General features: G+C 71.3%; 53 protein-coding genes and 2 pseudogenes (1 of these 55 cut by a window edge). 27 read left to right on the forward strand and 28 right to left on the reverse strand.

Annotated elements, in window-relative coordinates:
• Positions 1-651 precede the first annotated feature (651 nt).
• From V6U86_RS08690 to V6U86_RS08700, 3 genes are all read right to left on the reverse strand, one after another.
• Entirely contained in the window at positions 652-1,086 is a 435-nt protein-coding gene (locus tag V6U86_RS08690; RefSeq protein WP_334500540.1) for a hypothetical protein, read from the reverse strand.
• Positions 1,087-1,328: 242 nt separating this feature from the next.
• Positions 1,329-2,246 (reverse strand): P22 phage major capsid protein family protein, encoded by a 918-nt coding sequence (locus V6U86_RS08695; protein WP_334500542.1) that lies wholly within the window; start codon positions 2,244-2,246, stop codon positions 1,329-1,331.
• A gap of 404 nt (positions 2,247-2,650) precedes the next feature.
• Positions 2,651-3,055: a hypothetical protein gene (locus tag V6U86_RS08700; RefSeq protein WP_334500544.1), complete on the reverse strand. Its 405-nt coding sequence runs from the start codon at positions 3,053-3,055 to the stop codon at positions 2,651-2,653.
• Between the two features lie 1,068 nt (positions 3,056-4,123).
• Here V6U86_RS08700 and V6U86_RS08705 point away from each other — a divergent pair.
• Both V6U86_RS08705 and V6U86_RS08710 read left to right on the forward strand, forming a co-directional pair.
• Entirely contained in the window at positions 4,124-4,297 is a 174-nt protein-coding gene (locus V6U86_RS08705) for a hypothetical protein (protein ID WP_334500546.1), read from the forward strand.
• A 294-nt stretch (positions 4,298-4,591) separates the two neighbouring features.
• Complete coding sequence (locus V6U86_RS08710; RefSeq protein WP_334500548.1) at positions 4,592-4,738, forward strand: hypothetical protein; 147 nt, start codon at positions 4,592-4,594, stop codon at positions 4,736-4,738.
• Here the strand turns inward: V6U86_RS08710 and V6U86_RS08715 are convergent.
• The 11 genes from V6U86_RS08715 to pdhA form a co-directional block, all read right to left on the reverse strand.
• Positions 4,727-4,936: a hypothetical protein gene (locus tag V6U86_RS08715; protein WP_334500550.1), complete on the reverse strand. Its 210-nt coding sequence runs from the start codon at positions 4,934-4,936 to the stop codon at positions 4,727-4,729. The two genes, V6U86_RS08710 and V6U86_RS08715, sit on opposite strands and share 12 nt — an antisense overlap.
• A gap of 448 nt (positions 4,937-5,384) precedes the next feature.
• A complete protein-coding gene (locus V6U86_RS08720; RefSeq protein WP_442934900.1) occupies positions 5,385-5,678 on the reverse strand; it encodes a hypothetical protein in 294 nt (97 codons plus the stop codon).
• Positions 5,679-5,779: 101 nt separating this feature from the next.
• Positions 5,780-6,094 carry a hypothetical protein gene (locus V6U86_RS08725; protein ID WP_334500553.1) on the reverse strand — a complete coding sequence of 105 codons (315 nt, stop codon included), beginning with the start codon at positions 6,092-6,094 and terminating at the stop codon, positions 5,780-5,782.
• An 87-nt stretch (positions 6,095-6,181) separates the two neighbouring features.
• The gene (locus V6U86_RS08730; RefSeq protein WP_334500555.1) at positions 6,182-7,729 is read right to left on the reverse strand and encodes a recombinase family protein; all 1,548 of its coding nucleotides are present in this window, start codon (positions 7,727-7,729) and stop codon (positions 6,182-6,184) included.
• Positions 7,730-7,772: 43 nt separating this feature from the next.
• Positions 7,773-7,901: a hypothetical protein gene (locus V6U86_RS08735; RefSeq protein WP_334500557.1), complete on the reverse strand. Its 129-nt coding sequence runs from the start codon at positions 7,899-7,901 to the stop codon at positions 7,773-7,775.
• A 69-nt stretch (positions 7,902-7,970) separates the two neighbouring features.
• Positions 7,971-8,168 carry a helix-turn-helix transcriptional regulator gene (locus tag V6U86_RS08740; protein WP_334500559.1) on the reverse strand — a complete coding sequence of 66 codons (198 nt, stop codon included), beginning with the start codon at positions 8,166-8,168 and terminating at the stop codon, positions 7,971-7,973.
• A 530-nt stretch (positions 8,169-8,698) separates the two neighbouring features.
• Entirely contained in the window at positions 8,699-11,386 is a 2,688-nt protein-coding gene (locus V6U86_RS08745) for a hypothetical protein (RefSeq protein WP_334500561.1), read from the reverse strand.
• Between the two features lie 344 nt (positions 11,387-11,730).
• Positions 11,731-11,868, reverse strand: a complete 138-nt coding sequence (locus V6U86_RS08750) for a hypothetical protein (RefSeq protein ID WP_334500562.1) — start codon at positions 11,866-11,868, stop codon at positions 11,731-11,733.
• A 218-nt stretch (positions 11,869-12,086) separates the two neighbouring features.
• Positions 12,087-13,556 carry a dihydrolipoamide acetyltransferase family protein gene (locus V6U86_RS08755; protein WP_334500830.1) on the reverse strand — a complete coding sequence of 490 codons (1,470 nt, stop codon included), beginning with the start codon at positions 13,554-13,556 and terminating at the stop codon, positions 12,087-12,089.
• A 5-nt stretch (positions 13,557-13,561) separates the two neighbouring features.
• Entirely contained in the window at positions 13,562-14,551 is a 990-nt protein-coding gene (locus V6U86_RS08760; protein ID WP_334500564.1) for an alpha-ketoacid dehydrogenase subunit beta, read from the reverse strand.
• The gene (gene pdhA / locus V6U86_RS08765) at positions 14,551-15,726 is read right to left on the reverse strand and encodes a pyruvate dehydrogenase (acetyl-transferring) E1 component subunit alpha (protein WP_334500566.1); all 1,176 of its coding nucleotides are present in this window, start codon (positions 15,724-15,726) and stop codon (positions 14,551-14,553) included. The genes V6U86_RS08760 and pdhA overlap by 1 nt, the downstream gene beginning before the upstream one ends.
• Positions 15,727-16,250: 524 nt before the next feature.
• Here pdhA and V6U86_RS08770 point away from each other — a divergent pair.
• Together V6U86_RS08770 and V6U86_RS08775 are read left to right on the forward strand one after the other, a co-directional pair.
• The gene (locus V6U86_RS08770; protein WP_334500568.1) at positions 16,251-17,189 is read left to right on the forward strand and encodes a hypothetical protein; all 939 of its coding nucleotides are present in this window, start codon (positions 16,251-16,253) and stop codon (positions 17,187-17,189) included.
• A 65-nt stretch (positions 17,190-17,254) separates the two neighbouring features.
• Positions 17,255-17,878: a phosphatase PAP2 family protein gene (locus tag V6U86_RS08775; protein ID WP_334500570.1), complete on the forward strand. Its 624-nt coding sequence runs from the start codon at positions 17,255-17,257 to the stop codon at positions 17,876-17,878.
• A gap of 42 nt (positions 17,879-17,920) precedes the next feature.
• Here the strand turns inward: V6U86_RS08775 and V6U86_RS08780 are convergent, their stop codons facing one another.
• From V6U86_RS08780 to V6U86_RS08790, 3 genes are read right to left on the reverse strand one after another with little or no spacing between them, the layout of a single operon-like run.
• The gene (locus V6U86_RS08780; protein WP_334500572.1) at positions 17,921-19,144 is read right to left on the reverse strand and encodes a hypothetical protein; all 1,224 of its coding nucleotides are present in this window, start codon (positions 19,142-19,144) and stop codon (positions 17,921-17,923) included.
• A gap of 57 nt (positions 19,145-19,201) precedes the next feature.
• The gene (locus V6U86_RS08785) at positions 19,202-20,887 is read right to left on the reverse strand and encodes a GTPase (RefSeq protein WP_334500574.1); all 1,686 of its coding nucleotides are present in this window, start codon (positions 20,885-20,887) and stop codon (positions 19,202-19,204) included.
• Positions 20,884-22,704: a GTPase domain-containing protein gene (locus V6U86_RS08790; protein WP_334500576.1), complete on the reverse strand. Its 1,821-nt coding sequence runs from the start codon at positions 22,702-22,704 to the stop codon at positions 20,884-20,886. The genes V6U86_RS08785 and V6U86_RS08790 overlap by 4 nt, the downstream gene beginning before the upstream one ends.
• Positions 22,705-22,924: 220 nt before the next feature.
• On the opposite strand from V6U86_RS08790, the gene dnaK reads away from it, so the two are divergent.
• From dnaK to V6U86_RS08815, 5 genes are all read left to right on the forward strand, one after another.
• Positions 22,925-24,793, forward strand: a complete 1,869-nt coding sequence (gene dnaK / locus V6U86_RS08795; RefSeq protein WP_334500578.1) for a molecular chaperone DnaK — start codon at positions 22,925-22,927, stop codon at positions 24,791-24,793.
• Between the two features lie 48 nt (positions 24,794-24,841).
• Positions 24,842-25,600 (forward strand): nucleotide exchange factor GrpE, encoded by a 759-nt coding sequence (gene grpE / locus V6U86_RS08800; protein ID WP_334500580.1) that lies wholly within the window; start codon positions 24,842-24,844, stop codon positions 25,598-25,600.
• Between the two features lie 45 nt (positions 25,601-25,645).
• The gene (gene dnaJ / locus V6U86_RS08805) at positions 25,646-26,824 is read left to right on the forward strand and encodes a molecular chaperone DnaJ (protein ID WP_334500582.1); all 1,179 of its coding nucleotides are present in this window, start codon (positions 25,646-25,648) and stop codon (positions 26,822-26,824) included.
• A 30-nt stretch (positions 26,825-26,854) separates the two neighbouring features.
• Positions 26,855-27,295 carry a heat shock protein transcriptional repressor HspR gene (locus V6U86_RS08810; RefSeq protein WP_030332087.1) on the forward strand — a complete coding sequence of 147 codons (441 nt, stop codon included), beginning with the start codon at positions 26,855-26,857 and terminating at the stop codon, positions 27,293-27,295.
• A 137-nt stretch (positions 27,296-27,432) separates the two neighbouring features.
• Positions 27,433-27,627 (forward strand): hypothetical protein, encoded by a 195-nt coding sequence (locus V6U86_RS08815; protein ID WP_334500589.1) that lies wholly within the window; start codon positions 27,433-27,435, stop codon positions 27,625-27,627.
• Positions 27,628-27,923: 296 nt separating this feature from the next.
• On the opposite strand, the gene V6U86_RS08820 is transcribed toward V6U86_RS08815, so the two are convergent.
• The 4 genes from V6U86_RS08820 to V6U86_RS08835 form a co-directional block, all read right to left on the reverse strand.
• The gene (locus V6U86_RS08820; protein WP_238659013.1) at positions 27,924-28,355 is read right to left on the reverse strand and encodes a hypothetical protein; all 432 of its coding nucleotides are present in this window, start codon (positions 28,353-28,355) and stop codon (positions 27,924-27,926) included.
• 141 nt (positions 28,356-28,496) lie between these two features.
• Complete coding sequence (locus tag V6U86_RS08825) at positions 28,497-29,702, reverse strand: cation:proton antiporter (RefSeq protein ID WP_334500594.1); 1,206 nt, start codon at positions 29,700-29,702, stop codon at positions 28,497-28,499.
• 5 nt (positions 29,703-29,707) lie between these two features.
• A complete protein-coding gene (locus V6U86_RS08830) occupies positions 29,708-30,208 on the reverse strand; it encodes a cation:proton antiporter regulatory subunit (protein WP_030332098.1) in 501 nt (166 codons plus the stop codon).
• Between the two features lie 86 nt (positions 30,209-30,294).
• Positions 30,295-31,431 (reverse strand): epoxide hydrolase family protein, encoded by a 1,137-nt coding sequence (locus V6U86_RS08835; RefSeq protein WP_334500596.1) that lies wholly within the window; start codon positions 31,429-31,431, stop codon positions 30,295-30,297.
• A gap of 85 nt (positions 31,432-31,516) precedes the next feature.
• On the opposite strand from V6U86_RS08835, the gene V6U86_RS08840 reads away from it, so the two are divergent.
• The 10 genes from V6U86_RS08840 (at position 31,517) to V6U86_RS08885 (ending at position 40,455) form a co-directional block, all read left to right on the forward strand.
• On the forward strand, positions 31,517-32,161 hold the full coding sequence (locus tag V6U86_RS08840) for a TetR/AcrR family transcriptional regulator (RefSeq protein WP_334500598.1): 645 nt from the start codon (positions 31,517-31,519) through the stop codon (positions 32,159-32,161).
• An 85-nt stretch (positions 32,162-32,246) separates the two neighbouring features.
• Positions 32,247-34,838, forward strand: coding sequence for an ATP-dependent chaperone ClpB (clpB, locus tag V6U86_RS08845; RefSeq protein WP_334500600.1), 2,592 nt, complete (start codon positions 32,247-32,249; stop codon positions 34,836-34,838).
• Between the two features lie 124 nt (positions 34,839-34,962).
• On the forward strand, positions 34,963-35,346 hold the full coding sequence (locus V6U86_RS08850; RefSeq protein ID WP_334500602.1) for a hypothetical protein: 384 nt from the start codon (positions 34,963-34,965) through the stop codon (positions 35,344-35,346).
• Positions 35,347-35,415: 69 nt separating this feature from the next.
• A complete protein-coding gene (locus V6U86_RS08855) occupies positions 35,416-36,258 on the forward strand; it encodes a hypothetical protein (RefSeq protein WP_334500603.1) in 843 nt (280 codons plus the stop codon).
• Between the two features lie 82 nt (positions 36,259-36,340).
• Entirely contained in the window at positions 36,341-36,925 is a 585-nt protein-coding gene (locus V6U86_RS08860) for a DUF4178 domain-containing protein (protein ID WP_442934901.1), read from the forward strand.
• Between the two features lie 93 nt (positions 36,926-37,018).
• Entirely contained in the window at positions 37,019-37,783 is a 765-nt protein-coding gene (locus V6U86_RS08865; protein WP_334500605.1) for a hypothetical protein, read from the forward strand.
• Between the two features lie 72 nt (positions 37,784-37,855).
• The gene (locus V6U86_RS08870; RefSeq protein WP_334500607.1) at positions 37,856-38,491 is read left to right on the forward strand and encodes a hypothetical protein; all 636 of its coding nucleotides are present in this window, start codon (positions 37,856-37,858) and stop codon (positions 38,489-38,491) included.
• Between the two features lie 10 nt (positions 38,492-38,501).
• The gene (locus V6U86_RS08875) at positions 38,502-39,311 is read left to right on the forward strand and encodes an SDR family NAD(P)-dependent oxidoreductase (protein WP_334500609.1); all 810 of its coding nucleotides are present in this window, start codon (positions 38,502-38,504) and stop codon (positions 39,309-39,311) included.
• A 169-nt stretch (positions 39,312-39,480) separates the two neighbouring features.
• Positions 39,481-40,020 carry an orotate phosphoribosyltransferase gene (gene pyrE, locus V6U86_RS08880; RefSeq protein ID WP_091396156.1) on the forward strand — a complete coding sequence of 180 codons (540 nt, stop codon included), beginning with the start codon at positions 39,481-39,483 and terminating at the stop codon, positions 40,018-40,020.
• 57 nt (positions 40,021-40,077) lie between these two features.
• Positions 40,078-40,455, forward strand: a complete 378-nt coding sequence (locus V6U86_RS08885; protein WP_030332125.1) for an ArsR/SmtB family transcription factor — start codon at positions 40,078-40,080, stop codon at positions 40,453-40,455.
• Between the two features lie 163 nt (positions 40,456-40,618).
• On the opposite strand, the gene V6U86_RS08890 is transcribed toward V6U86_RS08885, so the two are convergent.
• Together V6U86_RS08890 and V6U86_RS08895 are read right to left on the reverse strand one after the other, a co-directional pair.
• Positions 40,619-41,404, reverse strand: a complete 786-nt coding sequence (locus V6U86_RS08890; RefSeq protein WP_334500833.1) for a DedA family protein — start codon at positions 41,402-41,404, stop codon at positions 40,619-40,621.
• 194 nt (positions 41,405-41,598) lie between these two features.
• Positions 41,599-43,182 carry an LPXTG cell wall anchor domain-containing protein gene (locus V6U86_RS08895; protein ID WP_334500613.1) on the reverse strand — a complete coding sequence of 528 codons (1,584 nt, stop codon included), beginning with the start codon at positions 43,180-43,182 and terminating at the stop codon, positions 41,599-41,601.
• 180 nt (positions 43,183-43,362) lie between these two features.
• Between V6U86_RS08895 and V6U86_RS08900 the strand changes: the two genes are divergently transcribed.
• Positions 43,363-43,842: a SigE family RNA polymerase sigma factor gene (locus V6U86_RS08900; RefSeq protein ID WP_334500614.1), complete on the forward strand. Its 480-nt coding sequence runs from the start codon at positions 43,363-43,365 to the stop codon at positions 43,840-43,842.
• A 2-nt stretch (positions 43,843-43,844) separates the two neighbouring features.
• The gene (locus V6U86_RS08905; protein ID WP_334500616.1) at positions 43,845-44,906 is read left to right on the forward strand and encodes an LCP family protein; all 1,062 of its coding nucleotides are present in this window, start codon (positions 43,845-43,847) and stop codon (positions 44,904-44,906) included.
• A 65-nt stretch (positions 44,907-44,971) separates the two neighbouring features.
• On the opposite strand, the gene V6U86_RS08910 is transcribed toward V6U86_RS08905, so the two are convergent.
• Together V6U86_RS08910 and V6U86_RS08915 are read right to left on the reverse strand one after the other, a co-directional pair.
• Positions 44,972-46,528 (reverse strand): LPXTG cell wall anchor domain-containing protein, encoded by a 1,557-nt coding sequence (locus V6U86_RS08910; RefSeq protein ID WP_334500619.1) that lies wholly within the window; start codon positions 46,526-46,528, stop codon positions 44,972-44,974.
• 153 nt (positions 46,529-46,681) lie between these two features.
• Entirely contained in the window at positions 46,682-46,894 is a 213-nt protein-coding gene (locus V6U86_RS08915; RefSeq protein WP_091397476.1) for a hypothetical protein, read from the reverse strand.
• A 124-nt stretch (positions 46,895-47,018) separates the two neighbouring features.
• On the opposite strand from V6U86_RS08915, the gene V6U86_RS08920 reads away from it, so the two are divergent.
• On the forward strand, positions 47,019-47,402 hold the full coding sequence (locus V6U86_RS08920) for a phage holin family protein (protein WP_334500624.1): 384 nt from the start codon (positions 47,019-47,021) through the stop codon (positions 47,400-47,402).
• Between the two features lie 137 nt (positions 47,403-47,539).
• On the forward strand, positions 47,540-48,565 hold the full coding sequence (gene fbaA, locus V6U86_RS08925) for a class II fructose-bisphosphate aldolase (protein ID WP_124771129.1): 1,026 nt from the start codon (positions 47,540-47,542) through the stop codon (positions 48,563-48,565).
• Positions 48,566-48,614: 49 nt separating this feature from the next.
• Here fbaA and V6U86_RS08930 read toward each other — a convergent pair whose 3' ends face one another.
• Positions 48,615-49,808 (reverse strand): LOG family protein, encoded by a 1,194-nt coding sequence (locus V6U86_RS08930; RefSeq protein ID WP_334500629.1) that lies wholly within the window; start codon positions 49,806-49,808, stop codon positions 48,615-48,617.
• Positions 49,809-50,057: 249 nt separating this feature from the next.
• Here V6U86_RS08930 and V6U86_RS08935 point away from each other — a divergent pair, with 249 nt between their 5' ends.
• Positions 50,058-50,486, forward strand: coding sequence for a DUF3151 domain-containing protein (locus V6U86_RS08935; protein WP_334500631.1), 429 nt, complete (start codon positions 50,058-50,060; stop codon positions 50,484-50,486).
• 46 nt (positions 50,487-50,532) lie between these two features.
• On the opposite strand, the pseudogene V6U86_RS33355 reads toward V6U86_RS08935, so the two are convergent.
• Together V6U86_RS33355 and V6U86_RS08945 are read right to left on the reverse strand one after the other, a co-directional pair.
• Positions 50,533-51,669, reverse strand: a pseudogene (locus V6U86_RS33355) (MinD/ParA family ATP-binding protein); the annotation flags it as partial.
• 1,456 nt (positions 51,670-53,125) lie between these two features.
• The gene (locus V6U86_RS08945) at positions 53,126-54,247 is read right to left on the reverse strand and encodes a hypothetical protein (RefSeq protein ID WP_334500633.1); all 1,122 of its coding nucleotides are present in this window, start codon (positions 54,245-54,247) and stop codon (positions 53,126-53,128) included.
• Positions 54,248-54,371: 124 nt separating this feature from the next.
• Between V6U86_RS08945 and V6U86_RS08950 the strand changes: the two genes are divergently transcribed.
• The 3 genes and pseudogenes from V6U86_RS08950 to V6U86_RS08960 form a co-directional block, all read left to right on the forward strand.
• Positions 54,372-55,661, forward strand: coding sequence for an adenylosuccinate synthase (locus tag V6U86_RS08950; RefSeq protein WP_334500636.1), 1,290 nt, complete (start codon positions 54,372-54,374; stop codon positions 55,659-55,661).
• 166 nt (positions 55,662-55,827) lie between these two features.
• Positions 55,828-55,968 (forward strand): annotated as a pseudogene (locus V6U86_RS08955) (type IV toxin-antitoxin system AbiEi family antitoxin domain-containing protein); the annotation flags it as partial.
• Between the two features lie 225 nt (positions 55,969-56,193).
• Positions 56,194-56,416 carry the start of a hypothetical protein gene (locus V6U86_RS08960; protein WP_334500860.1) on the forward strand. The gene runs 341 nt beyond the window's last position, so the window shows 223 of its 564 coding nt (coding positions 1-223); its start codon is at positions 56,194-56,196; the stop codon falls past the right edge of the window.

Here is a 56,416-nt window from a genome sequence, read left to right on the forward strand (position 1 = left end):
CCCGCACAGCGCGACCTCTATGCCCGTACGGACAGGGAGGCGCTATGCCGCTTCGGTGTGGGGCCAGGGGGACGGGGGCCTCCCCCCACGCTGTTTACGCAGAGTGACGACACCCAAAGTGCGCCAGGATAGCGCTTGGGCTCGCGCGCTCGCGATGGTCGTGGTCGCCGTGCCTGTGCCGCTTCGCCTGCGTCTTTCTGCCGTGGTAGTAGGAGCAGAGCGTTTGCAGATTGGATAGGTCGTGGTTGTCGCCGCGCTCTACGTGGTCGACCTCGGACCCTGGCGCACCGCACCGCTCGCCTGTGCTGAACACCTGGCGGCAGCGGTAGCCGTCTCGCCGAGGATGCGGCGGCGGATGGTCCCCCACTTGCTCGGGAGGCGTGCCCTTCGATCTGACCCTTCCCAGGTCATAGCGATCCCCCAGGGTTGGCGAATCGCCCCGGGTAGCGGCACGCCGCGCTGTGCACCGCGCACACAACGGCTCCCAGCTGCTCGGGTCGGTGGCCGGGCCCGGGCCGTGCGGACGGCGGTCTCGGTCAGCGCGCTGCACTCGATCCCAAGCAGTGTCGCGGCGCGGCAACGCCATCCGGCGGCGTGTAGGGCACGCCGGATGGCTCGCCTAACCAGCGGGTCTGGGTCCTCTTGGGGGCATCAGGCACGCGCTTCGATACGGCGAGCGACCTCGGCGGGGTTGTAGCCGCCTCCAGCGGCGTCGTTCGCGGTCCGACCCGGCTTGAGCTGCGGCTTCGGCTTGCCAGGAAGCGGGTCCACGGTCGTCGTCTGGGCGGCGCTGAAGTCGGCGGCGATCTTCGCGGCGCTTGCCTCGATTTCCTCGGCGTTGTCGCCGGTGATGTAACCGACCAGGCTCGCCGGGACGCCATGCTTTGTGACAGCAGCGGTACGGGCGTCGGCCAGGCCGCGGGACGCGACGACCTTCCCAAGTTCGGCCGCTCGCTCGCGCTCAGTGGCGAGCGCGCTCTTCGCCTCGGCCAGTTCTCGCCGCAGGTTCTCGACCAGGCGCGCGGCGCGGTCGGCGTCGAAGGGGCCGTCCCAGGTGGTCGCGGTCTCGGGGGCGGGGATGGTCACTCGGTCTCCTCGGGCTCGCGGGTGTATGCGGTGGACAGGTTCAGCCCCCGACGTGCTTCGCTTGCGCGCGTTCGGTGGCTCGGTGAGCAGAACCTTCGGTGCGGCCGGGACTCCTCGGGTAGGGGCGCGTCGCACCATTCGCAGCAGTTCACGGGGACTCCTCGCACGTTCGTTTCGTGGGCAAAATGGGGTCCGCCCGGACGCCGGTAGGAGGTCGGTCCAGCGTCCGGGCGGAAGAGAGGTCAGGCGCCGGTCAGGACGCGCACCGCCCCGGCGTGCGGGGTGAGAGTCACGGCGCCGGTCGTCTCGTTGACGATCGGCAGGGGCATCGCCTTCGCGCCAACGAAGGTCGCCAGCAGCGACCGATCGGCGGCCTGAGCGCTGAGGTAGTCGGCGACCCAGCGCAGCGCGAAGCCGTTCGCGCTAAGGCTCCGGCCAGCGGTCGCACCCTGGGGGACAACCGGGGCGCGGACAGCGAGGGTGAAGGCGTTCGGGACGAAGCCGATCACCTCGTCAACGGCAAATCGGTTTGATTCGTAGACCGTGATACCCCGGACGCGGCCCATCGCGGTTCCGGCCTCGGCGGTCGCGGACCCGTCGGCGTCCCAGGTGCCGGCCGGGCCGTCAAGCAGCGCGGCGGCTACGTCGGTGCCGACCACGGCGCGAATGGGCATGGCCGCCGACACGCCGTTGTTGCGGAGGGCGGTCCGGATGCGAGTGAACATCTTCGCCGGGGCGGCGGGGTCCAGGGTGATTCCGACGGTGTCAGGGGTGGCCGACATCGCGCCGACGATGGCCCGTTCGCAGTACGCGACCAGGGCGTCCGTCTGCGGCTTCAGCACCTGGCGGCCGAAGTCCTCGATGTTCAGCGTCATGTCGGACTCACTCATGAGGACCGAGGAGTAAGCCAGGGTGTCCAGAGTGACGGGAATCGACTGCTCGGCGATCTCGTCGTCAACGAGTGCGGTCGTCTTGTCCGACCCGTCGCGGGTACGCGCAGGAAGGGCGCCCGGCACGCGGACGCGGATGGTCTCACCGCGACCGCCGCCAAACTCGGCCGCATAGTCACGGTGCACGAGGTCGCCGAGGACGAGATCGCGCTTGACCAACTCGACCGCCAGGGCGGCAATGTGGTCGGCGTTGAGAAGGCTGTTGGCCATCTGGAACGTTCGCTTTCAGGTTGGAGAAAAGAAAGGGGGTCGCCCAACCTGGGACCGGTCGCCACGTGCGCTCTGCGTCACGTGCGGGGAGGGTCGAAGGGCGTGGGGTGGAGTGCTCGGTTGCCGGCTCTGCTCGGCAGTTGAGCGGGCAGAGAGCGGCCCGGCTCGCCGGTTGACTAGGCCGGGTCCTCGCCGGGCCGCTGGCCCCTCTGAAAGGCCACCCGCCGCAGGAGACGGGTGTCTGTGGACGAAGGTTCACAGGTGCCGGGACCGCCGTCACAACGGCCCCGGCGCACCCCCACGGCACACCTTCGACCCTCCGCGCCGAGGCGCGGAAGAAGACGCGAGGCGGCCCCCCAAACCGCCGGAAGCCCTTGGGGAAGGCTCGGGCGGTCGCCCCGCTACTACAGACGAACTCCGGACACCTCGGTCCGGTCGCCCAGGACGCGGCCGATGCCCGGCGACGTGTTCCCCTCGTCCCGCCGGGTTAGCCGGCGCGGGTCGAAGCATCCGGGGGCGTCGCCCTCCACGGTGAAGCCGGTCCCGTACGGAGCACCGCCGGGAAGCTGGGAGACGGCGCGCTCTACAGCGGTGCGCCGGGTACCTCGGCGGCCAGGGGTGATCCCGAGCGGCCACTCCGAGATCAGCTCGGCCAGCCCTACCGGACCGTTGCGGACGGCGTCGGCTTCGGCCGCGAGCGCGCGGAACTCGGCGAGCACCCCCGGTGCCCAGTCGGCAAGCACCCCCGACAGCGGGGTCCACTCGGCGGACGGCACTGCGTCCGGCTCACCGTAGAGGTAGCCCATCACGTCCGCGAGGCTCGACGCCCCTGCGGCCTTTTCGGCGACAAGGGCGCGACGCTCGGCGCGCTTCAAACGCTTCGCGCATGTCTCGGAACAGGTCCGGCCGACGGGTCCAGACTGGCGCGGGGTAAAGGCCGTCAGACAGTCAAGGGCCGCGCACGCGCGGGGGTGGAAGCGGGCGAAGTTCATCATCGGGGCGTCCAATCAGAGGGGGTCGCGCCGTGGTCAGCGGCAGCGGGCGCGGACCGAACCGGAGGGCTGGCGGCCGGTTCGCTCTCCCTATGTAAGTGGGCCAGTGAGGGCCTGCCTGTTCACCTGACGGCCAAGATCGGTGGCCGACGGAAGTCGCCTGTGACGCTGTGACGCACGTTTCGTCACTTCCCTATCCCTCTTCTATGACTCCTCCTCCTCTTCTAAGAGAGGTAATGGGGGAGTGACGAAACGGCGGTCACTTCGTCACCCCGGCGGGTGCTCTTCCTACCCGGCGTCACCTCCGCGTCACGGCCCGGACACGCGAACAGCGTGGCCGGTGCCTAGCTGACGAGGAATCTGACTAACCGCCGTCGCGGTAAGGTCTGGACGTGGACGCCTTCGAGGCACAGGCTGCGGCGATCAAAGCCAACCCGGGTCGATACCGGGAACTCGATCGACTGACTTGTGACTGTTCTCAACCCCACACCACTATCGCCGTCCTTTATGCCGGCGATAGTGGTCAGGTGTGGCTCTGGACGCCAAGCGGCCGGGGCCCCATTAATCGCCCCGACCAGCCCACTGACGGCCCACTTGAACCAGCGCAACGCCCTCCCCGTGCCGTTCCTCTGCCGCGCCGCCCGGGGGACGTTGCTTATTCGGCAGTAGCCGTTTGCTCGCGCTGCCGCGCGGGGCTTCTGTTGTTGCCCGACATCGGAGTTATCCAACAGGTGCCCCTTGGCGCTCCGACCTGGGCGCGCGTCGCCGAGTAGTTTGCCGCGCTGCTGTACCCTGACTGCAAAACTTGATGCCTGACCGGGATCGGCGAACCTTACTCGCGCGCCTTGGCCGCCGCGAGGATGACCCCAAGGGGGTTGCTTCGCCATGCCCGCGCTAGAACTCTTCACCAACGCAGGCCCATGGGTGCTGGTCGCTGTCCTGGTCGCCTACGCAGCGCCTCGCCTTATCGTCGCCTTGGTCGCGATGTTCAAGGTCCCGCCAGACAAGTTGCCGGCTGTTCTGCGGGCGCTGGCCGACCTGTTCCGAATCCGGAGCTGATCGGCCCCAGACGCGCGAGAGCGCCCGTCCCAACATTGGGGCGGGCGCTTTTTTCATCCGGGCGACACGCCGATGTGCTACAGCGCTATGACGTCCGAATACGCGCAGTCTGCACGGCGTTCGGACGAGCGATGGTCACCCGAACGTCTCGGCGGGCCGTGGGCGGCGGTAGGCGCGGGTCAATTTCGGTAAGGCGCGGTAAGTAGCCGTTGCCAACGCACGAAAGGGCAGCGCGAGCTACGGCGCTAATCGGCCGCAGGACACAAACCCCCTTCGCCCGTACCGTTCCCCGGCGTGACGACCGAAGAGCAGACCAGCAACACGCCGCGCGACCGACACGGCGTGATCCTCGAATACCTCCGGACAGTCCCGGGCGTCCTCGGCGGCCTGGCCGGCGTCCTCGGCGCGGTGACCGCGCTTCTCGCATTGCTATTCCGCTGACTGCCGGATGTCCAGGAAGGACGCCCACGCAGCGAAGCCCTCATCGTCGGGCCGCAGCAACTCGTATCCAGCCGGCACGGGACCGTCGGGCGTGAGGCTCATCCGTCGTCGGACCAGGATCGCGCCATCGGGCATCCGGCGCGGGATCGGGCGGGGCGGCAGCCAGGCGGCGGACATGGGCTGTTCGCGGTATGGCACGGGAGTCCTCTCGACGAGTCGGGGCCGACCGGACACGCGCCGGTCGGCCCAGGAGTGGGTCAGGCGGTCGCGGCTGCCGGCACATTCGCCGGCCGTCGGCGCCGTGTCGACACCTTGTTGGCAGGCAGGTACCGGCGGACGGTCCGCTCACTGATGCCCAGCCGGGCGGCGCTCCGCGCCAGGGTGGCGTCCGGCGTTCGGCCAGCACTGCCGCCACCCTGTCGGCAGTCTTCGGCGGTGCCGCCACCGGATCAGGCGTGGCCGGCGGCGTGCCGACACGGGCGACGACGGGAAGCGTCCGGACGCCGGGCGGGATGACCGGCGGGCGAGGCCGGGGCGGCGCTAGGACGATCGGCGCGGGGGTCCCGGGAGGACTAGGGACGGCCTCAACCGGACGAGGGGTACCTCGGGTAGGGGTCGCCCCGGCCGACGCGTCTGCGGTCCTGCCTTAAGGGTCCGGGACGATGGCGGGCGTCCGGGCGAAGACGAGTTTCACCAACGCCATGAAAGCGAGCGCGGGTACGACCGAGAGTAGCCAGCCCGAGACGCCCGGCTTCGCCACGGCGAGCTGAGCGGCGGTCGATAGGCACGCCGCCCCGACCAGCAGGGCGAGCGGGTATCCCGTCGGCGAGCCCGCCCGACGCCGCCGGACTTCCAGCAGCGACGCTACGGGGGCCGACTCGGACACGCAGGCGTTGACCCAGCCGAAGGCTTCCGGCGTCCCGGCGGGACTGTTCGCCATCGTCTAGGCGTGGAGGTGACTAAAGCTCGCCCAGCCGGCCGAAGCGCCGACAACGAGCAGGATTAGGAGCAGCAACACACCCTCGGCGCGTTCGGTGCGGTTCATGCGGTGGGCAGGCGACGCAGGCAGGCCGGAACGTCGGCCAGGGGCACGACCGGCACGCCGTGAAGCGCGGCGTAGACGGGTTCGGGAAAGTCCTCGGCCCCGGGCAGAATCACGACGACGTCAGCCGCGCGGGCGGCGTCCATGTCGTCGGCGACCAGGGCGACGAGGTCGTCAGCGTCGGCCGGGGCGGCGGCGGTCGCGGTGGTGACCAGATAGCCAGCGTCCAGCAGGGCGGCCACGGCAGAGGCGAGGGCGTCGGCGGCCCCGGCGGGAGCAGCGACGTAAGCGCGGGGGTCAGTAGGGTTGAACACAGCGAACCTCCCGGGGTTCGTTAGGGCCCTGGTCGGCGGCGGAATCGCTCGGCCGGGGCCCGTCTTATGCGGTTGTGGTGTCGGATCTCAGGCGTTGGAGGGCACAGGCTCGGGCTCGTCGGCCCAGGTGAAGCGCAGACGCGCGGCGGGGTCGAACCTGTAGCCCCGGCGACCCCCGGCGGGCGTGATGGTTACGGCGTTCAGGGCCAGGCCGAGAAGGTCGCGCCGGTCGGCAAGATTGGCGGCGTCCCAAGCTTCGCGAGCTAGAACCGGGTCAAGTAGCGGGCTGATGTCGGCCTCGGGCAACGGGAACTCGGCGAGGTTGCGACGCAGCCCGGCCACGCGGGCGGTCAGGCGTTCGTGTAAACGGGTCCATCGCTGGACCGCCTCGGGGCCGACGAACTCGCCGCGCAGGTATCGGGCGTCTTCGAGGTCGACCAGGGCGGCGTTAGCGTCGTCCAGGGCGGCTGTGATGGTGGCGCGCTCGCGGATCACGTCCGGGTCGTGCCGGGCGACCCATCGTTCGGCGACGGTGTCTAGCAACGGGTCGCCAGGCTCGGTCGCGGCGAGTCGGTTAATGAAGGCGTCGACTACCGCGCGGTCTACGGCGGGGATCATCGCCGTGGTGTGTGCCGGACACGGGCGGCCGAGACGGCGGGCCTGGCATACGTACGACTGACCGGCGGCGGACATGCGGCCGGCGCAGCCCCCGCAGCGTAGGTACCCGGTTAGGAGGTGGGCGACCTGCGCGCGGACGCCCCTGGAACGACCCGACTTGTCGGCGGCGCTCCGCTGTTCGAGGAGGCGAACAGCCTGTAGTTGCTCGGCCGGCGTGACGATCCCTCGGCCGACCTCGACGGCCTCGCCGGTCTCCGGGTCTCGCCACGGGACGACCTTCGCCGTGTACCTCCCGTCGCGCTTGATGGTCTCCGGGAGTAGTCCGGCGAACGCGGGGGACTTGAGCAGGGTCGACAGCGTCCCGACGGCCCAGGCGCCGCCGCGCGGAGCGGGGATCTCCCGGGCGTTGAGGTCGCGCGCGATCCTCACCAGCGGCTCGCCGGACAGGGCCCGGTCGGCGATCTCGCGGGCGGTCGGCGCGGTGCGCGGGTCGTGGTCTAGCCGGCCATCCCCGCCGACGGTCAGGCCGTACGGCGGCTGTCCCCCGATCCATCGGCCGAGGCTGCGAAGGTGGGCCTTCGCACTGGCGACGCGAAGGCCGATGTTCGCGGATTCGCTGCGGGCAACCTCGGACAGGAGGGCCAGCACGAGCCGGGCCTGAGAGTGCGACGTGTCGAGGCCGTCCTGAACGAAGACGATCCGTCCGCCGACCTTCTCGACGTCGTCAAGGACCTGACCGACCTGGCCCATGCCACGCCGGGACAGGCGGTCAACCTTCCAAACGACCAGCGTCCCGACGGTGCCGGTCGTGAGGGCAGACACGGCGGCGTCGAAACCGGCGCGGTCGACGGCCTTGTAGCCGGAGCGGCCCCGGTCGATGTGGACGGTACGGACCTCTAACCCGGCGCGCGTGGCCCAGGCCCGGCAGTCGGCCTCTTGGCGCTCGATTGCGGTCTTTCCCTCACGGTCGAGGGACAGGCGTAGGTATAGATCGGCGAGGTGTTCATGGTGGGACATGGCGAGGACGCTAGGCCCTCGGTGAGTGAGTTACAAGCTTCTTCTAGGACTTCCAAAAATCCGCGATCACGATCTTGCCGCGAAGGTCCTGCAGGGTCAGATTCTGCCCGCCGGTGTTGAGCCACTGCCGGCCCCGCAGTTCTGGAGCCCGTACACGCGCTGTCGATCCCATGCCTGTCAGCCTGCCACGCCTCGTGGGCCCAGCCACCGTGACCCGGACGACAAGGCGGTCGAGGGGCTTTCAGTCCGCGCCGTCGGCGAGGTGCGGCCGGTGCTCACGCACCCAGGCCTCTACGTCTTCGATGCGCCAGACCGCGCCCATACCGAGTACGTCGTACGGTTCGGGGAAGTCGGGCCGTGCCATGATCTCCGCCGCGCGCTGTCGGCTCACCCCGAGACGACGGGCGATCTCGCCCCGTCCGTAGAGGTGCCTTGGCATGGGCGCAGGTTAGCCACGGCACTCCCTGCCAAACCGCAACCCGTCAAACAGCAACCTGCACCTTGACAAGGGGCACCGTGCGGCGTGAGCATGGCGGTCATGCAGCCCTCGGAGCCGCCCGCGATCCCAGCCTTGCCCGACGCCTCTCCACAGCCAGGCCGAGCGGCCCGGTGAGCGACCACCGGCCGCAGCGCCCGGCGTGGGACTGTGCGGTATGCGGGCAGCCCTACCCATGTCCCGACGCGCGGGCCACCCTTGCCCATGGCGATCCTTGGGCAACGGCGACCTACCTCGCGAGTCAGTTCGTGATCGCCGTGAACGACCTTCCGTCGGTGCCGGTGATCGATCTGTACGCGCGGTTCCTGCTGTCGGTGCCCCTGCCTTCGGGGCGAGGTGGCAGCGTACGTCCGGCTGCCCGCCGAGATCGCAGCCGACAGAACGACCCGTAATGCATCGACACGCCTCGCCGGCCCTGCTCGGGTACGACAACGGCGGAGCCACGGTTACCCGTGACCCCGCCGTCGGTCGAGCTACTTCGTGGCCGGCTTCAGGCAGAGCACCCGGTTGGCGCCGTCACCCGGCAGCACCACGTGCGGCTGCGTCGGGTCGGTGCACTTCTCCTTGGCGTCCACCTTCGAGACGATCGTGAAGGCGCCCGCCTCGCCGCAGTCCGCCGCCGAGGCGCCGCCCTGCCCGGACTGCTTCACGCAGGTGCCGACCGCCGGGTCGAAGGCCGGCGTTTCCTTCCCGCCGACCTTGCCGAGCAGCAGCAGCAGGCCGAGCGGCACCGCCAGGATGAGCACCGCGGCGATCAGCACCGCGGCCAGCACCCGGCCGTTGCGCACCTTCGGCGTCGGTGCCTCCGTCTTCGGCTCCTCGGCGTCCGGCTTGAACGCGTCGAACCGGCCCTGGTCCGTCGGGCTGACTTCCTGGCCCCAGGACGGCGCGGGCTGCGGAGGTGGCGGGAATGACGGCGGGAAGCCGCCGCCCGGCACCTGTTCGGTCGCCGGCCCACCGAAGCCAGGCCCGCCGGAACCGGGGCCACCGAAGTTCGGCGCACCGAAGGTCGCCGTCCCGTTCACGGTGCTGGCGCCGGCGGCAGGCGAAACGGGGCCGCCGAACTGGTCCGCTGGCGGCTCGGCATCGGCGTGCGGTCGAACGCCGTTCACCGGCCTGCTGTTGCCCGGGGCGTCGACGAAGGACGGCACACCGGGCGGGAACGCCGGCGGCACCGACGGGGCCTCGTTGAACGCGTTCGGTGCGGGCTGCCGGTCGTCGAAGCGCGGCTCGGCCGGGGCCTCGCCGCCCCAACCGGAGCCGACCTGCCGCTGCGCGTCGTTCTGCCAGTCGGGCGCGACCTGTCGCTGCCCCTCGTTCTGCCAGTCGGGCATGGCCTGCTGCGGCGCGTCGTTCTGCCACTCCGGGGTGCCCTGGCGGTCGGCGCCCGGGTTGCCCTGGAACGCCTCCGGCTCCGGCTCGGCCTCCGGCTCCGGTCGAGCCGGGCGGCCGTACACCCGGGGTTGCGGTGCGGCCGTGCCGGTCGGTCGGATCGCCTGGTCGGTCGGGGGCATCACCCGGCTGGCCAGCGGCACTGAAGCGCTCGCCGTGGCCCGGGCCGCCGCGCCGGCTGCCGACTCGGCGTCCGACCCCGGTACGACCGCACGGCCCGTGCCGGACTCCGGCGAGGTACGCGGTGCGGGCACCACAGCAGCGCTCCCGGAGACGTCCTCGGGGCGGCCACCGTACTGCGCGGCCGGCTCCGGGGTCTCCCGCTCGGCGTAGGCGGGCTGCTCGGGGATCGGAGCGAACTGGCCCTGGGGCGCGTAGTCGGCCGGCGGGGCGGCAGCCAGGCTGGCACCTGGCACGCGCTGCTCCTGCGGAGGTAGCGGCACCGCGTTCGCCGGCGAGATGCCCGGTGCGGGCGCGGGCTGGTAGGCCGGTGCCTCGTCGCTCCGGTCCGCCTCCCAGCCGCCACGGGACTGGGCGGAAGCTTCGGCCTCCGCGCGGCCCCACACCTCACCAGGCGCCCACGGCTCGACCTCCGCCACGCCGCCGGAGTTGCCCTGGGCGGCATTGTCCGGGCTGGGGGCCCAGTTGGGTGCGCCGCCGCTGGTGGGCACGCTGGCGCTGGCACGGGCGGGAAGGTTGCTGGGCTCCGCGGAGGCCCATGCTGCCTGCTCCGGCCGGTCGGTCTGCTGCTCCGGTTGGGGGAGCACCCAGTCGGGCTGCTGCGGTCGGCTCTCGGCGCCACCCCAGGCGGCCGGCTGCGCGGGCTGGTCCTGCCGCGCGTCGCTGCCGTCGTTCCACCCTGCGGGTTGCGCCTGCTGCTGCGCGGCCCACCCGCCGGAGTTGGCCGGGTCGTCCTGCGCGGGCCAGGTCGTCGTCGGGGCCGGGACCTGGGCAGCGCCACGGGCGGCGGTCGGCTGGGCGGCCTGACCCCAACCGGGGGCGGGCTGCTCGGTTGCTTCGGCGGGCTGGCCCCAGGCTGGTGGCGACTGCTCGGCCGGCGTCCACACCGGCTGGTCGTTCCGGGCGCCGCCGCCAGCGGGCCAGCCGCCGTTGCCGGCGGCCTGGTCCTGCTGAGCGCCGCCGGACCAGCCGGCGGCCTGCGGCGAGTCGGCTTGCGCAGACTCGGCCCCACGCCAGTCGGCGGCGGGCGGGTTGGCCTGCGGCGTGCCGCCCCAAGCGGCGGCCGGGTCCTCCTGGGTGGGCCAGGCGGCGGTGGCCGGGGGAACCTGCGCGGCGCCCCGCGCGGCCGGCTGGACCTGCACCCAGTCCGGCTGCTCAGCGGGGGCGTTCGGGGTCCAGGTCGGCGCGGGCGAGCTCGGCTCGGCGGGCGTCCAGCCCTGCTGCTGCGCTGCCCAGGGGTCGGGCTGCGTCGGAGCCGGGGCGCCATCGTTGCCGGGCCATGTGCCGGGCTGCTGCTGCGGCGGCTCGCTCGCGCCACCGCCCGCGGCCCAGGCGGGCTGCGCCGGGTCGTTGGGCTGTGGAGCAGCACCCCAGGCGGGGGCCGGTGGCTGCTCGGGCTGGGTCGCCCATGCCGGCGCCGGCGGGTTGGGCCGCGTCGGGGGCGGGGGTGCCCAGCCCAGGTCGGGGCCGGCGGCGTTCTGGCCGTTCTCCGGCTGCGCCGGGCGGTCGCCGTACGGCGCCGGTCCGCCGGCGCCCGGTGACACCTCGTCCGGCTCTTGGCCGGGGCGGTGCGGGCCCTCGGACGTCATGGGTGCGCCTCCTCCATCACATGTCGGCTCGCCGGTGCCGATCGGTCTCCTCGGCGTGGCTGCCGGCGTCACCGGCGTACCGCTGTGCCGGCTCCCCGCACGGTATCGGGTGGTGGCACGACACGTCCAAGGAGCACTGGCCGTCACTCACCGTGACCGGTTGGTGTCGAGCAGCTTCTGTCGGCTCGGCCTCTGCCGGGTCGGCGGGCGGCGACCGAAGCCCACCGTACCGGGCGCTGCGGCAGGGCGGAATCCCGGTGGTGGGTGGCGGGTGAACGCCGATGGCCCACCCGGCGGGCCGGGTGGGCCATCGATCTGGAGGAGGTGAGGAGTGTCTGGGAGCGTCAGCTCACGTGACGCTGGGCGATGACGAGGATCTCCTCGCGGACCGCCGGCGTGTTCGCCGAGCGCAGCGCGTGCTCGATGGCACGGGCGCGGCGGGAAGCGTCGCGGTGGTTGCGGATTCGCTCGATCATGCTCATTGGTGGGTCCCCCTAGCTATTCGGTTGTCAGCCCCTGATGCATCTATTCAACCGCACAAGCCGGCAAACTTCCATCGATTATTAGGTGAGCTGAGACACCTGCCTAACAATCAAAGGTCAACAGGTCTTCTGGCTGACGGTTCCGTCGCCCAACGGACACGGCCGGTGTGCCGGGCGTTAACCCGTGGCACACCGGCCGTGGCTGGCGTTTCGAACGATCAGGTCCAGGCGAGCAGCGCCGCCTCCGGATCCGTGAGGAAGTCGCCGACGTCCCGCAGGAACTTCGAGCCCAGCTCACCGTCGATGATCCGGTGATCGAAGCTCAGCCCCAACGTGGTGACCTGGCGAACCTTGACCTTGCCCTTGTGCACCCAGGGCATCTCCCGCACCGCGCCGAAGGCCAGGATCGCGGACTCACCCGGCGGCAGGATCGGTGTGCCGGTGTCCACCCCGAACACGCCGACGTTGGTGATGGTCAGGGTGCCACCGGACATGGCCGCCGGGGAGGTGCGGCCCGACTTCGCCGTCTGCACCAGGTCGGTCAGCGCGTCCGCCAGCTCACGCAGCGAGAGTCGGCCGGCGTCCTTGACGTTCGGCACGATCAGACCGCGCTCGGTGGCTGCCGCGATGCCGAGGTTGACGTACTCCTTGACCACGATCTCGTCGCCCGCCCAGGTCGAGTTGACCATCGGGTGCCGTTGCACGGCCAGCAGCACCGCCTTCGCCACCAGCAGCAGCGGCGAGACCCGTACGTCGCGCCACTCCCGCCGGCCGCGCAGCCGATCCAGGGCCTTCATCGCCCGGGTCACGTCGACGGTCAGGAACTCCGTCACGTGCGGGGCGGTGAACGCCGAGCGGGACATGTTCTCGGCGGTGAGCTTGCGGACCCCCTTGACCGGGATGCGCTGCTCCCGGTCCGCGCCGAAGCTGGGCGCGGTGGTCGCCGCGATCGGCTCGGCAACCACCGTGGCCGCACCGCTCGCCGCCCGCTGCACGTCCTCCCGGGTGATCGAGCCAAGTGGCCCCGACCCGGTCAACGTGCCGAGGTCCACCCCGAGATCCTTGGCGAGCTTGCGGACCGGTGGCTTGGCCAGCACCAGACCGCCCGTCACGGCAGCGCCCTGCGCGTTACGGCCAGGAGCGACCGGAGCCGGGGCGGGGGTAGGTGCCGGGGCGGGGGTAGGTGCGACCGGAGCCGGCGTCGCGACGGCCTGCGCCGGCACGCCGCCCTTGCGCGGGCGGCGCTTGGCGGCTGTCGTACGCGGGCCGTAGCCGACCAGCACCGCCGTCCGCCCACCCGGGGCCGCACCGCCGATCAGGCCGGGCTCCACCATGCCCTCGGCGGGTGCCACCTCCACCGCCGCCAGCGAGGCCGCCGACGGGGTGGGCAGGTCGCCGCTGGGCGTGGCCGTGGTCGACGGCGTCTCCAACGGACCGGCCCCCGGGTCGGTGTCGATCGCGATGATCGGCGTACCGACCTCGACCGTAGTGCCCTCCGGGTGGTGGATCGCCTGCACCTGCCCGGCCCACTTCGCCGGGATCTCCACGGCCGCCTTCGCCGTTTCCACCTCGACGATCGGCTGGTTCAGCTCGATGGTGTCGCCGACCTTGACCAGCCAGGCCAGGATCTCGCCCTCGGTCAGCCCCTCGCCCAGGTCGGGCAGGTTGAACGTCTTGATCCGGGACATGCCGCTCACCAGCCGAAGGTGCGGTCGACGGCGTCGAGCACCCGATCGAGGTCGGGCAGGTACTCCTCCTCCACCCGGGCGGCCGGGTAGGGGGTGTCGAAGCCGGTCACCCGCAGCACGGGCGACTCCAGGGAGTAGAAGCACTCCTCGGTGATCCGGGCGGCCAACTCGGCGCCGAGGCCGATGTTGGACGGCGCCTCGTGCACCACCACCGCGCGGCCGGTGCGCTTCACCGACTCGTACGCGGCGGTCAGGTCCAGCGGCGAGAGCGAGCGCAGGTCGATGACCTCCAACTCCCGGCCGTCCTCGGCGGCGGCGGTCGCCGCGTCCAGGCAGGTGCGCACCATCGGGCCGTAGGCCAGCACGGTGACGTCGGTGCCGGGCCGCACGACCCGGGCCGAGTGCAGGGGGTACGCGTCGGACAGCGGCGCGTCCAGGTCGACCTGGCCCTTCTCCCAGTAGCGCCGCTTGGGCTCCAGGAAGACGATCGGGTCGTCCGAGGCGATGGCCTGCTGGATCATCACGTACGCGTCCTGCGGGTTGGAGCAGGTCACCACCTTCAGGCCGGCGGTGTGCGCGAAGTACGCCTCCGGCGACTCGGAGTGGTGCTCGACCGCGCCGATGCCGCCGCCGAACGGGATCCGGATCACCATGGGGATGCTGAGCTTGCCGCCCGAGCGGTAGTGCATCTTCGCCACCTGCGACACGATCTGGTCGTACGCGGGGTAGACGAAGCCGTCGAACTGGATCTCGCAGACCGGTCGGTAGCCGCGGATTGCCAGACCAACAGCGGTGCCGATGATGCCGGACTCGGCCAACGGGGTGTCGATCACCCGCTGGTCGCCGAAGTCCTTCTGGAGACCGTCGGTGATCCGGAAGACGCCGCCGAGCTTGCCGACGTCCTCGCCCATGATGATGACCTTGGGGTCGTTCTCCAGGGCGCGGCGCAGACCGGTGTTGAGGGCCTTGCCGATGGTGAGCGTCTCCGTGGCCATCAGTGGGCGCTCCCCTCGAACGACTCCATGTAGCGGCTGAACTGCGCCCGCTGCTCGTCGAGCAGCGGGGACCCGTTGGGGTAGACGTGGTCGAACATCGTCACCGGCTCTGGGTCCGGCATCTCGAGCACCCGCTCGCGCAGGTGCACCGACTCGCGGCGGGCCTGTTCCTCGACCTCGGCGAAGAAGTCCGCGTCGGCGATCTGCTGCTTCTCCAGGAAGGCCTTGACCCGGGCGATCGGGTCCTTGGCCTGCCACGCCTCGACCTCGCTGGCGATCCGGTAGCGGGTCGGGTCGTCGGAGGTGGTGTGCGCACCCATCCGGTAGGTGTACGCCTCGATGAGGCTCGGGCCCTGTCCGAGGCGGGCGTTGTCCAGCGCGGTGCGGGTGACCGCGTACGTGGCGAGCACGTCGTTGCCGTCCACCCGTACGCCGGGGAAGCCGAAGCCGGCGGCCCGCTGGTAGAGCGGGACGCGGGTCTGCCGCTCCAGCGGCTCGGAGATCGCGTACTGGTTGTTCTGGCAGAAGAAGACCAGCGGCGCGTTGAACACGCTGGCCCAGACGAACGCCTCGTTCACGTCGCCCTGGCTGGTGGCGCCGTCGCCGAAGTAGGCGATAGCCGCTTCGCCGTCGTCGGTGCCGGTCTTGCCGTCGATGGTGATGCCCATCGCGTAGCCGGTGGCGTGCAGGGTCTGCGCGCCGATGACGATCGTGTACATGTTGAACTTGAACTCGTTCGGGTCCCAGCCGCCCTGGTCGACACCGCGGAACAGGCCGAGCGGCATGATCGGGTCGATGCCCCGGCAGTAGAGGACGCCGTGCTCCCGGTAGGTCGGGAAGGCCATGTCCTGGGTACGCAGCGCTCGGCCGGAGCCGACCTGGGCGGCTTCCTGGCCGAGCAGGCTGGCCCAGAGGCCCAGCTCGCCCTGACGCTGGAGAGCTGTCGCCTCGGCGTCCAGCTTCCGGACCAGCACCAGGTCGCGGTAGAGACCGCGGTATTCCTCGTCGGTGAAGTCGACGCGGTACTCGGTGCCGTCCGGCCCGGTGGCGCTGTCGATCCGCTCGCCTTCGGGGGTGAGTAGCTGCACCAGCGCGGGGTCGCCGGCCGCGCCCTTCCTGGAGCGGGGTGCGGCCCGCCTGCTGCGGGTGGTGCCCCCGGGGTCGCCCTTTGCCATCGGTCTCTCCCTGTCGTGACTGCGTCGGCACCGGGGGGTCACCCGGCCGCGCAACTCGTGCGCCTGCCCGGCTGCTGCCGGACCGGTTCCTGGCGGCCGCGCCTAGCCCCGGTGGGGGTTGCCGCACGGCGTGAACCGGGTTCTGGCCGAACCCGGATCGGGAGCGCCGGCGCCGGGCCGCGCCTGCCGCGAGGGTGCGCGGAGGTCACGGCTGCGTTGCCGTCGTGCTCCATATTCGCAGAGCAGGTGAGAGCGCCCACAGTACGCCTGCCCCCGTATTCCGACCGCCCATGCTTTGACGCCGTTTGTCGTCATCATGCCGGCCCGCGTTTCCTATGCCTTCCGACGGGATTCGTCACCGTTCGGCCAGCACCGCGTGTCGACACGCGGTGGAGGTTGGCTGACGCAGGGTGACTACGCCAGGCTGATTCCCGCAGGATCACGCCTATCGGGTTATTTGTCGGGTTTTTGCCCCCGGCGGCGTCCATCCCTGTCATTCGACGGCCGACGACAAGGGGTGCGCGGTGTACGAGCCAGGTGACGGTCCCGGCACACCAGCACTTGGTCGGCACCGGTCGGCCGGCGGCTATCGCCGGGTGGTCGGCGTTCACCGGGCCCCCGGCGCCGCTGGCCCCACCCGTGGTTACCTGCTCACCGTCGCGCTACTGGCCGGCACCGCGTCGATGCCCATTCTCGCCGCGATCAGCGCGGGCTCGGCCACCCAGGGCAGCACCGCCCTGCCGGACAGCAGCACCCCGTTCATCCCGACCCCCTCCGTCGGGCCGGTGGTGATCCCGCTGCCGATGGCCAGCCAACCGCCGCCTCCGCCGCTCGGCACACCCAGCGTCGACCCGAGCAGCGGCTGGCTGACCGCCGGTCCGCGACGTCCACTGCACGGGCCCGCCGCAGCCGATCCCGGGCCGGCCCTGCGGACGACCGCTCCGCCGGTGGCACCGAAACCCACGCGGAGCACCTCGCCGCCCGTACCCCCGCCCGTCGCTCCGCCGCCGACCGGCTCCGACCCGACCGATCCGCCGGACCCGGACCCGGACCCGACCGACCCGACCGACCCGACCGACCCGACCGACCCGACCGACCCGGATCCGACCGGCTCGGCCGACCCCGATTCGACCTCGACCCCGACGGCGGACCCGACGCCCACACCGGACCCGACGCTGGGTACGACACCCACGCCGAGCGACGACGCGACCGCCACCGCCGTGCCGACCGGCACCCGGTCCGTCCCGGCCCCGACACCCACGCCGAGCGACGACGCGACCGCCACCGCCGTGCCGACCGGCACCCGGTCCGTCCCGGCCCCGACACCCACGCCGCCCGCGGCACCGACCCGCAGGCCCAGCCCGGCGAACCCGTCGCCGTCGACCGTCGCCTCGACGCCCAGCGTCAGCCCGGCTCCGCTGGCCGGACCGCCGCACCTCCTGCTGTCGCCGACGGTACGGTGACGATCAGACGCGGCCCGCCCGGCTTCGGTGGTGTTCGGCGGTAGGCGCGTACCAGAGGGGGTGTCGTGGGCGGCGGTGCGGAACTCCGCCCGGTCACCACCCGGCCCGGCCCGGGGCTGCGGATCGCCCGGTTGGTCACCGAAGTGACCGCACCGGCGGTGCTCGTGTCGCTGCTGATCCTGACGGTGAGCTGGCAGAGCGCACACCGCCCCGGTCAGGGTCTCGTCTGGGGTCTGCTCGCCACTCTCTTCGTCACCGGCATTCCGTTCGCCTACATCGTCGGCGGGGTACGCCGTGGCCGGCTCACCGACCACCACGTCGGCCGGCGGGAGCAGCGCCGGGCGCCGCTGCTCGTCGGCCTCGGTTCGGTCGCGGTAGGTCTCGTCCTGCTCGCCGTGTTCGGCGCGCCCCGCCCGGTCCTGGCACTGGCGCTGTCCGGGCTGGTCGGCCTCGTCGTCGCCGTGTCGGTCAGCCACTGGTGGAAGATGTCGATCCACTCGGCGGTGGCCGCCGGCACGCTGGTCATCCTGATGTTGACCTTCGGGACACGGCTGGTCGTCGCCGCACCGCTGCTGGCGGTGGTCGGCTGGTCCCGGGTACGGCTGAGGGACCACACGGTGGCGCAGGTGCTGGCCGGAGGGGCGCTCGGCGCCCTGATCGCCGCGGTGGTCTTCGGCCCGCTGCGCTGACCCGAGGGCGGGCGGCGCGGAGCCACCCACCCTCGGACGCGGTCAGGCGCCGTCGTCGGCGAGGCGGTGCCGGTTCGCCTCGATCCACGCGTCCAACGCGGCCGGGTCGTCCGGGTCCACCCCGTCGGCCATCAACTGCGCCACAGCGGCGGTGGCCGCGCTGCGCCGCTCACCGGTCGAGTAGAGGCGGGCGAACTCCGGCACCATCTCCTCGATCGCCTCGTCGGTGCGCGTCGTCGCCGCCTCGGGCAGCCCGCGCTGGCGCGACGCGTACCGCGCCCAGGCCCGCAGCACCCGGGGCAGCATCGCCGCGTCGTCCATGTCCAGCACGGCCCGGCGGTGCACCCAGTCCAGCAGGAAGAGCCCGGACACCGCAGGGCTCCAACGCATCGGATCGGCGTCCGGAAAGCTCGCCGAATGGTCCAGCAGCAGGCTCAGGCAGAAGTGCAGCGAGGCCAACTCGGGGCCGTCGACGGCGTCCAGCCCGAAGCGGACCGCCTCCGGCGCGGCGAGGAACCGCCGGACCAGGTCGGTCCGCTCGGCCGCGGAGAGCGGCTCGACCTCCGCCGGACCGGTCGGGTCGGCCGCGGTGGGCAGCATCGCCAGCCGGGCCCCGACCAACGCCCGGTCGGTGGCGAGAGATCCCTCGCCGGGCAACTCGCCCAGGTCGTCGGTGACCGCCAGATGCCGGGCCACCTCGCCCCGGAGCCGGGCTGGATCTTCGGAACGGAACCAGGTCAACTCGTCGTCGGCGCACATCTGCCGGACCTGGTCCAGGATCCGTTCGGCCGGCCCGCCCACGAAGATGTCCTTGGTGATCCCGATGTTGTGGTCCACCAGGGCCACCAACGCGTGCTCCGAGCCGCCGGACTCGTCGTCGTAGGCGAAGGTCGCCAGGTAGGAGGTCTGATCGCCGTACACGTCGCCGTACGCCCAACTGCCGGTGAGGTGCACCCTGCCGAGCTGGGCCGTCCAGCTGGGCGCCTGGCTGCCCGGACGGACCCGCTCGGTGCCCTCGGCGGTCGGGACGAGCGTGGCGAAGACCTGCCGGATGGTGGTCGCCGCCGCGACCCTGCGGCGGGTGGTGGCGGCGAGGAAGCCGGTGACGAACTCCCGTACGGCGGCGTCGCGGTCGGTCTCCGCGATCGCGTAGACACTGCCCAGCAGGGCGCTGCCCAGCATCTCGGCGTCCAGGGCGGACTCCAGCTTGGTCACGTCGCGTGCGGCGTGCAGCACCGCGTCGTAGGGGGTCTGAGGCGTGGCCATGCTCCGACCCTACGCCGCTGTGGGCGTACCGAGAGCGGTAGCGGGCCGTGCGGAGCGTCAGCGGCGCGCGGCGTCCCGCAGCGCGTCGCGTGCCTGCGCGTACGAGCCGAGCACGATCCGGACCGGGGTCAGCACGTACTCGTCGCCCACCTGGGCCACCCGCGCCGTCAGCCGCTGTTCGGCGCGGGCCCCGGCGCGTCGGGCCGCCCAGCGCACCACCGGGCGGGTCACCGCCGCCACCAGCAGCCCGGCCAGCAGGCCACCGAGCAGCAGCACTGTCGGCAGCGGCACCTCACCGACCAACGGATTGTCCAGCGCGGGCAGGCCGAGCGCCCGCAGCGCGTAGCCGAGCACCAGCCAGCCCAGCCCGACCACGGCGGCGAGGGTGACCAACCACTGCACACCGCCGACGATCCGCCACCACACCGGTCGACGGTCGAGGCCGAGGTCGGTGCCGGCAACCGTGCGGTCCAGGGCATCCGGCAGGTCGCCGATGCGGGAGCGGGCGGCGGAGGTCACCGCGCCGGGCCAGGCGGCGGGCAGGTCGCCGGCGGCCCGGTCGGCCACCGCGCGGATGGCGAGGCCGAGCGCCGAGCGTTGGGCGGCTGTCGGGTCCGGTACCGAGGTGGCTGCGACCAGGCTCTCCGCTGGGTCGGTCCGGTCGCCGATCGGGCCGGGCAGGTGCAGCCGGCGCAGCGGGTCGGGTCGTAACCGCCGCCAGCCCCGGACCACGGGCCAGCCGGTGGCCGCGCCAGCCCGGTGCCGGTACGCCCGCTCCACGGCCTCGGTCACCGCGGGCACGCCGGCCGCCCCGGCCAACGCCCGGTTCAGCCCGTTGACGGCGGCGTCGTCCGGCCCACCCGCCGGCCGGGCCGAACCGACCAGTTCGTCCAGGCCGCCGACGACCGTGTCGACGTCACCCGCGAGCCGGCGCAGCGCGGCCTGCCGTTCGGCCACCGTGTGCTCCAGGGCGTTTCGCAGCCCGACCATCCCGGCCGGATCGACTGCCGTGGTGGCCAGCAGGGGCACACCGGTCAGCCCGTCCGTGTCGAGCAGCCGACGCAGGTCGTCCAGGACCCGGGGCACCTCGGCCGGGGGCAGCCGGTCGGCCTGGTTGAGCACGACCACTGTGACGTCGCGGTGCCGGTGGAACTCGCGCAGGTAGCTGTCGTGGATGACCCGGTCGGCGTACTTCTGCGGGTCGACCACCCAGACCACCTGGTCGACGAGGCCGAGGAGTCGGTCCACCTCAAGTCGGTGAGATCGCTGCACCGAGTCGAAGTCGGGCAGGTCGAGCAGGATCAGCCCGTGCAGGGCCGTCTCGTCGTCCGCGTCCAGGGCGCTCTCCCGGACGAAGCGGTGCCGGGGCAGTACGCCGATCCAGTCGAGCAGATGGTTGGCGCCCTCCAACGGCCCCCACACGCAGGCGTGGGTGACGCCGGTGGTGGGCCGGCGGACCCCGACCGGCGAGAGTTCCAGCCGGGCCAACGCGTTGAAGAGGCTGGACTTGCCGCTGCCGGTGGCACCGGCCAGGGCGACCACGGTGTGGTCCCGGGACAGCGTGAGCCGGGTGCCGGCCCGCTCGACCAGGGTGTGCGCGGGCACCAGGTCGGCGTCCGGGAGTAGACCGTCCACGACGGTCAGGAACCGGCGTACCGCCTCCAGCCGGGCGATCAGCGCGTCGGCGTCGACCCGCTGGTCGCCGCGGAACACCTCGCGTACCCGCCCGGCGATGTTGCTCACCCGGAACCCTCCTCGTCGCCGGCCGACAGCCCGCTGCGATGCCGGGCCAGCTCGACCCGGCCGGCGGCCCGCCGCAGCCCGTCGCCGGCGTCCGCGGCGGGGCGGGCGTCGGCGGTGCGGCTCAAGAAGCGCTCGGCCTCCGCGTCGAGCAGCGTCCGCACCCGGTCCAGCAGGTCGGTGCGGGCCTTGGCAGCGAGGGTACGCACCGCCTGGTCCCCGAAGATCGCCTGGAGGACGGCCTGCGCGGCGACAGTGGTGCCGGCCCCGGTGGCCACCTCCAGCCCGGTCGGGATGAACGCGGTGGAAGCGAAGACGGCGATCATCACGGCCAGCCCGGTGGCGTTCACCGCGTACGCGGCGGTGCGGGCCACGAACCGCTTGTCACCGCCCTCAACCCGGACCAGTTCCAGCACTCCGCGCTGCCAGTCCCGGACCATGCGCTCGGCGCGCTCGGGTAGGTCGTCGCTCGGGTGGGCGAGCGCCGGGTCGAGCAGCCCGGCGCCGGCCGGGTGAGCCTTCCACCCGGTGTACGCGGACTCGGCGGCCTCGGAGGCCACCCCACGCAGCAGCGTCACCAGCTGGGACTCGATGGCGTTGCGCAGCTCGACGGCGGGTGCCGGTCGACCGGTGACGGCGGCCACCACCCGGTCCCGTAGGTGGCCGATCCGTGCCTCCAGCGTGCGGAACAGCTCGCCGGTGCCGACGAACTCCTGCCAGCGGGCGAGCACCTCACCGCGGAGCAGCCGGCCGTCCTGAAGCCCTTGCTCGACGGTGCGTTCGGCGCCCCGGTACGCGGCCCGGACCCGTTCGTCCAGCCCGTCGGCGGCGGCGAGCTGCTCGTCGGCGGCGTCGGCCAGATTTTCCACGGTGGGGTGGAGCGCGGCCAGCGCCCCGTCGAGGGTCTGGCGGACCACCGCCGCCCGCGCGTCGACATCGGCGGCCAGCCGGGCGAACCAGTCGGCCAGCGGCGCGGTGACTCCCTCGGGCAGCAGCCCCTGACCGTCGACCCAGGTCTCGGGCAACACGAACAGTGGCGCCCGGTCGAGGCCCTGCTCGGCGAGCATCTCGGTCAGGTGTGCGGCGATCTCGTCGGTGGCCTCGGCGGGCACCCGGTCCAGCACCATGGCGATCACCGCGCCGCGCGCCCGGGCGCTGCGCAGCAGCTCCCAGGGCACCGCGTCGGCGTACCGGGCGGCGGTGGTGACGAAGAGCCACAGGTCGGCGGCGGCCAGCAGTTGGCTGGCGAGTGCCCGGTTCGCGTCGACGACCGAGTCGATGTCGGGCGCGTCGAGGAAGGCCAGCCCGGCGGGGAGCGCCGGGGCGGTGACGAGGTGCAGGGCACGCGGATCGTCGCTCGGCTCGGTGGTGCGGGTCAGCCCGGGCAGGAGGTCGCCCTGCCGGAACCAGGCCGCGTCGGACGGGTTGCAGACCAGCACCGGGGAGCGGGTGGTCGGCCGGAGCACGCCGGCGGCGCTGACCCGGGCCTTGACCAGACTGTTGACCAGGGTCGACTTGCCCGCGCCGGTGGAGCCGCCAACCACGACGAGCAGTGGGGCGTCGAGCCGCGCAAGCCGGGGCAGCAGGTAGTCGTCGAGTTGGTCGGAGAGGGCGGTCGCGGTGTGCCGGGCCGAGCTGGCAGAGGGCAGCGCGAGGGGATACCGGGTCGCGCCGATCGCCTCCCGGAGGCCCGACAGCGCGCCGGGGAGGCTGTCGTCCCCGGTGGTGGCGGGCGGCTCCTCCGCGGCGACCGGCGGGGCGGTGCGGGCTGCGACGGCGGGCGCGCCGGAACGGGTGGCGGGATCGCCGTGCGTCGTCACCGCTAAAGCGTGCCCGACCGATGCAAGGGAAGACAACCGGACGGTAATAACGGCTGGGTTGCGTCGGGTTGACTCAACCCAACTTGACGATTGGCCAACGCGTGGCACTATTGAGTCAAGTTCACTCAACTTGTGGTGGGGCCCGCAGCGGGCGGTGCTCGCCAGCAGCCCACGGGCGACGCCCGTCACCTGCACAACCTTACGAAGCGAGGAAGCGAAGATGGCACGTGCGGTCGGTATCGACCTCGGCACGACGAACTCCTGCGTCAGCGTTCTCGAGGGCGGTGAACCCACCGTCATCGCCAACGCTGAGGGGTCGCGGACGACTCCGTCGATCGTCGCGTTCGCCCGCAACGGCGAGGTGCTCGTCGGTGAGGTCGCCAAGCGCCAGGCGGTGACCAACCCGGACCGGACGATCCGGTCGGTCAAGCGCGAGGTCGGCACGAACTGGTCCGTCGACATCGACGGCAAGAAGTACACCCCGCAGGAGATCTCGGCCCGGACGCTGATGAAGCTCAAGCGGGACGCCGAGGCGTACCTGGGCGAGCAGATCACCGACGCGGTGATCACCGTTCCGGCCTACTTCAACGACAGCCAGCGCCAGGCCACCAAGGAGGCCGGTGAGATCGCCGGCTTCAACGTGCTGCGGATCGTCAACGAGCCGACCGCGGCCGCCCTGGCGTACGGGCTGGACAAGGGCTCCAAGGAGCAGACCGTCCTGGTCTTCGACCTCGGCGGCGGCACCTTCGACGTGTCGCTGCTGGAGCTGGCCGAGGGCGTCGTCGAGGTCAAGTCGACCAGCGGTGACAACCAGCTCGGTGGCGACGACTGGGACCAGCGGATCATCGACCACCTGGTCAAGACGTTCCGTGGTGAGCACGGCATCGACCTGTCGCAGGACAAGATGGCCCTCCAGCGCCTCCGTGAGGCCGCCGAGAAGGCCAAGATCGAGCTGTCCGCCGCCACCACCACCAACATCAACCTGCCGTACATCACCGCTGGCGCGGCCGGCCCGCTGCACCTCGACGTGACGCTCAGCCGCGCCGAGTTCCAGCGGATGACGCAGGACCTGCTGGACCGGTGCAAGGGCCCGTTCGAGCAGGCCGTGAAGGACGCCGGGATCAAGATCTCCGACGTCGAGCACGTCATCCTGGTCGGCGGTTCGACCCGGATGCCCGCCGTGACCGACCTGGTCAAGCAGCTCACTGGTCGCGACCCCAACAAGGGCGTCAACCCGGACGAGGTCGTCGCCGTCGGCGCCGCCCTCCAGGCCGGTGTGCTCAAGGGTGAGGTCAAGGACGTCCTGCTGCTCGACGTGACCCCGCTGAGCCTGGGCATCGAGACCAAGGGCGGCATCTTCACCAAGCTGATCGAGCGCAACACCACCATCCCGACCAAGCGCTCCGAGGTCTTCACCACGGCTGACGACAACCAGCCGTCGGTGCTGATCCAGGTCTTCCAGGGTGAGCGTGAGATCGCGGCCTACAACAAGAAGCTCGGCACGTTCGAGCTGACCGGCCTGCCGCCGGCGCCGCGTGGCGTGCCGCAGATCGAGGTCGCCTTCGACATCGACGCCAACGGCATCGTCAACGTGCACGCCAAGGACCTGGGCACCGGCAAGGAACAGAAGATGACGATCACCGGCGGCTCCTCGCTGCCAAAGGACGACATCGAGCGGATGCGCCGGGACGCCGAGGAGCACGCGGAGGAGGACAAGCGTCGCCGCGACGACGCCGAGACCCGCAACGTGGCCGAGGCGCTCCAGTGGCAGACCGAGAAGTTCCTCGCCGAGAGCGGCGACAAGCTGCCCAGTGAGAACCGCGAGCAGCTCAACGAGGCCCTCGGCGAGCTGCGTGGCGCCCTCGGTGGTCAGGACATCGAGAAGATCAAGTCGGCGCACGAGAAGCTGGCGCAGGTCTCCCAGCAGGCCGGCTCGCTGCTCTACTCGTCTCAGGCCGAGCAGGGTCAGCAGCCGGGTGGCGAGCCCGGCCCGGGGGCGGCCGGCGCGACCGGTGCGGCCGGTGCACAGGCCGGCGGCGCCGACGACGTGGTCGACGCGGAAATCGTGGACGAGGACGGCAAGAAGTGACCGTCGGCCTCCGACACGTGTCCACCGCGAAGGGGATGAGGTAGCCGCATGACGCAGAAGCCACGAGCCGCCGACCCGGGCGACACCGGGTCGACGCCGGGTGGCTCCGCGCCCACGGAGCCGACCACCGGCGACGGGGAGCGGGTCGTCATCCGCAACAACCGCAAGCTCGTCGACACCGCCGAGCCGGAGGGGACCGCCGCCGACGCGGAGACCGGGGTGCCCGCCGAGGGTCTGGTCGAGGACGCCGAGGTCGTGGTCGACGAGATCGAGGTCGAGGTCAACTCCACCGACGGGCCGGAACCGTCCGGCCCGGCGGTGGTGGACGCCCCGGCGCAGCCGGTGGACGGCGGCGGCACGGGCACCTCGCTCGGCGCCGAGCTGGAGGCGCTCCGGGCCGAGCTCGACGAGCGGACCAGGGACCTTCAGCGGGTGTCGGCGGAGTACGCCAACTACCGCAAGCGGGTCGACCGTGACCGCAGCCTCGTGCAGGAGCAGGCGACCGGTTCGGTGCTCGCCGCGCTGCTGCCGATCCTGGATGACCTGGACCGGGCCCGGGAACATGGCGACCTGGTCGGGCCGTTCGGCACGGTGGCGGAACAGCTCACCACCGCGCTGGGCAAGTTCGGCCTGAACGCCTTCGGCGAGCAGGGCGACCCGTTCGACCCGACCCGGCACGAGGCGGTCGCGCACCAGACCTCGGCCGACGTCAGCGAGCCGACCTGCGTGCAGGTCATGCGGCGCGGCTACCAGCTCGGTGAGCGGCTGCTGCGCCCCGCGCTGGTCGCGGTTGCGGATCCGGAATAGTGCAAGACAGTGACCGGGCCAGCAGGGTCGGAAGGAGGTGGACCGGTGAGTTCGAAGGACTGGATCGAGAAGGACTTCTACGCCGTGCTCGGCGTGGACAAGGCCGCCTCCGCGGATGACATCAAGAAGGCGTACCGCAAGGTGGCCCGGGAGTCGCACCCGGACCACAACCCGGGCGACCCGAAGGCCGAGGAACGGTTCAAGGCCGCGTCCGAGGCGTACAACGTGCTGTCGGACAGCGGCCGCCGCCGCGAGTACGACGAGATGCGCTCGCTCTTCGGCTCGGGCGCGTTCCGGCGCAACGCCCGAGGTGGGGGGCAGCCGGGTGGCATGCCGTTCGACGTCTCCGACATGTTCGGCGGCGGAGCCGGCGATCGCCGCTTCGGGGGCGGCGGGTTCCAGGACCTGTTCAGCTCGATCTTCACCGGAGGTCAGGCCGGTGGGCAGGCCGCGCCGCGCGGTCCGGCCCGTGGCCGGGACGTGGAGACCGAGGTGGCGCTGGACTTCGGCGACGCGGTGCGCGGGGTGACGCTGCCCCTGACGCTGCGCGCGCCGGGGGTCTGTGACACCTGCCATGGCAACGGGGCCAAGCCCGGCACCCAGCCGCAGACCTGTCCGGTCTGTCATGGTGCCGGCGTGACCACCCGCAACCAGGGGTCGTTCAGCTTCTCCGAGCCGTGCCGCAACTGCCAGGGCGTCGGCACCGTGGTCGAGGAGAAGTGCCCGGAGTGCCACGGCAGCGGCGGTGTCACCAAGACCCGCACCATGAACGTGCGCTTCCCGGCCGGTGTGGCCGACGGTCAGCGCATCCGGCTGGCCGGGCGCGGCGAGCCGGGCGAGCGCGGTGGCCCGGCCGGTGACCTCTTCGTGCACGTCAAGGTTCGGCCGGACGAACTGTTCGGGCGTACCGGAGACGACCTGACGTTGACCGTGCCGGTCACCTTCGCGGAGGCCGTGCTCGGCACGGATCTGCGGGTGCCCACGCTCGACGGTGCGGTGACCCTGCGGGTTCCGCCGGGGACGCCGAGCGGACGGGTGCTGCGGGCCCGGGGCAAGGGTGTGGTCCGCCGCGACGGGCAGGCCGGTGATCTGCTGGTCACCCTGGACGTGGTGGTGCCGGCCCGGGTGTCGGATGAGGCGCGTACGGCGCTGGAGTCGTTCGCCGAGCAGACCCCGCCGGCGGCTAGGGAACATCTCGACGCACGGGTGCGTCGAGTCAGTTAGTCCGGTGGAGTGGACGCGGAGGTGAGCGGGATGTCGGGCGAGTTCCTCGGTTCGGGTGACCCTGCCTACGAGGCCAAGGTGCTGATGATCTCGGTGGCGGCGCGGATGGCGGGGATGCACCCACAGACGCTGCGCCAGTACGACCGACTGGGGCTGGTGCAGCCCGGCCGGGCTGCTGGCGGCGGGCGTCGCTACAGCGTCCGGGACGTGGTGCTGCTGCGCGAGGTGCAGCGGCTCAGCCAGGACGACGGGATCAACCTGGCCGGCGTCAAGCGGATCATTGGGCTGGAGCGGCTGCTGGAGCAGGCGCAGCAGCGGGTGGCCCGGCTGGAGGCGGAACTGGACGCCGCGTACCGCCGGGTGGCCGAGCTGGAGTCGCTGGCCCGCTTCCCGGGCCGGGATCTGGTGCCGACCAACCGCACGTCCACCGCTCTGGTGGTGTGGCGCCCCCGCCGCACGCCCGATCGCTGACCTGCCACTCACCCGGAGCTGTCTTCTCGGCCCGGACCGCGCTGGATTCCCCGGCGCGGTCCGGGCCGCTTCGGTTAGCCTGTCGATAAGGGTTAAATCGGCTTAATTCGGACCTACCGGCATGGCGAGGGGGAGCGATGGCGGAGCCGGCGAAGAAGGTGGCCCAGCAGACGGAGGACCGGTTGGAGAACCTGGCCGAGACCGTCCGCGAAAAGTTCGACAAGGTGACCGAGGGGACCTACCGGGACCGGATCATCGCGGGCCGGTTCGCCGAAGACGGCGAGCACGGTGGCGAACGGGGCCGAGCCGGGGCGGAACGCGAGCAGGACTGACCGGTGACCGACGTGCGGGCCGGGACTCACGGGGGGTCCCGGCTCGTTCGCCTCGGCGGGCGTCCGGGCCCGTCCGCCTCGTGCGGGCCGGGACGCGGGGGTGCCGCGGCGGGTCCGGCAATGGGCTCGCAGGTCCTTTGGAGCTGAGTCGTCTACGACATCACTCGGTGGCTCTGCCCCGACCGCCCCCGGTGAGCGGAGCGACCCGCACGCGTCGGGCCTGAATCGTTTACGACATCAGCTCCATAGGGCCGCAGTCGCACTTAGCCCTCGCCGACGATCAGCGAATCCGACGTTCAGCCGAGGCGGCGGTTTTCGCGGACCAGGCCGCCCTCGCACCAGTCCCGGTAGACGAAGAGATCCGGTCGGGCCAACAGCACCCGGCCGTTGTGCGCCCAGATCTTCATCAGCTCGTCGCCGTCCCGCTCGGCCTGTTCGACGAGCTTGCGGAAGCGGCGCTTGGGGTGGGCGCGGAAGTTCGTCCGGATGCCGTCGGCCGCGTAGATGTACAGGCAGTGCAGCGCGAAGCGCCGGGCCGGGCAACTCGGATCCATCGCTAACTCGAAGAGCGTCAACACCAGTCGGTCGCCGGAGACCAGCAGGTCCCAGTCGGGTGGCATCGAGGCCAACGGCACCGAATCAGGCTTGTATGCCCAAGCTCGCAACTCCGCCGGAGTCGGATCGACGGGGTTGGCGAAGCCGTGGAACGTCGACTCCTGCACGCTCACCGGCCAACCTTCCGCTCTCGCCCGCGTTTGGCAACGCTGCCTGCGGACCCTGGCTGCTGGGGCGAAACGGTAACCCGCCCAAGCTTTGCTGCGGTAGCCCCCGGGAGGAGCAATTCAGCAACCATTGGGCGGGTCCGACCGTCAGTCGTGAATCGGGATCGACGCCGGCCGCTGGGCCGCCGCGCGGGTGCGCAGCCACCGCTTGAACCACGGGAAGTCCGGCAGCCGGGCCACAATCGGTCCGGTCACCACGGTGATCAGGACGTACGTCGCGGCCAGCGCCGCCAACCGTGGCTCGACGCTACCGGCGGCCACCGCGAGCCCGGCGATGACGATGGAGAACTCACCTCGGGGTACGAGTGCCAGGCCGGTCCGCCATCGACCGGGTTCCGCGATGCCGACCCGACGGGCGGCGAGGTAACCGGTGAGCGTCTTCGTCGCCATGGTGACCACGGCCAGGGCGAGTGCCGGCAGCAGCACCGGCGGAATGTCCTGCGGGTCGGTGGTCAGGCCGAAGAAGACGAAGAACACCGCCGCGAACAGGTCCCGCAGGGGCGAGAGCAGCTCGGTGGCGTGGTGCGCCACCGGGCCGGAGAGGGCGATGCCGACCAGGAACGCGCCGACCGCCGCCGACACCTGGAGCGACGCGGCGATGCCCGCGATCAGCAACGTCAGACCGAGTACGCCGAGAAGCAGCGCCTCCGGGTCCTTCGCCGACAGGGCGGAGGAGATGAGGTGGCCGTACCGGATGGCGAGGACCAGCACGAGCAGCACCGTGCCCACCGCGACGGTGAGCGCGATCCCGCCGCCGAGCAGGCCGGTGCCGGCCAGGACAGCGGTGACGAGCGGCAGGTAGAGCGCCATCGCCAGGTCCTCGATCACCAGGACCGAGAGGATCACCGGGGTTTCCCGGTTACCGAGCCGGCCCAGGTCGGCGAGGACCTTGGCGATCACGCCGGAGGAGGAGACCCAGGTGATGCCGCCGAGCACCAGGGCGGCGACCCAGTCCCAGCCGAGCAGCAGGGCAAACCCCGCGCCGGGCAGCGCGTTGAGGAGGCCGTCGATCAGCCCTGCCGGCGCCGCCGAGCGCAGGTTGCCGACGAGTTCGTTGGCCGAGTACTCCAGGCCGAGCATCACCAGCAGCAGGATGACGCCGATCTCGGCGCCGACTGCGAAGAACTCCTCGCTGGCGTCCAACGGCAGCAGCCCGCCGTGCCCGAACGCCAGCCCGGCGAGCAGGTAGAGGGGGATGGGAGAGAGGCCAAAGCGCCGGCTGAGCCGGCTGAGGAGGCCAAGCAGCAGCAGCAGCGCACCGACTTCGATGAGCAGCGTGGTGAAATCGTGCATCCGCCTCAGCCGTCCGGGTCACTGTCGGCGAGGATGGCGGACACGCCGTCGAGACCTCTACGGGTCCCGACAACGACCACCACGTCGCCGGCTGCGAAGCGGAAGGAGGGGAGTGGCGAAACGATAACTTCGCCTTCGCGCAGCACTGCCACAATGGAGGCGCTGGTGCGGGTACGCGCCTTGGTGTCGCCGAGCTTCCGATTGACGTACGGCGACCCGGCCGTGATGGCGATCTGCTCGGTGAGCAGACCAGCGGCCTGCTCGCGGAGCCCGGAGAGCTGACCGAGCATCAGCGACGCGCCGAGGATGTCGGCCAGAGCCTCGGCCTCGTCGTCCGTCAGCGGAATGTCCGACTGACAGGCGTCGGGGTCGTCGGGATCGTAGAGGACGAGATCACGGCGGCCATTGCGGTGGGAGACAACGCCCAGCCGGCGTCCGGACTCCGTCACCAGATCGTGACGTACCCCGATCCCGGGTAGGGCGGTCTGCTCGACACGTACTCGCACGCGCCAAGGCTACCGCTTGATGAACAGAACGCAGATTTGGGCGGTCGGCGCGGGCCGAGGCCCGCGCCGACCGTCGGGCGCCCTGGTCAGCGGAGGCTGACGAAGAACTGGCGGATGTCGGTGACCAGCACCTCGGTGGCCTGGTGTGCCGCGTAGTGGCCGCCGACGTCGCCCCGACCGGAGACGTCCGCCTCGTACGCCGTCCACCGGACGATGTTCGAGTGGTCCCGCTCGGCGAATCGACGGATGGACTGGAAGTCGCCAGGGAACATCGCCAGCGCGGTCGGAACGGTGGTCGGCTCGGTCGGCGCCTCGCCGGCGTGCGCGTCCTCCCAGTAGAGCCGGATCGCCGAGGCGGCCGTGCCGGTGAACCAGTAGAGCGCCACGTTGGCCAGGATGAAGTCGGCGTCCAGGCTCTCGTCGAAGAGTTGGGCGTTCCAGGCGAGCAGCCCCACCGGCGAGTCGGCCAGCCCGAAGGCCAGGGTCTGCGGCTGCTGACTGTGCACCTGGTTGAAGGAGAACTTGTTCTCGTAGAACCACTGGAGGTGCCCGAGCGCAGCCTGGTCCGCCTCGGAGAGCCCGGCGAACTCGGCCGGGTCGCCGGAGGGGAACGAGAAGAGTTGGGTGACGTGTACGCCGAGCACCCGCTCCGGATCGACCCGGCCCAGCTCAGGCGCGATCATCGAGCCGGCGTCGTTGCCGACAGCGCCGTAGCTGTCGTAACCCAGTCGGTTCATCAGCTCGGCCCAGGCGCGGGCGATGCGGAACCGGTTCCAGCCGGCGCCGCGGGTGGGGCCGGAGAACCCATAGCCGGGCAGCGACGGGATGACCACGTGGAAGGCCGGCGCGTCCGGGTCGGCCGGCTCGGTGAGCGGGGCGATCACGTCGAGGTATTCCAGCACCGACCCGGGCCAGCCGTGGGTGAGCACCAGCGCGGTGGCGTCCGGCCGGGACGACCGGACGTGCAGGAAGTGGATCTGCTCGCCGTCGATCTCGGTGACGAACTGCGGGTGGGCGTTCAGTCGGGCCTCGACGGCACGCCAGTCGAACCCGCCCCGCCACCGGTCGGCGAGGGCGCGCACCCGGTCGCTGCTCATCCCGTACGAGTCGCCCGCTTTGGGCAGGTCGGCGGGCCAGTTGGTGCGGCTCAGCCGGGCGGCCAGGTCGTCGAGGGCGGTCTGCGGGATCTCGACGCGGAACGGGCGGATCGCGGTGTAGCTCATGCCGGAACTCCTTCGGAACGGAATGTTTCGTTCTGCTAGCACCGTAGCAGAGCGGAACGATCCGTTCCACTGTTAGGCTGACGACATGTCAACGACTTCCGACAAGGCGCTGGGCGGTCGCCGCGCTCAGGCCGCCCGCAACGACGAGGTCATCCTCGAAGCCGCCCGCGCCGTCTTCCTCGACGATCCGAAGGCCCCGATCGCCGCCGTCGCCGAACGCGCGGGCGTCGGCATCAGCGCGCTCTATCGGCGGTACGCGGGCAAGGAGGATCTGCTGCGCCAGCTCTGCCACGACGGGCTGCGCCGGTACGTCGCGGAGGCGGAGGCCGCCCTGGCCGAGTCGGACGACTGGTCCGCGTTCACCGGATTCCTGGCCCGGGTGGTCGACGCCGACGTGCACTCGCTCACCGTCCACCTGGCCGGCGCCTTCACCCCGACCGAGGAGATGGGTCGGGACGCGATGCGCGCCGGTGAGTTGGCCAGGGCCCTGGTCGATCGGGCCCACGCCAGCGGGCGGCTGCGCGCCGACGTGGTCGTACCCGATCTGGGGTTGTTGTTGGAGGCGTGCGCCGCGGTGCGCGTACCTGATCCGGAGCGGACCCGCCAACTGCGCCGCCGGCAGCTCGCGATCCTGCTGGCTGGCCTGTCGGCGGTGCCGGACGCGGACCCGCTGCCCGGCCCGCCCCCGGCGGCCGGCGAGTTCGACTGGCGGTGGCGGCGCAGGGAGTGATGGGCGTCACGCGCTAAGGTTGAGCGGAATACGCTCAACTCTGGTTGTGTCCAAACCAATGGACAACGCCGATCCGGGGGAGCCCATGAACACCGAGAAACTCACCACGAAGAGCCGCGAAACCATCACGGGCGCTGTCGCGCTGGCCAACCAGCGTGGTCACGCCACCGTGGAGCCGTGGCACCTGCTCCTGTCACTCCTGGACACCGACGGCTCAACCGCCACCGGTCTGCTGCGCGCCGTCGGGGCCGACCCGACCGAGCTGCGCCAGGCCGCCCAACGTGCGGTCGACAACCTGCCGGCCGCACGCGGCTCCAGCATCGCCGAGCCGACGTTGGCCCGGGAGTTCGTCAACGCCATCGGCGCCGCCGAGCAGATCGCCCGGCCGCTCGGCGACGAGTACACCTCCACCGAGCACCTGCTCGCCGGTCTGGCCCGGGTGGGCGGGGCGGTGTCCGGCGCGCTGAAGACCGTCGGCGCCACCGAGGACGCCCTGGTCGCCGCCTTCCCGACCGTGCGCGGTGGGGACCGTCGGGTCACCACCGCCGACCCCGAGCAGACCTACCAGGCGCTGACCAAGTACGGCGTCGACCTCACCGCCAGCGCCCGGGACGGCAAGATCGATCCGGTAATCGGCCGGGACTCCGAGATCCGCCGGGTCATCCAGGTGCTCTCCCGTCGTACCAAGAACAACCCGGTGCTGATCGGCGAGCCCGGCGTCGGCAAGACCGCGATCGTCGAGGGCCTGGCCCAGCGGATCGTCACCGGCGACGTGCCCGAGTCACTGCGAGACAAGAAGCTGATCTCGCTGGATCTCGGCGCGATGGTCGCCGGCGCGCAGTACCGCGGGCAGTTCGAGGAGCGGCTGAAGTCCGTCCTGGAGGAGATCAAGAACTCCAACGGGCAGGTCATCACGTTCCTCGACGAGCTGCACACAGTCGTCGGCGCCGGCAAGGGCGAGGGCTCGATGGACGCCGGCAACATGCTCAAGCCGATGCTGGCCCGTGGTGAGCTGCGGATGGTGGGCGCAACCACGCTGGACGAGTACCGCGAGCACATCGAGAAGGACCCCGCGCTGGAGCGCCGCTTCCAACCGGTGCTGGTCGGTGAGCCGACCATCGAGGACACCATCGGCATCCTGCGTGGGCTCAAGGAGCGCTACGAGGTGCACCACGGCGTACGGATCACCGACGCCGCCCTGGTCGCCGCCGCGACACTGTCCGACCGTTACATCACCGACCGGTTCCTGCCCGACAAGGCGATCGACCTGGTCGACGAGTCCGCGTCCCGGCTCCGGATGGAGATCGACTCCCGTCCGGTCGAGGTGGACGAGATCGAGCGGGCGGTCCGCCGGTTGGAGATCGAGGAGATGGCTCTGGCCAAGGAGCCGGACGCCGCCTCGGCCGAGCGGTTGGAGCGGCTCCGCAAGGAGTTGGCCGACAAGCGCGAGCAGCTCACCGTGCTCTCCGAGCGCTGGCAGACGGAGAAGAGCCACATCACCAAGCTCTCCACAGCCAAGGAGGAGCTGGAGCGCCTCGGCGGCGAGGCCGAGCGTGCCGAGCGGGACGGCGAGCTGGAACGCGCCGCCGAGCTGCGCTACGGCCGGATCCCCGCCCTGAAGGTCGAGCTGAAGCAGGCCGAGGAGGAGTTGGCCCAACTCCAGGCCGACGGCGCGATGCTCAAGGAAGAGGTCGGCGCGGACGACATCGCCGCGGTGGTCGCCTCCTGGACCGGCATCCCCGCCGGCCGCCTGCTGGAGGGTGAGACGGCCAAGCTGCTGCGGATGGAGGAGTCGCTGGGCGGCCGGGTGGTCGGCCAGGCCGAAGCGGTCGGCGCGGTCTCCGACGCGGTACGCCGTGCCCGGGCCGGCATCGCCGACCCCGATCGCCCGACCGGCAGCTTCCTCTTCCTCGGCCCCACCGGCGTCGGCAAGACGGAGTTGGCCAAGGCCCTCGCCGAGTTCCTCTTCGACGACGAGCGGGCGATGGTCCGCATCGACATGAGTGAGTACGGCGAGAAGCACTCGGTCGCTCGCCTGGTGGGTGCGCCGCCCGGCTACGTCGGCTACAACGAGGGTGGTCAGCTCACCGAGGCGGTGCGCCGACGGCCGTACTCGGTGGTGCTGCTGGACGAGGTGGAGAAGGCCCACCCGGACGTCTTCGACGTGCTGCTCCAGGTGCTCGACGACGGCCGGCTCACCGACGGCCAGGGCCGCACGGTGGACTTCCGCAACGCGATCCTGATCCTCACGTCCAACCTCGGGTCGTCGGTGATCGGCGATCTGACGCTCGCCGACGAGCAGCGCCGGGAGGGTGTGCTGGCCGTGGTCCGGTCGCACTTCAAGCCGGAGTTCCTCAACCGGCTGGACGACATCGTGGTCTTCGCCTCGCTGCGCGGGGACGACCTACGCTCCATCGTCGACATCCAGTTGGACCGCATGCGAAACCGTCTTGCGGACCGCCGGCTGGGCCTGGAGATCACCGATGCCGCCCGTCAGTGGCTCGCCGAGCACGGCTACGACCCCATCTACGGTGCCCGCCCGCTCCGCCGCCTGGTGCAGACCGCGATCGGCGACCAGTTGGCCAAGGCGCTCCTGTCCGGCCAGATCCGCGACGGCGAAACGGTAAAGGTGGACCGCTCCCCCGACCCCGGAACCCTCGCAATAACCCCCGCCTAACCCCACCCCACCCCCACCCCTCAACGCGGTGATCAAGAGGTTTGCGTCAGATCCGCGTCTTCTCATGACGCAAACCTCTTGATCAACAGGGTGGGGCGGGGGTGGGCGGGGAAAGAGTTGGGGCATGTTTGGAATTGGGAAAGAGAAGTCCGAGCGGGAACTTGGCGCCGCCGTCGACTCGTTGCTGGCGGCCGACACACTCGCCTTTGCGGGAGTTGGCATCGCCGGGACCCTGCTGCCGGTGACGGAGGCGTACGAGCGGGTCTCGGCCGCTCTCGACGACCACCCCGAGGAGGTACGCCGCCAGCTCGACCGGGTGCTGGCCGACGGCACACCCGCCGGCCGGGTGTACGCGGCCACGCTGCTGGAGCGCGTCGACCCGGCGGCGGCCCGAGCGGCCTGGACGTCGCTGCGGGACGACCCGAGCGAGTTCACCACCTTCGTCGGCTGCGTGATGGACCGCGAAACCCTTGGCACGTACGCCAGTCGGCGGCTCGCCACAGCATGAGCCATCCGCCGGTCGGTGCTGCCCGATTGGTTCTGCCGGTCGCCGACAACGCGCCGTACGTTGCGAGCCATGAGCCCGCCCGCCACCGCGCCGCGTCCGCCCCGCCCGGTTACCGTGACCATCGCGTTCTGGCTGCAACTGGCCGTGGTGCTGGTGCTGCTCGGCCTGGCCGCGCTGACCGTGGTCCAGGCGGTGCACTTCGACGGCCAGATCGACCGCGCGGTACGACTGGTGCCGGACGCCGACCCGGACGAGGTGACAGGCGAGCGGCGGGGCAACATCGCGACGGCGCTGATCCTCGGCGTACCGGCGGTGCTGCTCGCGATCTGGCTGGCGGCCACCGTCGTGCCGGTCCGGCGGGGCGCGAACGTCGCGCGGATCCTGGTCTTCGTCGCCAGTGGCGCGCAGCTGCTCGTCTGCTTCGCGCAGTGCTGTTCCGGAGCGTTCATCGTGCCCCTGCTGGCCGCCCCGGAGATCGGGGCCGAGCCGCCACCGGAGTGGGACGAAGAGTGGGAGACCTCGACGTTCTTCGACACGCTCTACTCCGGCACCGATCCCTGGGACGACCTGTTCTTCCCCGCGGCAGGGCTGGGCGTGCTCACCGTTCTGACGCTCTCCGCGGCCGTGGTCCTGCTGCTGGCGTTGTCGCCGGCGAACCGCTGGTTCGTGCCGCGTACCGCGAACGAGACGCCGCCCGGCCCGGCCCGGCCGATGCCCATTCCCACCTACGCCCCGATCGGTTACGGATACCCGACAACTCCGCTCGTGCCGGGCTTCCTGCCGCCGGGCCAGCCGCTCCCACCCGGCTACCTGATCTGCCCCGACCCGGCCGCGCACCTGACGCCGGGCGTACCGGGCACCCTGCCAGGGCCGACCGCACCGCCGACGGCGCCTCCGGAGGACGCGCCCTAGCTGAGCTGTCGGCCACAGCGCGGGCCTTCCTGGTGCCCAGGGTTGTTACCGTCTGCGCCGACGTACCTGGGGAGGTGGTCGGGTGGACGCGCTGGTGACGTGCCTGGTGGCGGCTGTTGCCGTACTCGCGGTGGCCGTGATCGTCGTGCGGGCCCGGCGGCGGGCGACGAGCCGGGCCGACGGCCAGCCGGCGGAGTCGCCGCGCGGCGGCCCGCTGCGTCTGGCCCCGGGTGACCGGGTGCGGATCCGCGAGCAGGAGTACGCGGTAAGCGGCACGATCCGCCTCGTCGAGGGCGACTGGAGTTGGGTGCAGCACCTGCTCGACGACGACTCCGGCACCCGCCACCGGCTCTCCGTGGAGAACGGCCCCGAACTCGAACTGGTGCTCTGGACCGCCGAACCGGGTGCCGCCGTCACCCCGGGCGCACCGACCATCGAACTCGGCGGGCGGCGCTACACCTGGGCCGAGACCGGGCAGGCGCGTTACACCGCCACCGGAGAGACCGACCTGCCGTCGACCGGCACCATGCGCTACCACGACTACCAGTCCGGTGGCGCCGCGCGGCTCTCCTTCGAGGCGTACGGCGAAGAAGGCTGGCGGGTGGCCCGCGGTGCCCTGCTCGGCCCCGCCGACCTGACGATCCACCCCACGCCTGAGGTTCGCTGAGCCGGACCGGGCGGGCACGCCGGGCTCGTCGTCGCATGCCGAACTGGCCGGTTGCCGATACGGTGTGGGCGCGATCTTAGGGGAAGGAGAATCGTGGTCGATTCCCAGAGCACGCCGGCCCGCCAGCGGCCGTCCATTGTGTCGATTTCCAGTTACCTGCTCTACCTGTTCGTGGCACTCCAGGTGATCAGTCTGATCATCACGCTCAGCACCTTCGGCAAGACGCGGGACGCGCTTCGTGACGCGTATGCGGGCAGCACCGCCGAGGGTGCCGACCAGTTGGCCGACGTCTTCGCCGTCGTCGGCATCGTCGGCAGCGTGCTGCTGCTGCTGCTCGCGGTCGTGCTGGGCGTGCTGGCCCTCTTCAACAACCAGGGCCGCAACGGCGCCCGGATCACCACCTGGATCGTCGGCGGCATCATGGTCTGCTGCGTCGGCAGTGGCCTGCTCGGCAACGCGGCCAGCGGTCTCACCGCCGGTGGCGGGACCAGCGGCGATGGGCCGAGCTCCGAGGAGGTCCGGCGCCGCCTGGAGGAGGCCCTGCCCTCCTGGCTCACCCCGGTCAGCATCCTGCTGGGTGTGCTCAGCCTGATCGCGCTGATCACGGCGCTGATCCTGCTGGCGCTGCCGAAGGCGAACGAGTTCTTCCGCAAGCCCACCGCGGCCTGGGAGCCGCCGACCCCGGGTGCCAGCTACCCGGGGTACCCGCAGGCGCCGGGTCAGCCCGGCAACCCGCAGGCATCCGGTGAGCCGGGCTATCCGTCGAGCGGGGAGCCGAGCTACCCGCCGCCGGTGAGCCGGCCGGACGACACGCCGCCCACGGACCGGCCCGGGTCAACCCCGCCGTCGACGAGCTGACGGCTCGATAAGCACGACGCCGACGATCCCTCCGAGTAGGTTGCAACCCGACGCCTACCGGAGGGATTCGTCGTGTCGTACCCGGAATCGGCACCGGCCCGCCGGCCCGCCGCCGTCCTGTCGGCCACGACCGTGCTGTTGGTGATGGCGGTCGGCGCGCTCGCGTACGCCGTGGTCGACCTGGTGGTGCTGGGCGCGACGGTCGACGCGTTCCGCTCCGCCGCCCGCGACACCTCGGCGAGCCCGGCAGAGATAGACGACGTGCTGACCCTGCTCCGCGGCTCCGCGGTGCTGTCGGCGGTGGTGGCGGCGCTCTCCGCGCCGCTGCTCGCTGGCCTGGCCCTCGGGCTGCTGGCCGGTCGCAACGGCGTGCGGGTGGCGACGTGGGTGGTCAGCGGGCTCGGTCTGCTGGCGGGCTGTTGCAGCGTGGCGGTGGTCGTCGGCGAACGGGCCGCGCCACTGCAACTGGGCTCGGGCGAGCACGCGCTCGCCGAGTTGCTGGGCCTGATCGGCGACGCGTACCCGTCGTGGTGGATCCCGCTCAATGCCGGGCTTTCCGTCGCCCAGGGCCTCGGTTACCTTGTAGTAGCTTTGCTGCTGGCGTTGCCGGCGGCAAACAGCTGGTTCGGCCGCTACCGCTCGACCACGCCAACCGCACCGCCGATGTTTCCGCCCGCCCCGCACCAGCCCCCGTACCCGCCCAGGTGAGGACCGCAACGTGACGCTCGATGCCACGACCGCCGAGCGCCGAGCCCTGATCACCGGGGCCACCGCCGGCATCGGCGCGGCGTTCACCCGGCGGCTGGCCGCCGACGGCTGGCACCTGGTGCTGGTTGCCCGTGACGCGGCGCGGCTGAACGAGATGGCCATCGAGCTGGGTTCCACGTACGGCAGCGAGGTGGAGACGATCCCCGCCGATCTGTCCACCGACGACGGCTGCGCCACCGTGGAGCAGCGGCTCGCCGAGGGCAGCCCGGTGCACCTGTTGGTCAACAATGCGGGCATCAGCCTGAACAAACCGTTCCTGCGCTCCACGGCGGAGGACGAGGCACGACTGTTGCGGCTCAACGTGCACGCGGTCATGCGGCTGACCCTGGCGGCGCTACGACCGATGACTGAACGCCGAAATGGGGCAGTGATAAATGTCTCTTCGGTCGCCGGTTTCGGTACGGCGATGCCCGGATCCACGTACTCCGCCAGCAAGGCGTGGGTCACCAACTTCAGCGAGTCCGTCGGCCAGTCGGCGCGGCCGTTCGGCGTTCAGGTGATGGCCCTCTGCCCCGGCTACACGCGCACGGAATTCCACCAGCGGGCCGGCATCAACATGTCCAAGACGCCGGAGTGGCTGTGGCTGCGAGCCGAGGATGTGGTCGACGAAGCCCTGCGTGACCTGCGCAAAGGCAAGATGGTCAGCATCCCGGCGTGGAAGTACAAGGTGGTCGTCGCCGGCATGCGACACGCGCCGCGGCGGCTGCTCCAGGCGGTCGCCCGGGACACCCGCGGCCGCATCGGTCGCGACGAGCGCTGAGCTTCGACAGGCCTGCCGACCCCGATCGGGCGCTGGCACGGCGCTGGCACGCCGCTGTCAGACCAGTTGCTGAGCGTAGTCGAACATCGCCAGTCATCGGTTCCCCCCGTGGCTGATCAGGGTGGACCCCGCACGCGGCGTTCAGAGTTGCGCAGTAACCTCTATCGCCATGGGGGACCACGACGACCTGCGTAAATTCATTACCGACCTGGCTGTGGTCCACGGCCGGGTCGTGCTCTCGTCGGGGCGCGAGGCAGACTGGTACGTGGATCTGCGGCGCGTCACGCTCCATCACCGGGCCGCTCCTCTGGTCGGCCGGGTGATGCTCGACCTCACCGCCGACTGGGAGTTCGACGCGGTCGGGGGCCTCACCCTGGGTGCGGACCCTGTCGCGCTCTCGATGCTGCACGCCGCCGCTCCGACCGGCCGGGCCCTGGACGCCTTTGTGGTGCGCAAGGCGGGCAAGGCCCACGGTCTTCAGCGACGGATCGAGGGACCGGAGGTGGCCGGCCGCCGCGTGTTGGCGGTGGAAGACACATCCACCACGGGCGGAAGTGTCTTGACCGCTGTCGAGGCACTTCGCGAGGCCGGGGCGGAAGTCGTGGGTGTGGTGGTTATTGTTGATCGAGGCGCCGGCGACGCGGTGCGAGCCGCCGGATTGCCGTACCGGGCGGCCTATACGTTGGCTGACCTCGGCCTTGTGGCGTAAAAGTCTGCCGATTCGGATCTGCTGATATGCAGGCGGATCGATGCTGCTGGTGGAAGGATGGAATACGTGGGAACTGCGTTGGCCGAAATGACTATGCCTCAGATCTCGCCGCTAAACGGCGAGCCGATCGAACGTGCCGATGCCGAGCGTCTCGCCGGGGTCCTCAAGGCCCTTGCTGATCCTGCTCGGTTGCGGCTGCTCAGCCTGATCCAGTCGGCCCCCGAGGGCGAGGCGTGCGTCTGTGACCTGACGGCGCCGCTTGGCCTCTCTCAGCCGACGGTCAGTCATCACCTGCGTATCCTCACCGAGGCTGGCTTGTTGCAGCGGGAGAAGCGCGGTGTCTGGGCGTACTACAGCTTGGTCCCGAGTGCGATCGCGACGATCGCCGACCTGCTGACCCCGCCGCGTAAGCGAGCCACCAAGAAGGCTCGCTGACGTAGCACTACGCCGTCCCGAGCCGGGACGGCGTCCGGTGGCGAGCCAGGGGTGGCGCCACCGGTGGGTGACACCTGCTCGTCCCCGGTCGCACCACCGGAGGCCGGGTTCGACATGCCGACGGCCGACCCCCTCGCCAGGGGGCCGGCCGTCGTCGTACCTGTCAACGGTCCTGACCGTGCTCCGGGCGCTGGTGGCCGTGCTGGTGCCCGTCGTGGTCGAACGCCTCGCGGGCCGCCTCCACCGCGCCGGCGGCACTGGCCGCCGCGACCACCGCGACCGCCTCGCCGCGCTTACGAGCCCGCCGGTCGCGGAGGAACTCGAAGAAGATCGGCAGCACCGAGATCAGAATGATCAGGGCCACCACCGGCAGGATGTAGCGGTCGATCTTGTCGCCGATGGCCTGGTAGATCTGCTCGGCCAGCAGGTAGCCGATCAGCAGGATGCCGTCCACCCAGAGCACCGCGCCGACGATGTTCCAGAGCAGGAACTGCCTGGCCGGCATGCCGAGCGCGCCCGCGACCGGGTTGAGGAACGTCCGGACGATCGGAATGAAGCGCGCCAGCACGACCGCCTTCGCCGGGCCGAACTTCTGGAAGTAGTACTCGGCCTTCTCCACGTACTCCTTCTTGAAGAGCCGGGAGTTCGGCCGCTCGAACATCGGCCGGCCGTACCGCGCGCCGAGCCAGTGCCCCAGCTGGGCGCCGACGATCGCGCAGATCGGCCCACCGATCAGGAGGCCGGCAAGGGAAAGTCGGGTGCCGTCGCCGAAGATCGCGTCCGCCACCGGTGACGAGGCGACCCCGGCGAGGAACAGCAGCGAGTCACCCGGGAAGAAGAAGCCCACCAGCAGGCCGGTCTCGGCGAAGAGGATCACCCACACGCCGATCAGCCCGAAGGTCTGCAACAGATCCTTGGGATCGAGCGGGTTCAGGGCGACGCTCTCCATGAGAGCGCGGGTCTTCTCAGCTGTGTCCACGGCCACAAAGGGTACCGAAGCCCAGGGTCGCGGCCGCGCCGGACCGGCCGGTCACCACCCGCCCGCGCCGCACGGCTCATCGGCAGCATCCCGGCGTCGTGGGGCGCAACGACGGTGCCCCGCCGACCGTGGCGGTCGACGGGGCACCGGTGCTGCGGGGTGGATCAGGCGACGAAGCGGGTCCGGCGGCGCTTGGCCACCAGGTAGCCGCCGACGCCGGCGGCGAGCAGCAGCGCGCCGAGGCCGGCGATCAGGCCGGTGGACTGACCGGTGATCGGCAGCGAGGGGCCGTCGCCGTCGCCGTCACCACCACCATCACCGCCGCCCGTACCGCCGACCGGGTTCACGAGGATCTTGGCGACATCGTTGGCCGGCTTCAGGTCGGCGTAGAAGCCGCCGTCGCACTGGCAGGGCAGGTTGATCTTTACGGCGCCAGCGTCGTTCGCAACAACCTTGTCGATCTGAAGCGTGAAGTCGGCGGTTTCCTGGTCGCCGGCCTTGATGAACGGCGTCGGGTAGCAGCCGTAGAGGCGGCCGCCGGGCTGACCCGGCTCGCCCCACTCGTCACCCTTGATCGGGAAGCAGAACTCCGGAGCCGCCACGACGGTGGTGTTCTTCGGGATCTCCACGTTCATGTGGGTGACAGCCGAGCCCCCGCGGCTGCGGTCCAACGTTGCCGGTCCGTTGTTGCGGAAGCCGACGGTGACGACGACCTTGTCGCCCTCCTCGCCCGAGGCGGTGTCGCCGATCGCCTCGAGATCGGTGCCGTTCTTGCCGGTCACCTTCACGACTAGGGAGGACCAGTTGTTCTCCGGCTCGGTGTCGGCCTGGAAGCTGCGGGCCCCAGCCTCCGTGCTGAGCTTGGTGAGGGAGAGCTTCCCGTCGGTCCCCGGCTTGCCCACCGTGACACCCGCGCTGTCGAGATACGCGTCGAAGTCCTCAAACTCCGCAGGCGTCATCCAGTTGGTCTCGCCGAACTCGGAACCCGGGGCGTACGCGTCTTCGCCCACCCGATAGGGGAGCGTGGTGCCGTAGGTGGCACCCGGCGCGAGGTCATCGTCGAAGTGGCAGCTGCGCAGTTCATCATCCACGTAGGTGCAATTGCTGTAGTGCTTGTCCGCGCGGATGCCGTAGTCGTTGTAGAAGATGACGCTCGCGCCCTTGGCGGTCGTCTCGCCGGAGTTGCTCACCTGCAGTGCGGCACTGAACTTTCCGCCGGGCGCCGCCGAGCTCTCGATCTCAGGCCCGGCGGCGAGGTCGACACCCTCACCCACACGGATCTTGGCGTCGTGGCTGACGGAGTCGAAACCTGCGGCGCTGAGCGTCACCTTGAGGGTGCCCGCATCCCCGTCTTTTGCGCCCTTGGTGGGCGCGATGACGACGGGGGCGATACCGCCGAGGCCCCACTCCTCCACGCCGATCTCAAAGGGATCGGCGCACAACAGCACGCCCTTCTCAGGGGTCGTGCAGTAATCAGATGGCGTCTCCGCGGCAACGGTGATCTTGCCCGCCACGTCGCGGAAGTCGTAGCGGACAGTGACATCACGGAGCACGACCGGCGCGTTGCTGTAAACGGTCGTGGAATCCACCTTGCCGGCGGAATTGGTCGCGACGGTCGTGTCGCCAAAGTAGAGGCCCAGCTTGATAGGCGCTTCCTCGACGGCGACGGCCGGACTGGCGGAGGCGGCGACGAGCGCGCCTGCTACGCCCAGCCCAGCGAGCCAGCGCCGGGTGGAGTGGGTGAGCATGAGGGGGTTCCTCCAGTTGGGGGATCAGGTGGAGCTTGCGGATCTTAAGGAATCGCTAAGGCTCACTGCAGCCCTCAGAGCCATCCATTGAGCAAGACGAACCAAAAGGTTGATCGCAGTCACCGCAATGTTCGGCAGGTCCGCTCCCGTCATCTGTGGCAGGAGCCCCCTGGAGGTGCAGTGACGTACGAGGAGTTCGCGGACACGCGGCTGGCCCCGCTACTGCGGTACGCGGTCATGCTGACCGGTGATCCGCACCAGGCTCAGGACCTGGTTCAGGAAACCATGGTCCGGGTCCAGCTCAACTGGCGTCGGGTCGCCTGCGCGGATTCGCCCGAGCGTTACGTACGCCGGATGCTCACCAACCAGTACGTCGACTGGCGGCGCGGCTCGTGGGTCCGCCGGGTGCTGTTGCGCGGGGAGCCCGACGCGTCGGTGCCGGCGCTGACCGACCACGCCCAGTCCGCCGTGGACCGGGACCAGATCTGGTCCTGGCTGTCCCGGCTGCCACGACGGCAGCGGGCCGCCCTGGTGCTGCGCTACTACGAGGACCTGCCCGACGTCGAGATCGCCGACGTCCTCGGCTGTGCCGTCGGGACCGTTCGATCGTCCATCTCCCGAGCCCTGGCGACGCTCCGGGCCGAGTACGTGGAGGCATGAACATGATCGAGGATGACCTGCGTGCCGCGTTCGTTCGGCACGAACCGATGACCCCGTCGACCGGCCCACTGCGGGCGGCGATCGACCGGGTGGCCGCCACCCGCCGTCGGCGTCGGCAGCGGTTCCAGGCCGCTGGCGTCACGCTCGCCGTGCTCGCCGCGCTCGGAGTCGGAGTGCCGCAACTGCGCCCCAACCGGCCGGTAGATGGCCCGGCGTTGTCCGGTCAACCGGCCGACGTGCCGTCCGAGGCGCTGAACGTCCTACTGCTCGGGGTTGACGGCTTCGGTGAGCAACCGTCGTACCGGTTGGCGGACTCCGTCCTGCTGGTGCACATCCCGGCCGACCGGAGCCGGCCGTACCTCATCTCGTTGCCGCGCGACCTGGGGGTGTCGATCCCCGGCCGGGAGGTCGAAAAGCTCAACAGCGCCTTCTTCACCGGTGCCGGCGAGCCCCGGCCCGACCTGGACGCCGGCTACGACCTGACCCGCCGGGTGGTCGCCGACCTGACCGGGGTACGCGTCGACGCCGGCGCGGTGCTGACCTTCGCGGGGCTGCGCCGGATCACCGACGCGGTCGACGGGGTGGAGGTCTGCCTGCCGAAGGAGGTCAGGTCCTGGCACACCCGCCGGACCTTCCCAGCCGGCTGTCAGCGGCTCGACGGAGCTGCCTCCGTCGACCTGCTGCGGCAACGGCGGTACCTGCCCGACGGCGCGTTCGACCGGGACCGTAACGCCCAGCGCTATGTCACCGGTCTGATCCGAGCGGTGTCCGCGAAGGACGTGTTGAGCAACCCGGTGCGGCTCGCCGCGCTGCTGTCGGCGCCCGGTAAGGGTCTGGCGGTCGACGACGACGGCCTGCCGCTGACCAAGCTGGTGGCGGTGCTACCCGAGCTGGACAGCGTCGACCCGGTGGGGCTCAGCCTCCCGGTCGGCGAGCCGGTGGATGACCGTACGCTGCTGCCGCTGGACCCGAAGCTGGGCCGGGCGTTCCTCGACGCGCTGCGCGAGGATCGGTTGGCGCAGTGGGTGGAGCAGCACCCGGAGCGGGTCAACCGCGTTCGATGACGGACGACGGCGCCCCGCCAGCCAGGTACGGGACGGCGGGGCGCCGGTCGGGCGAGCGGATTGAATCAAGCGACGAAGCGGTTGCTCCGGCGTCGGGCGAGCAGGTAGCCGCCCACACCGGTGACGAGCAGCAGGGCGCCGATGCCCGCGATCAGAGTGGTGGAGGTGCCGGTGATGGGCAGCGAACCGCCGTCGTCGTCGCCACCACCACCACCGCCGCCGCCCGGGGCCGCGTTGACCACGATTGTGGCCTTGTCGTTGGCCGGTTTGATGTCGTCCTGGAAGCTGCTGCCGCCAGCGCAGTCGCACGGCGCGTTGACCCAGACCGTGCCTCGGGCGTTGGGGATGACCTTGTCGATGCGCAGCCGGAACTTCAGGGTGTAGGTCTGCCCGGCCACCAGCAGCATCTCCGAGGCGCACTGGTACGTGCGAGTGCCCGGCCGCAACCAGCAGGCCTCAGGGGCCTCGACGGCGGAGGTGCCCGGCGGGAGCTCGACGTCGTAGTGGGCGGCGGCCTCGTACTCCTCGCTCACACTGTCGAGCGTCGCCGGGCCGTTGTTTCGGAAGCCGACGGTGGCCGTGACGACGGCGCCGGCCGCGCCCTCGAGCGAGGAGCCGATCGCCGCGAGGTCGGTGCCGTTCGTGCCGGTGGCCTTGACGAGCCACCCGGTGTAGTCGTTGCCCGGGCCGACGTCGGTCTGGTCGGCCTGCCGTGTTTTGCCGGGCGCCTTGGCCAGAGTCAGTTTCGGGCCGCTGCCGGGGGTGGCCGCCCGGGTGCCGACTGCTTCCCGCACCCGGGTCAGGTCCTCGAAGTCGGCCGTCGTCATGAACTGTGCGTAGCTGGACTGGTTGGTGGGGGCGTAGGTGTCCTTGGCGAGTTCGAGGTTCAACGTGGTGGCCAGCCCGGTGCCCACCGGGATCTCCTCGTCGAACTGACAGGAGACGAGGTGGTCGTCGGAGTAGCGGCAGTTGCTGAACCGGTCCCTGGTCCGGGTCGAGTAGGTGAAGTCGAAGACCGCGACGAACCCCTCGACCGTCGTGTCGCCGGCGTTGGTCACGGCCAGCGGCACAGTGAACTTTCCGCCCGGCTTGGACGAGACGGTCGTGTACGGCCCGCCGGCCAGGTCGACTCCCTCGCCGACCCGGACCCGCGAGGTGTAGCTGCCGCTGCGCCCACCGGCCGCCTGGAAACTGACCACGACGTCCCCGGAGTCACCGGGCTGCGCATCCTCGGTGAGGCCGATGCGCACCCGCTTCGCCCCGTTGCGGTAGACCCCGCTGCCCAGCGGTGGCAGCTCGTAGAGGACGACGTCGAAGGGCTCCTCGCAGACGAGAACCCCCGTCTCCGGGGCGGTGCACCGCTGGCCGTCCTCGTCGGAGTCAATGGTGATCTTGTCGGCCAGGGAGCGGTAGTCGTACCGCACGGAGAGGTCGGAGAGGGTCGTCGACTCGTCGGCGTACAGGAGCAGGCCCCGGGTGGCCGCCTCCGAACCGACGGCCAGGGTGGTGTCCTGGAAGTAGGGCGCGATCGGGGCGGCGGCGACGGCGGGGGTGGCGGAGGCGGCGACCAACGCGCCGGCGGCGCCGAGCCCGGTCAGCCAGCGGAGCCAGTGCTTGGGCATGGAGGTCCTCCCGTAGGGATGCAGGTGGCGCTCGTCCAACCTAGGGAGACGCCTGCTCCTCCGGTAACCCTCTGCGATCGATATTTGTCGAATGACCCGAACGGTTGAACACCCTCTGGCGCAATGGGCAGCCGACCCGGCGGCGTGGTCGGCTCAGCGGTAGTCGTCCTCATCCCCGGTGACCACCCGGGCCTGCTCCATCGCGTCCCAGTCGTCGACCTCCAGGCCGCGGTGCGGCTCACTGTCGACGTCGGCGGGGCCGGCGACCGTGGCCTGCTCGACCGCGTCCGCCGGATCGGCCTCCGGGTCGCGTTCGTCGGGCGCGAGGTGATCGCCGGGGGTGAAGTCCTCATCGGGCTGACCCATCGTCCCTCCCGGGGGTCTCGGGGCACGGTTCCCACCCACCGTACGGGCTGGGTGGGCGTACCGCCCGGAAGCGGAGTAGGCCGAATCAGCCCTCGGCGACGCGACCCGATGCCAGGATGGTGCCGTGGGCTTCCTCATCAGACTGGCGATCACCGCTGTCGCGTTGTGGATAACCACGCTGATCGTGCCCGGGGTGGACGTGCACGCCCGATCGGGTGGCAACACCGTGCTCACCCTGATCGTGGTGGCGCTGATCTTCGGCGTGATCAACGCGGTGCTCAAACCGGTGATCCGGGTTGTCGGCTGCGTGTTCTACCTCCTGACCCTGGGCCTGTTCGCGCTTGTGGTCAACGCGTTGCTGTTCCTGCTCACCGACCGGATCGCCCGCGGGCTCGACCTGCCGTTCCAGGTGGACGGATTCTGGCCGGCGTTCTGGGGAGCCATCGTGATGACAGTGGTGACCTGGTTGATCAGCGTCATCGTGCCGGACAACCTGGACCGCCGGTGAAACGGCTGGCACCCGGGTCGGTTGTTCCGGCGCACCTCACCTACGGGATACTTCCGGGTGGAGGACAGCGCGGTCCGGCGCACAAATGAAGAACAGCGGCCAGCAAGGCCGAGAGTGGTAAGTAAGGAGCACATCACATGCCCATCGCTTCCCCCGAGGCTTACGCGGAGATGCTGGACCGCGCCAAGGCTGGCCGGTACGCGTACCCCGCGATCAACGTGACCTCCTCCCAGACGCTGAACGCGGCGCTCAAGGGCTTCGCCGACGCGGAGAGCGACGGCATCATCCAGGTCTCCACCGGTGGCGCCGAGTACCTCTCCGGCCCGTCGATCAAGGACATGGTCACCGGCGCGGTGGCGTTCGCCGCGTACGCGCACGAGGTGGCCAAGAAGTACTCGGTCAACATCGCCCTGCACACCGACCACTGCCCGAAGGACAAGCTGGACAAGTTCGTCCGTCCGCTGATGGGCATCTCGCAGGAGCGGGTGAAGCGCGGCGAGGAGCCGCTCTACCAGTCGCACATGTGGGACGGCTCGGCCGTGCCGGTAGCGGAGAACCTGCAGATCGCCGCGCAGCTCCTCGACGAGGCGGCCAAGGCCAAGATCGTCCTTGAGATCGAGGTCGGCGTCGTCGGTGGCGAGGAGGACGGCGTCGAGAACGCCATCAACGACAAGCTCTACACCACCACCGAGGACGGCCTGGCCATGGTCGAGGCGCTCGGCCTCGGCGAGAAGGGCCGCTACATGGCGGCGCTGACCTTCGGCAACGTGCACGGCGTCTACAAGCCGGGCAACGTCAAGCTGCGCCCCGAGATCCTCAACCAGATCCAGGAGGCGGTCGGCGCCAAGTACGGCAAGGACAAGCCGCTCAGCCTGGTCTTCCACGGCGGCTCGGGCTCCCTGCTCAGCGAGATCCGCGAGGCTCTGGACTACGGCGTGGTGAAGATGAACATCGACACCGACACCCAGTACGCCTTCACCCGCCCCGTCGCGGACCACATGCTCCGCAACTACGACGGCGTGCTGAAGATCGACGGCGAGGTCGGCAACAAGAAGCAGTACGACCCGCGCGCCTGGGGCAAGGCCGCCGAGGCCGGCCTGGCCGCCCGGGTCGTCGAGGCGTGCGAGCACCTGCGCTCCACCGGCACCACGATGACCAAGTAACGACGTCTACCGACGGCCGGCTCCCCGCACGGGGCGCCGGCCGTCGTCGTCAGGTCGTCAGCAGGCGTACGGCCTCGCGAACGTCGTCGGTCAGGTGGATCGTCGACGACAGGTCACCAAACGGGGACGCGGCCAGCAACGGGCGCAGCAGCGCCTCCACCGGCAACTCCTGGGTCCAGTAGGCGCGGTCCAAGAAGATGTACGCCCCGCTGGCCCCGTCGGTGCCGTAGTAGGTCTTGGTGGCCGCCTGGAACACCTCCTGCACCGTGCCCGCCCGCCCCGGCGCGAAGACGATGCCGCCCCGGGCGAGGCGCAGGATGGTGTCCTCCCGAATCGCGTTCGAGAAGTACTTCGCGATCCGCCCGGCGAACAGGTTCGCTGGCTCGTGCCCGTACAGCCAGGTCGGGATGGCCAGCCCACCGGCACGCGCCCAGCCCAGGTCGTCGCCACGTTGCCGGGGCACCCCCGCGTACCGTTGCCGGACCGTCAGCGCGACGGCCGTGTACCTGTGGTGGTCGGTGAAGTCGGGGGCGGTGGCCAACAGGTCGATCGCCGCCGTGACATCGGTCGCCGGCCGGTCCGCCAGGAAGGCGCCGAGGTTCGCGGCCTCCATCACCCCGGGACCGCCGCCGGTCACCACCAGCCGGTCGGCCCGCGCCAGCTCCCAACCCAGCACGGCCGCCATCCGGTACGGGGGACTGCCGCGCCGCACCGCGTGGCCACCCATGATGCCCACCACCGACTGCGGCCCGTGCGCGTTCAGCCAGACCCGGGTGGCGTCGCCCAGCGCGTTGTCCACGCCGTGGTCGTGCAGCCGCTGACCCAGCGCCTCCTTGACGTCCGGCAGCGCGCCGCCGTGCGCTCGGTAGTGGTCGTACACCCGGGTGTCGTACATCCCGGTGAACCCGCCCTCGGCGAACCCGGCAGCCAAATCCTCCGGGGTGTAGAGGTGCGTCGGCTGGGTCGGGTACGGCAACCCCGAGAACGGCGGCACCACGTTCGCGCCGCGTCGGACCAGGTCGGCGCCCACGTCCCGGGACGCGAACCGGCAACCGACGAAGAGGGTGCCGGTGACGTCGACGCCGGTCAGGTCGGGCGCCGGCGCGAGGTCGAGCCGCAGGCCCTGCACGGTCAGCCCGGTCAGCTGACCGGTGGCCAGCTGCTGATCGAGCTCGGCCCGGGTCTGGATCTCGCCGGCGTGCAGGTGCGGTTCGATGACGTCTGCGGGAGGTGGGGTCGGCACCGGGCCATCCTGCCCGTCCGCCGGGGCTGGCCAAACCTCGGGCCCGGGATGGAACCGACAGGAGCCCGGCGGTCGTGGCCACCGGGCTCCTGCATAACCGGTTCCTGGGGAGGCTCCGGACCATTAGTTGTAGTGGAAAACACCTGGCAGCGGCATAGGCCGCAGGCGTGACCAACTCCTCAGCCGTTCAGCGGAACACGTCGGCCGACCCGCTCGCGTGTCGCCCTGTCCAGCGGGTTGAATGGGGCGATGCAGAACCTTTTGCCAGAGCCACCGGCCACCCGCCTGCCCGTGAACGAGGAGGCCGACGCCGCCCTGGCCGCCGCCGACGAGGCCGGCACCGATGAGGCGTACGCCAACGTGGCGGCCGGCTTCCCGACCTACAGCGCGGCCTGGGCGGAGCTCGCGGCGCGGGCGTTCGCGCAGGGCCAGGTGGTGATGGCGTACGCGTATGCCCGCACCGGCTACCACCGGGGCCTCGACCAGCTGCGCCGCAGTGGGTGGAAGGGGCACGGCCCGGTGCCGTGGTCACACGAGCCCAACCGGGGCTTCCTCCGTTGCCTGTACGTGCTGTCCCGGGCGGCCGACGAGATCGGCGAGGCCGACGAGGCGGCCCGCTGTGCCCAGTTCCTGCGCGACTGTGACCCGGAAGCGGCGGACGCGCTGGCGAGCAACTGACCCCGCACCGGCAGCCGGCCCCGAGGCGGGGCCGGCCACCGGCGGGTCACAGCCCTTCGGCTACCGCGGCGGCGATCTTCAACCAGGCGTCCCGGGTGGCTGAGGAGAGCCCGCCGTACCGGATCGGCTCGCCGCTGTCGATGAGCCGCTCGTACGGGGCCAGCAGCACCGCCCGGGTGCGGGCCGCGAAGTGCTCCTGGATGGCCGGCAGGTCGATCTCCTTGCGCGACGGCGGCATCGACACCACCGTCACGGCCTGCCGGACCAGCCGTTGCCGGCCGCTCTGCTCCAGGTGGTCGAGCATCCGGGCGGCGGTCTCGGCGGAGTCGTTCCGGGCCGACATGGTGACCACCAACTGGTCGGTGGCGTCCATCGACGCCTGCCAGTTCTGCGCCCGGACATTGTTCCCGGTGTCCACGAAGATCAACTTGTAGAACCGGCTGACCACCTCGCGGATCTCGGCGAACGCGGCGGCGGTCAACATCTCGCCACCGGTGGCCGACTCGTCCGAGGCCAGGACGTCGAACATCCCCTCGCCCTGCGAGCGGACGTACTGCGACAGGTCACCGACGCGCCCGTGCGCGCCCTGGAACTGCCCGAGGTCACGCAGCATGTCCCGCACCGTGCGGGAGTGGAAGTCCTGTTGGGCGCGCATCCCCAGGGTGCCCTGGGTCTCGTTGTTGTCCCAGGCCAGCACGTAGCCGCCGCGCTTCTGACCGAACGTCATCGCGAGCAGCAGGATGGCCACCGTCTTCCCCGCGCCGCCCTTCGGGTTGACCACGGTCACCTGCCGCAGACCGCCGAAGTTGCGGCGCACCATCTCGATGTCCCGCTTGAGCTCCTGCTCGTGCCGCCCCGGGGAGAGCCGGAGCAGGCCCATCTTGTTGACCACCGCGCGTACACCCATTGTCGCCACCGGGTCGGCGGGTCGGACCTGGCGCCGTCGGGCGAAGTCCTCGGCGGTCGGCGCTGCGGTCTCCTCCGGCGTCCAACTCGCGTCCGGGTACGCGGTCGCATCCGGGTACCCGGGGGTCGGCACCCGGGTCACCCCGTCGGCCTCCTGGTACGGCTGCCCGGGCGTGCCGCCGGGCGAGCCCTGCTGCCAGGGCGGTGGGTACCAACCCGGCGAGGGCGGAAACGGCCCAGGCGGTGGGGTCGCCGGCCCGGCCTGCGGAGGAGCGTGCTGCGCTGCGGGAGGGATGTGCGGCGGGGTGCTGAACTGCGTCAGGTCGGGAGGCGGGTTGCTGAACTGCGTCAGGTCGGGCGGCGGCGGAATCTGCGTTGAGCCGGCCTGCCCGGGGATGGCCGGGGTGAACGGCTGCCCCGGGTGCGCCAGCGCGGGACCGGCGTATGGCACGACGGGCGGCGGCGGAATCGGCGGCGTCGCGCTGGCCTCGTCCTGAGCGGGTGCTCCAGCCGGGCGTTGCGGCGGATACGCCCATGGCGATTCGGCAATCGGCCGCACCGGCCCGTCGGCGGACCCGTCTTCACCGGGCCCGCCAGCCTGCGCTGCCGGCCCGGCTGCCTGCGGCGCGGGTCCGGCTGTCTGCGCTGTCGGTCCGCCAGTCTGCGGCGCGGGCCCGGCTGTCTGCGCTGTCGGTCCGCCAGTCTGCGGGGCGGGTCCGCCGGGCTGCGGTGGCGGCCCGGCCGGTTCAGGGCCAGCTGCCGAGGGGGCTGCCGGCGCTGCGGCCGTCGGGCCGCTGGTGGTGCTCGGGCTGCCGGCGGACGCCGTGGCGGCCGGGATGGGCCGGTCGGTGGCTGCGGCCGGCGCGGCGCGCTCGGCGGCGGCTGCTGCGGTGGGGCGGTCGGCGGCGGTGGGGCGGTCCAGGGTGAACGGCAGGTCCAGGTCGACGCCTCCCGGTGCGACCGGCGCGGCGGTCGGACCCCGGTCACCGTGCGGTGCGTACGACGCTTCGCCGGCCTTGCTGGTCAGGTCGGATGCGGCACTGGCCGCGTCGCTCGTGGCGGGTCGGCCGCCTCCCGGCACGGAGGTGGTGTTCGGGGTCGCAGCGGTGGCGGGTAGGCCGGTGTCAGTTGGCCCGCCGTTGCTCCCGGAGCCGGTTGCCGGTGGTGTCGGCTGGGCACCGGTTGCCGGCGGTGTCGGCTGGGCACCGATCGCTGGTGGTGTCGGCTGGGCGCCGGTCGCGGGCGGGGCGGGCGGCGGGGACACGGCGGCCGGATCGGTCGGTGGTGGCCAACTCGGCTGCGCCGGCGCCCAACCCGACCCGGTGCCGGACGGGCCGCCGGCCCCCCACCCCCCGGGTGCCGGGACGGCGCCGGTGAGCGACGGGTAGTCCGACGGCGAGGGCGGTGACTGGGCCGCAGCGCCAGGTTGGCCGGGAACCGGCGGTCGCGCGATCGGAGGCGCGGCTACCGGTGGCGTGACCGGCACCGCGACCGACGACGGCCCACCCCTTTGGTCGACGACCGCAGCCCAGGGTGGCGTCGCGCCCTGGTCACCCGGATCTGGCGGCCAGAGTGGTTCGATGTCCCGCTCCGGCGCCGGCTGCTGGCCGGGCACCTGTGCCCGGTCGGCGTTCTCGTCCATTACGGCCCTCCCCAGTCCTCCTGCGAGGATAGGCCCATTCACCCAGCAGGGCCGATCGGCGCAGCAGGTCGGCCGGTCGGTGCCGTCGAGGTCAGCTCGACCAGACCGCCCAGGCGCCCGGCTCGATCCACCAGGAACGCTTGCGGGTCAGCTCGCCCTCGACACCATCGTCGAGGTACGGCACCTTGCCCTCCCTGGGCAGCACCGACACCGCCCGCCCACGGGCCCGCCGAACTTCGAGGCGTACCCGCTTGCGCCCCCACGCCGAGCGGACGACCACCGGTACGGCCACCGCGACCTCGACCTGGCCGTCGGCCGGGTCCGGCGCGGTCAGCAGGGTCACGTCGTCGAGCGTCGCGTAGCCGCCGGCGTTGCCGACCGCGCAGGCCAGCAGCGGTTCCGAGCCGTCGCTGAGAATCGTGTCGTCGACCTCCACCCGGGCGCGCCAGTGCAGCGGCCGGCCGGCGTCGTCGGCGGCGCCCAGGAGCGCGCCGTCCAGGGTCACCGAGCCGCCGTCGTTGCGGAGCAGATCCAGCCGGCGCGGCGTGCCGTCCAGCACCGCGGCGGCCACCGCCGCCGGGTCACGGGGCAGCCCGAGCTGTGCGGCCAGGTCCCGGTGGGTGCCGCCACGGGCCGGGTCGAGCGGGAGTACGGCCACCGGCGGCAGGTCGGGCAGGGTCCGGTTGCCGGTCAGGTCCGCCGGGCGCTTGCTCGGTGCCGGGGCGTACCGCTTGACCAGCCGACGCAGCACGGCGCGCAACTGCGCGTCACTGGCCACGGCGACGACCAGCCGGGCCTTGCTGTCCGGGTCTGGCCAGGTGAGGCCGTCCGGGCGGGCCGGGCCGTCGAACCGGGCCAACACCGCGTCGATCTCGGCGTCGGAGCGGGCGGTGATCGTCTCCACCCGGGCGCCCCGGGCGTTCAACGCGTCGGCGCAGGCCAACACCGGCACCCGTGGCCGCTCCGTCGCGCACTGCTCGGCCTGGCCGATGTCCGTCTGGCCGGTGTCGGGCTGGCTCGTTGCGGCGGTGTCGGCCTGGCTGGTGTCGGCCTGGCTGGGGTCGGCCTGGCTGGCGTCGGCCTGGCTGGCGTCGGGCTGGCTCGTTGGGGCGGTGTCGGCCGCGGTTGCGCCGCCGCAGCAGGCCCCGCCGTTGCCACAGGCCCCGGGAGCGTCCCGTTCCGAACCGAGGGTGAGCAGCACCACGTCGTACACGGAAGGAGCCTCCTGCCTCTCGACGCGACCCCTGCCGGCCACGCCGTCACTACTTGTTAACCTGACACCCCGGGCTCGCCGAGCGGTCGCCACCTGGCACCCGAGCCTTCTGGAGGCGGAAGAGATGCCAGCGATCGTGCTCATCGGCGCTCAGTGGGGCGACGAGGGCAAGGGCAAGGTTACCGACCTGCTGGGTGAGCGGGTCGACTACGTCGTGCGCTACTCCGGCGGCAACAACGCCGGACACACGGTGATCACCCCGGACGGCCAGAAGTATGCGCTGCACCTGATGCCGTCCGGCGCGCTCTCGCCGGACGCGATGATCATCATTGGCAACGGTGTGGTGGTCGACCCGAAGGTGCTGCTCGCCGAGATCGACGGCCTGGCCGAGCGCGGCGTCGACGTGTCCCGGCTGCGGATCTCCGGCGACGCGCACCTGATCATGCCGCACCACCGCGCACTGGACCGGGTCATCGAGCGCTACCTCGGCTCGTCCCGGATCGGCACCACCGGCCGCGGCATCGGGCCGGCGTACGGGGACAAGGTCGCCCGGATCGGCATCCGACTCCAGGACCTGCTCGACCCGGGCATCCTGCGCAAGAAGCTGGAACTCGCGCTGCGCGAGAAGAACCAGATCCTGTTCAAGGTCTACAACCGCAAGGCGATCGACCTTGAGGCGACCGTCGAGGAGTACCTGGAGTACGCGGAGCGGCTCAAGCCGTACATCGCGGAGACCCGGGCGATGCTCTGGGACGCCCTGGACCGGGGCGAGACGGTGCTGCTGGAGGGCGCCCAGGCCACCATGCTCGACATGGACCACGGCACCTACCCCTTCGTGACCTCGTCCAATCCGACCGCCGGTGGCGCCTGCGTGGGCGCGGGCATCCCGCCGACCGCGATCAACAAGGTCATCGCGGTGAGCAAGGCGTACACCACCCGGGTCGGTGCCGGGCCGTTCCCGACCGAGCTGTTCGACGCCAGCGGTGACCACCTGCGCAAGGTCGGCGCGGAGTACGGCACCACCACCGGGCGGGAGCGCCGGTGCGGGTGGTTCGACGCGGTCGTGGCCCGGTACGCCTGCCGCCTCAACGGCGTCACCGACCTGGTCATCACCAAGCTGGACGTGCTCACCGGCCTGCCCAAGCTGCCGATCTGCGTCGGTTACGAGATCAACGGTGTCCGGGTCGACGACATGCCGATGAGTCAGACGGACTTCCACCACGCCAAGCCCGTCTTTGAGGAACTCGACGGCTGGTCGGAGGACATCACCAAGGCCCGCACCATCGACGACCTCCCGGAGAACGCCCGCCGCTACATCGCGAGGATCGAAGAACTCTGCAACACCAGAGTCAGCGTCGTAGGCGTAGGCCCAGGCCGAGAAGAAAACGTCCACCTCCACCCCCTCCTCCCCTAACGCCCACGCCCTCTTTGGCTCGGTGATCAAGAAGTTTGCGTCAGATTTCCCCGTGAGGTTGACGCAAAGCTCTTGATCACCGAGCCGAAGAGAGGGTTATCCACAGAGGTTTGGGAGTTGTCCACAGGGGCTTCACGCGGGTGCGGTGGGTGGGCAGGGTGTGGGCGTGGGTGCAGATCAGCTTCTTCGCCAGATCGCGGCCGGGCAGGACGGCATGGTCACCATGGGCCAGGCACTGCGTGCCGGCCTGACCCGGGATCAGATCCGGCAGTTGCACCGGTCCGGCAGGTGGCAGCGGCTTCTTCGTGGCTGCTTCGTTCCAGAAGCGGAGCTGAGCGATTCGACGCGACGGCGGGCGCGAATTCGCGCGTCGATCATGAGCCTCGGCCCAGGAGCATTCGCTGTTCTGGACTCTGCCTTGGAGTTGCACGGCATCGCGGGTCTTCGTCGGACATCACAGGTGCACGTCTCGGTCCCCGTCGATCGACCTCGACCTCAGCGCTCCCTGGTGCCGTGGTTGACGGTGCATCAGGTGACTGTCGGTTCTGGCGACGTCGTCGAGGTTGCGGGCATCCCGACGACCTCTCCGCTCCGCACCGTCTCGGACGTCATCCTTCGGGTTGATCGTTATCCAGCGGTCTCGGTGCTCGACTCGGCGCTTAACCGGGGCCGCATCGATCCGGCGCACCTGGCGACCATCCCGAACCTGATCCGGGGGCGGCGGGGCGCGGTGGTGGCACGCGCCTGTCTGACCG

Origin of the sequence: Micromonospora sp. CPCC 205558 (genome assembly GCF_036902955.1) — a bacterium.
In the GTDB taxonomy this organism is placed as follows: Bacteria; Actinomycetota; Actinomycetes; order Mycobacteriales; family Micromonosporaceae; genus Micromonospora.

What these genes read in the sequence shown, in the direction of transcription:
- clpB (WP_334500600.1), top strand. Translation starts at nt 32,247, where the DNA reads ATGAACACCGAGAAACTCACCACGAAGAGCCGCGAAACCATCACGGGC.
- V6U86_RS08730 (WP_334500555.1), bottom strand. Translation starts at nt 7,729, where the DNA reads ATGTCCCACCATGAACACCTCGCCGATCTATACCTACGCCTGTCCCTC.
- V6U86_RS08850 (WP_334500602.1), top strand. Translation starts at nt 34,963, where the DNA reads ATGTTTGGAATTGGGAAAGAGAAGTCCGAGCGGGAACTTGGCGCCGCC.
- V6U86_RS08740 (WP_334500559.1), bottom strand. Translation starts at nt 8,168, where the DNA reads ATGCCAAGGCACCTCTACGGACGGGGCGAGATCGCCCGTCGTCTCGGG.
- dnaK (WP_334500578.1), top strand. Translation starts at nt 22,925, where the DNA reads ATGGCACGTGCGGTCGGTATCGACCTCGGCACGACGAACTCCTGCGTC.
- V6U86_RS08890 (WP_334500833.1), bottom strand. Translation starts at nt 41,404, where the DNA reads ATGGAGAGCGTCGCCCTGAACCCGCTCGATCCCAAGGATCTGTTGCAG.
- V6U86_RS08910 (WP_334500619.1), bottom strand. Translation starts at nt 46,528, where the DNA reads ATGCCCAAGCACTGGCTCCGCTGGCTGACCGGGCTCGGCGCCGCCGGC.
- V6U86_RS08695 (WP_334500542.1), bottom strand. Translation starts at nt 2,246, where the DNA reads ATGGCCAACAGCCTTCTCAACGCCGACCACATTGCCGCCCTGGCGGTC.
- V6U86_RS08780 (WP_334500572.1), bottom strand. Translation starts at nt 19,144, where the DNA reads ATGGCCACGCCTCAGACCCCCTACGACGCGGTGCTGCACGCCGCACGC.
- V6U86_RS08855 (WP_334500603.1), top strand. Translation starts at nt 35,416, where the DNA reads ATGAGCCCGCCCGCCACCGCGCCGCGTCCGCCCCGCCCGGTTACCGTG.
- V6U86_RS08815 (WP_334500589.1), top strand. Translation starts at nt 27,433, where the DNA reads ATGGCGGAGCCGGCGAAGAAGGTGGCCCAGCAGACGGAGGACCGGTTG.
- grpE (WP_334500580.1), top strand. Translation starts at nt 24,842, where the DNA reads ATGACGCAGAAGCCACGAGCCGCCGACCCGGGCGACACCGGGTCGACG.
- V6U86_RS08895 (WP_334500613.1), bottom strand. Translation starts at nt 43,182, where the DNA reads ATGCTCACCCACTCCACCCGGCGCTGGCTCGCTGGGCTGGGCGTAGCA.
- V6U86_RS08825 (WP_334500594.1), bottom strand. Translation starts at nt 29,702, where the DNA reads ATGCACGATTTCACCACGCTGCTCATCGAAGTCGGTGCGCTGCTGCTG.
- V6U86_RS08750 (WP_334500562.1), bottom strand. Translation starts at nt 11,868, where the DNA reads ATGAGCATGATCGAGCGAATCCGCAACCACCGCGACGCTTCCCGCCGC.
- V6U86_RS08935 (WP_334500631.1), top strand. Translation starts at nt 50,058, where the DNA reads ATGCAGAACCTTTTGCCAGAGCCACCGGCCACCCGCCTGCCCGTGAAC.
- V6U86_RS08720 (WP_442934900.1), bottom strand. Translation starts at nt 5,678, where the DNA reads ATGGCGAACAGTCCCGCCGGGACGCCGGAAGCCTTCGGCTGGGTCAAC.
- V6U86_RS08885 (WP_030332125.1), top strand. Translation starts at nt 40,078, where the DNA reads ATGGAATACGTGGGAACTGCGTTGGCCGAAATGACTATGCCTCAGATC.
- V6U86_RS08705 (WP_334500546.1), top strand. Translation starts at nt 4,124, where the DNA reads ATGCCCGCGCTAGAACTCTTCACCAACGCAGGCCCATGGGTGCTGGTC.
- V6U86_RS08840 (WP_334500598.1), top strand. Translation starts at nt 31,517, where the DNA reads ATGTCAACGACTTCCGACAAGGCGCTGGGCGGTCGCCGCGCTCAGGCC.
- V6U86_RS08835 (WP_334500596.1), bottom strand. Translation starts at nt 31,431, where the DNA reads ATGAGCTACACCGCGATCCGCCCGTTCCGCGTCGAGATCCCGCAGACC.
- V6U86_RS08755 (WP_334500830.1), bottom strand. Translation starts at nt 13,556, where the DNA reads ATGTCCCGGATCAAGACGTTCAACCTGCCCGACCTGGGCGAGGGGCTG.
- V6U86_RS08745 (WP_334500561.1), bottom strand. Translation starts at nt 11,386, where the DNA reads ATGACGTCCGAGGGCCCGCACCGCCCCGGCCAAGAGCCGGACGAGGTG.
- V6U86_RS08905 (WP_334500616.1), top strand. Translation starts at nt 43,845, where the DNA reads ATGATCGAGGATGACCTGCGTGCCGCGTTCGTTCGGCACGAACCGATG.
- fbaA (WP_124771129.1), top strand. Translation starts at nt 47,540, where the DNA reads ATGCCCATCGCTTCCCCCGAGGCTTACGCGGAGATGCTGGACCGCGCC.
- pyrE (WP_091396156.1), top strand. Translation starts at nt 39,481, where the DNA reads ATGGGGGACCACGACGACCTGCGTAAATTCATTACCGACCTGGCTGTG.
- V6U86_RS08735 (WP_334500557.1), bottom strand. Translation starts at nt 7,901, where the DNA reads ATGGGATCGACAGCGCGTGTACGGGCTCCAGAACTGCGGGGCCGGCAG.
- V6U86_RS08760 (WP_334500564.1), bottom strand. Translation starts at nt 14,551, where the DNA reads ATGGCCACGGAGACGCTCACCATCGGCAAGGCCCTCAACACCGGTCTG.
- V6U86_RS08950 (WP_334500636.1), top strand. Translation starts at nt 54,372, where the DNA reads ATGCCAGCGATCGTGCTCATCGGCGCTCAGTGGGGCGACGAGGGCAAG.
- V6U86_RS08915 (WP_091397476.1), bottom strand. Translation starts at nt 46,894, where the DNA reads ATGGGTCAGCCCGATGAGGACTTCACCCCCGGCGATCACCTCGCGCCC.
- V6U86_RS08810 (WP_030332087.1), top strand. Translation starts at nt 26,855, where the DNA reads ATGTCGGGCGAGTTCCTCGGTTCGGGTGACCCTGCCTACGAGGCCAAG.
- pdhA (WP_334500566.1), bottom strand. Translation starts at nt 15,726, where the DNA reads ATGGCAAAGGGCGACCCCGGGGGCACCACCCGCAGCAGGCGGGCCGCA.